Annotated in this window: 52 protein-coding genes and 1 pseudogene (1 of these 53 only partly in view); 25 read left to right on the top strand and 28 right to left on the bottom strand. The window is 65.2% G+C overall.

Annotation, left to right across the window (positions count from 1 at the left end; genetic code table 11):
* The 8 genes from PVZ77_RS09805 to PVZ77_RS09770 all read left to right on the top strand — a co-directional run.
* A protein-coding gene (locus PVZ77_RS09805) for an ABC transporter ATP-binding protein (RefSeq protein ID WP_273807377.1) crosses the window boundary here: on the top strand, positions 1 to 190 show its 3' portion. 806 nt of this gene lie to the left of the window's left edge; only the last 190 of its 996 coding nucleotides appear in the window; the start codon falls outside the window, past its left edge; its stop codon occupies positions 188 to 190.
* Complete coding sequence (locus tag PVZ77_RS09800; protein ID WP_273807376.1) at positions 187 to 1,149, top strand: ABC transporter ATP-binding protein; 963 nt, start codon at positions 187 to 189, stop codon at positions 1,147 to 1,149. The genes PVZ77_RS09805 and PVZ77_RS09800 overlap by 4 nt, the downstream gene beginning before the upstream one ends.
* A 14-nt stretch (positions 1,150 to 1,163) precedes the next feature.
* Positions 1,164 to 2,558, top strand: a complete 1,395-nt coding sequence (locus PVZ77_RS09795) for a M20 family metallopeptidase (protein WP_273807375.1) — start codon at positions 1,164 to 1,166, stop codon at positions 2,556 to 2,558.
* Positions 2,558 to 3,712 carry a M20 family metallopeptidase gene (locus PVZ77_RS09790; RefSeq protein ID WP_273807374.1) on the top strand — a complete coding sequence of 385 codons (1,155 nt, stop codon included), beginning with the start codon at positions 2,558 to 2,560 and terminating at the stop codon, positions 3,710 to 3,712. The genes PVZ77_RS09795 and PVZ77_RS09790 overlap by 1 nt, the downstream gene beginning before the upstream one ends.
* 222 nt (positions 3,713 to 3,934) lie before the next feature.
* Positions 3,935 to 4,666, top strand: coding sequence for a GntR family transcriptional regulator (locus PVZ77_RS09785; RefSeq protein WP_273807373.1), 732 nt, complete (start codon positions 3,935 to 3,937; stop codon positions 4,664 to 4,666).
* Positions 4,667 to 4,799: 133 nt separating this feature from the next.
* Positions 4,800 to 6,089 (top strand): MFS transporter, encoded by a 1,290-nt coding sequence (locus PVZ77_RS09780; RefSeq protein WP_273807372.1) that lies wholly within the window; start codon positions 4,800 to 4,802, stop codon positions 6,087 to 6,089.
* Between the two features lie 28 nt (positions 6,090 to 6,117).
* Positions 6,118 to 6,948, top strand: coding sequence for an amidohydrolase family protein (locus tag PVZ77_RS09775; protein ID WP_273807371.1), 831 nt, complete (start codon positions 6,118 to 6,120; stop codon positions 6,946 to 6,948).
* Positions 6,949 to 7,038: 90 nt separating this feature from the next.
* On the top strand, positions 7,039 to 8,415 hold the full coding sequence (locus PVZ77_RS09770; protein ID WP_273807370.1) for a GntP family permease: 1,377 nt from the start codon (positions 7,039 to 7,041) through the stop codon (positions 8,413 to 8,415).
* Between the two features lie 159 nt (positions 8,416 to 8,574).
* On the opposite strand, the gene PVZ77_RS09765 is transcribed toward PVZ77_RS09770, so the two are convergent.
* On the bottom strand, positions 8,575 to 9,045 hold the full coding sequence (locus tag PVZ77_RS09765) for an Lrp/AsnC family transcriptional regulator (RefSeq protein ID WP_208691226.1): 471 nt from the start codon (positions 9,043 to 9,045) through the stop codon (positions 8,575 to 8,577).
* A 159-nt stretch (positions 9,046 to 9,204) separates the two neighbouring features.
* Between PVZ77_RS09765 and PVZ77_RS09760 the strand changes: the two genes are divergently transcribed.
* Together PVZ77_RS09760 and PVZ77_RS09755 are read left to right on the top strand one after the other, a co-directional pair.
* Complete coding sequence (locus PVZ77_RS09760) at positions 9,205 to 10,218, top strand: 1-aminocyclopropane-1-carboxylate deaminase (RefSeq protein WP_133861699.1); 1,014 nt, start codon at positions 9,205 to 9,207, stop codon at positions 10,216 to 10,218.
* Between the two features lie 34 nt (positions 10,219 to 10,252).
* Positions 10,253 to 10,651 carry a hypothetical protein gene (locus PVZ77_RS09755; protein WP_273807369.1) on the top strand — a complete coding sequence of 133 codons (399 nt, stop codon included), beginning with the start codon at positions 10,253 to 10,255 and terminating at the stop codon, positions 10,649 to 10,651.
* Positions 10,652 to 10,660: 9 nt separating this feature from the next.
* Here PVZ77_RS09755 and PVZ77_RS09750 read toward each other — a convergent pair whose 3' ends face one another.
* The 3 genes from PVZ77_RS09750 to PVZ77_RS09740 all read right to left on the bottom strand — a co-directional run bounded on the left by PVZ77_RS09750 (position 10,661) and on the right by PVZ77_RS09740 (position 13,250).
* A complete protein-coding gene (locus PVZ77_RS09750; RefSeq protein WP_273807368.1) occupies positions 10,661 to 11,947 on the bottom strand; it encodes a HipA domain-containing protein in 1,287 nt (428 codons plus the stop codon).
* Complete coding sequence (locus PVZ77_RS09745; protein WP_273807367.1) at positions 11,944 to 12,195, bottom strand: helix-turn-helix domain-containing protein; 252 nt, start codon at positions 12,193 to 12,195, stop codon at positions 11,944 to 11,946. Before PVZ77_RS09745 ends, PVZ77_RS09750 begins: the two co-directional genes overlap by 4 nt.
* A gap of 137 nt (positions 12,196 to 12,332) precedes the next feature.
* Positions 12,333 to 13,250, bottom strand: a complete 918-nt coding sequence (locus tag PVZ77_RS09740; protein ID WP_273807366.1) for a LysR family transcriptional regulator — start codon at positions 13,248 to 13,250, stop codon at positions 12,333 to 12,335.
* 118 nt (positions 13,251 to 13,368) lie between these two features.
* Between PVZ77_RS09740 and PVZ77_RS09735 the strand changes: the two genes are divergently transcribed.
* From PVZ77_RS09735 to mgrA, 6 genes are all read left to right on the top strand, one after another.
* Positions 13,369 to 14,133 carry a 5-oxoprolinase subunit PxpA gene (locus PVZ77_RS09735; protein WP_273807365.1) on the top strand — a complete coding sequence of 255 codons (765 nt, stop codon included), beginning with the start codon at positions 13,369 to 13,371 and terminating at the stop codon, positions 14,131 to 14,133.
* 93 nt (positions 14,134 to 14,226) lie between these two features.
* Entirely contained in the window at positions 14,227 to 14,478 is a 252-nt protein-coding gene (locus tag PVZ77_RS09730; protein WP_273807364.1) for an acetyl-CoA carboxylase, read from the top strand.
* Positions 14,475 to 15,848 (top strand): acetyl-CoA carboxylase biotin carboxylase subunit, encoded by a 1,374-nt coding sequence (locus PVZ77_RS09725; RefSeq protein WP_273807363.1) that lies wholly within the window; start codon positions 14,475 to 14,477, stop codon positions 15,846 to 15,848. Before PVZ77_RS09730 ends, PVZ77_RS09725 begins: the two co-directional genes overlap by 4 nt.
* Entirely contained in the window at positions 15,845 to 16,717 is an 873-nt protein-coding gene (locus PVZ77_RS09720) for a 5-oxoprolinase subunit B family protein (RefSeq protein ID WP_273807362.1), read from the top strand. The genes PVZ77_RS09725 and PVZ77_RS09720 overlap by 4 nt, the downstream gene beginning before the upstream one ends.
* Positions 16,714 to 17,688 carry a biotin-dependent carboxyltransferase family protein gene (locus PVZ77_RS09715; protein ID WP_273807361.1) on the top strand — a complete coding sequence of 325 codons (975 nt, stop codon included), beginning with the start codon at positions 16,714 to 16,716 and terminating at the stop codon, positions 17,686 to 17,688. Before PVZ77_RS09720 ends, PVZ77_RS09715 begins: the two co-directional genes overlap by 4 nt.
* 600 nt (positions 17,689 to 18,288) lie before the next feature.
* A complete protein-coding gene (gene mgrA, locus PVZ77_RS09710; RefSeq protein ID WP_273807360.1) occupies positions 18,289 to 19,326 on the top strand; it encodes an L-glyceraldehyde 3-phosphate reductase in 1,038 nt (345 codons plus the stop codon).
* 87 nt (positions 19,327 to 19,413) lie between these two features.
* Here the strand turns inward: mgrA and PVZ77_RS09705 are convergent, their stop codons facing one another.
* On the bottom strand, positions 19,414 to 20,328 hold the full coding sequence (locus PVZ77_RS09705) for an AraC family transcriptional regulator (RefSeq protein WP_273807359.1): 915 nt from the start codon (positions 20,326 to 20,328) through the stop codon (positions 19,414 to 19,416).
* Positions 20,329 to 20,576: 248 nt separating this feature from the next.
* Here PVZ77_RS09705 and PVZ77_RS09700 point away from each other — a divergent pair, with 248 nt between their 5' ends.
* A complete protein-coding gene (locus tag PVZ77_RS09700) occupies positions 20,577 to 21,884 on the top strand; it encodes an ABC transporter substrate-binding protein (protein WP_273807358.1) in 1,308 nt (435 codons plus the stop codon).
* A gap of 68 nt (positions 21,885 to 21,952) precedes the next feature.
* Positions 21,953 to 22,726 carry an L-iditol 2-dehydrogenase gene (locus tag PVZ77_RS09695; RefSeq protein WP_273807357.1) on the top strand — a complete coding sequence of 258 codons (774 nt, stop codon included), beginning with the start codon at positions 21,953 to 21,955 and terminating at the stop codon, positions 22,724 to 22,726.
* A gap of 11 nt (positions 22,727 to 22,737) precedes the next feature.
* On the opposite strand, the gene PVZ77_RS09690 is transcribed toward PVZ77_RS09695, so the two are convergent.
* The 3 genes from PVZ77_RS09690 to PVZ77_RS09680 form a co-directional block, all read right to left on the bottom strand.
* Positions 22,738 to 23,331, bottom strand: coding sequence for a DUF1349 domain-containing protein (locus PVZ77_RS09690; RefSeq protein ID WP_273807356.1), 594 nt, complete (start codon positions 23,329 to 23,331; stop codon positions 22,738 to 22,740).
* 520 nt (positions 23,332 to 23,851) lie between these two features.
* Positions 23,852 to 24,796: a DNA replication terminus site-binding protein gene (locus PVZ77_RS09685; protein ID WP_273807355.1), complete on the bottom strand. Its 945-nt coding sequence runs from the start codon at positions 24,794 to 24,796 to the stop codon at positions 23,852 to 23,854.
* 118 nt (positions 24,797 to 24,914) lie between these two features.
* Positions 24,915 to 26,468 carry an alkaline phosphatase D family protein gene (locus PVZ77_RS09680; RefSeq protein ID WP_273807354.1) on the bottom strand — a complete coding sequence of 518 codons (1,554 nt, stop codon included), beginning with the start codon at positions 26,466 to 26,468 and terminating at the stop codon, positions 24,915 to 24,917.
* 202 nt (positions 26,469 to 26,670) lie between these two features.
* On the opposite strand from PVZ77_RS09680, the gene PVZ77_RS09675 reads away from it, so the two are divergent.
* On the top strand, positions 26,671 to 27,939 hold the full coding sequence (locus tag PVZ77_RS09675; RefSeq protein WP_273807353.1) for a 3-phosphoshikimate 1-carboxyvinyltransferase: 1,269 nt from the start codon (positions 26,671 to 26,673) through the stop codon (positions 27,937 to 27,939).
* A 42-nt stretch (positions 27,940 to 27,981) separates the two neighbouring features.
* Positions 27,982 to 31,041 (top strand): PAS domain S-box protein, encoded by a 3,060-nt coding sequence (locus PVZ77_RS09670; RefSeq protein WP_273807352.1) that lies wholly within the window; start codon positions 27,982 to 27,984, stop codon positions 31,039 to 31,041.
* On the opposite strand, the gene PVZ77_RS09665 is transcribed toward PVZ77_RS09670, so the two are convergent.
* A complete protein-coding gene (locus PVZ77_RS09665; protein WP_273807351.1) occupies positions 31,001 to 31,918 on the bottom strand; it encodes a helix-turn-helix domain-containing protein in 918 nt (305 codons plus the stop codon). The two genes, PVZ77_RS09670 and PVZ77_RS09665, sit on opposite strands and share 41 nt — an antisense overlap.
* A 114-nt stretch (positions 31,919 to 32,032) precedes the next feature.
* On the opposite strand from PVZ77_RS09665, the gene pobA reads away from it, so the two are divergent.
* The gene (gene pobA / locus PVZ77_RS09660; RefSeq protein ID WP_273807350.1) at positions 32,033 to 33,217 is read left to right on the top strand and encodes a 4-hydroxybenzoate 3-monooxygenase; all 1,185 of its coding nucleotides are present in this window, start codon (positions 32,033 to 32,035) and stop codon (positions 33,215 to 33,217) included.
* A 77-nt stretch (positions 33,218 to 33,294) separates the two neighbouring features.
* Positions 33,295 to 34,071 (top strand): TSUP family transporter, encoded by a 777-nt coding sequence (locus PVZ77_RS09655; protein WP_273807522.1) that lies wholly within the window; start codon positions 33,295 to 33,297, stop codon positions 34,069 to 34,071.
* On the opposite strand, the gene nudC is transcribed toward PVZ77_RS09655, so the two are convergent.
* The 5 genes from nudC to PVZ77_RS09630 form a co-directional block, all read right to left on the bottom strand.
* A complete protein-coding gene (nudC, locus tag PVZ77_RS09650; protein ID WP_273807349.1) occupies positions 34,039 to 34,866 on the bottom strand; it encodes an NAD(+) diphosphatase in 828 nt (275 codons plus the stop codon). The genes PVZ77_RS09655 and nudC overlap by 33 nt on opposite strands.
* Positions 34,863 to 36,542: a ferrous iron transporter B gene (locus tag PVZ77_RS09645; RefSeq protein WP_273807348.1), complete on the bottom strand. Its 1,680-nt coding sequence runs from the start codon at positions 36,540 to 36,542 to the stop codon at positions 34,863 to 34,865. Before PVZ77_RS09645 ends, nudC begins: the two co-directional genes overlap by 4 nt.
* Before the next feature lie 434 nt (positions 36,543 to 36,976).
* Positions 36,977 to 37,711 (bottom strand): DNA polymerase III subunit epsilon, encoded by a 735-nt coding sequence (gene dnaQ, locus PVZ77_RS09640; RefSeq protein WP_273807347.1) that lies wholly within the window; start codon positions 37,709 to 37,711, stop codon positions 36,977 to 36,979.
* 18 nt (positions 37,712 to 37,729) lie between these two features.
* On the bottom strand, positions 37,730 to 38,194 hold the full coding sequence (gene rnhA, locus PVZ77_RS09635) for a ribonuclease HI (protein WP_273807346.1): 465 nt from the start codon (positions 38,192 to 38,194) through the stop codon (positions 37,730 to 37,732).
* Complete coding sequence (locus tag PVZ77_RS09630) at positions 38,187 to 38,963, bottom strand: methyltransferase domain-containing protein (RefSeq protein WP_273807345.1); 777 nt, start codon at positions 38,961 to 38,963, stop codon at positions 38,187 to 38,189. Before PVZ77_RS09630 ends, rnhA begins: the two co-directional genes overlap by 8 nt.
* A gap of 83 nt (positions 38,964 to 39,046) precedes the next feature.
* Here PVZ77_RS09630 and gloB point away from each other — a divergent pair, with 83 nt between their 5' ends.
* From gloB to fabI, 3 genes are all read left to right on the top strand, one after another.
* The gene (gene gloB / locus PVZ77_RS09625; protein ID WP_273807344.1) at positions 39,047 to 39,826 is read left to right on the top strand and encodes a hydroxyacylglutathione hydrolase; all 780 of its coding nucleotides are present in this window, start codon (positions 39,047 to 39,049) and stop codon (positions 39,824 to 39,826) included.
* Positions 39,827 to 39,971: 145 nt separating this feature from the next.
* A complete protein-coding gene (locus tag PVZ77_RS09620) occupies positions 39,972 to 41,606 on the top strand; it encodes a lytic transglycosylase domain-containing protein (protein WP_273807343.1) in 1,635 nt (544 codons plus the stop codon).
* A gap of 194 nt (positions 41,607 to 41,800) precedes the next feature.
* A complete protein-coding gene (fabI, locus tag PVZ77_RS09615; protein WP_042134086.1) occupies positions 41,801 to 42,601 on the top strand; it encodes an enoyl-ACP reductase FabI in 801 nt (266 codons plus the stop codon).
* Positions 42,602 to 42,657: 56 nt separating this feature from the next.
* On the opposite strand, the gene PVZ77_RS09610 is transcribed toward fabI, so the two are convergent.
* From PVZ77_RS09610 to PVZ77_RS09550, 14 genes and pseudogenes are all read right to left on the bottom strand, one after another.
* Positions 42,658 to 43,521 (bottom strand): formate/nitrite transporter family protein, encoded by an 864-nt coding sequence (locus PVZ77_RS09610; RefSeq protein ID WP_273807342.1) that lies wholly within the window; start codon positions 43,519 to 43,521, stop codon positions 42,658 to 42,660.
* The gene (locus PVZ77_RS09605; protein ID WP_273807341.1) at positions 43,521 to 43,766 is read right to left on the bottom strand and encodes a hypothetical protein; all 246 of its coding nucleotides are present in this window, start codon (positions 43,764 to 43,766) and stop codon (positions 43,521 to 43,523) included. The genes PVZ77_RS09610 and PVZ77_RS09605 overlap by 1 nt, the downstream gene beginning before the upstream one ends.
* A 94-nt stretch (positions 43,767 to 43,860) precedes the next feature.
* Entirely contained in the window at positions 43,861 to 44,244 is a 384-nt protein-coding gene (locus PVZ77_RS09600) for a response regulator (protein WP_085982650.1), read from the bottom strand.
* Between the two features lie 109 nt (positions 44,245 to 44,353).
* Entirely contained in the window at positions 44,354 to 44,566 is a 213-nt protein-coding gene (locus tag PVZ77_RS09595) for a hypothetical protein (RefSeq protein ID WP_037007037.1), read from the bottom strand.
* Positions 44,567 to 44,830: 264 nt separating this feature from the next.
* A complete protein-coding gene (locus PVZ77_RS26060; RefSeq protein WP_443218053.1) occupies positions 44,831 to 45,619 on the bottom strand; it encodes a methyl-accepting chemotaxis protein in 789 nt (262 codons plus the stop codon).
* A gap of 66 nt (positions 45,620 to 45,685) precedes the next feature.
* Positions 45,686 to 46,456: pseudogene (locus PVZ77_RS26055) on the bottom strand (MCP four helix bundle domain-containing protein); the annotation flags it as partial.
* A gap of 134 nt (positions 46,457 to 46,590) precedes the next feature.
* On the bottom strand, positions 46,591 to 47,895 hold the full coding sequence (locus tag PVZ77_RS09585) for an OprD family porin (RefSeq protein ID WP_405046287.1): 1,305 nt from the start codon (positions 47,893 to 47,895) through the stop codon (positions 46,591 to 46,593).
* A gap of 171 nt (positions 47,896 to 48,066) precedes the next feature.
* Positions 48,067 to 49,533 carry an ABC transporter ATP-binding protein gene (locus PVZ77_RS09580; protein ID WP_273807338.1) on the bottom strand — a complete coding sequence of 489 codons (1,467 nt, stop codon included), beginning with the start codon at positions 49,531 to 49,533 and terminating at the stop codon, positions 48,067 to 48,069.
* A complete protein-coding gene (locus tag PVZ77_RS09575; protein WP_273807337.1) occupies positions 49,530 to 50,351 on the bottom strand; it encodes an ABC transporter permease in 822 nt (273 codons plus the stop codon). Before PVZ77_RS09575 ends, PVZ77_RS09580 begins: the two co-directional genes overlap by 4 nt.
* Positions 50,348 to 51,283 (bottom strand): ABC transporter permease, encoded by a 936-nt coding sequence (locus tag PVZ77_RS09570; protein ID WP_273807336.1) that lies wholly within the window; start codon positions 51,281 to 51,283, stop codon positions 50,348 to 50,350. Before PVZ77_RS09570 ends, PVZ77_RS09575 begins: the two co-directional genes overlap by 4 nt.
* Complete coding sequence (locus PVZ77_RS09565) at positions 51,280 to 52,821, bottom strand: ABC transporter substrate-binding protein (protein WP_273807335.1); 1,542 nt, start codon at positions 52,819 to 52,821, stop codon at positions 51,280 to 51,282. The genes PVZ77_RS09570 and PVZ77_RS09565 overlap by 4 nt, the downstream gene beginning before the upstream one ends.
* Before the next feature lie 309 nt (positions 52,822 to 53,130).
* Complete coding sequence (locus tag PVZ77_RS09560) at positions 53,131 to 53,721, bottom strand: EF-hand domain-containing protein (protein WP_273807334.1); 591 nt, start codon at positions 53,719 to 53,721, stop codon at positions 53,131 to 53,133.
* 101 nt (positions 53,722 to 53,822) lie between these two features.
* Positions 53,823 to 54,881 carry an ATP-binding protein gene (locus tag PVZ77_RS09555; protein WP_273807333.1) on the bottom strand — a complete coding sequence of 353 codons (1,059 nt, stop codon included), beginning with the start codon at positions 54,879 to 54,881 and terminating at the stop codon, positions 53,823 to 53,825.
* Between the two features lie 2 nt (positions 54,882 to 54,883).
* Positions 54,884 to 55,624: a response regulator gene (locus PVZ77_RS09550; protein WP_027602269.1), complete on the bottom strand. Its 741-nt coding sequence runs from the start codon at positions 55,622 to 55,624 to the stop codon at positions 54,884 to 54,886.
* Positions 55,625 to 55,798: the final 174 nt, after the last annotated feature.

Below are 55,798 nucleotides of genomic sequence, written 5' to 3'. Positions count from 1 at the left end.
GGGCGCCATTCCCGGGCTGGTCCCCAGCCTGGTCGGCGAGCAGCACGGCTGCGCCTTTCGCAACAGATGCCCGCAGGCGGTGGCGGCCTGCGCCGACAGCGTGCCGTTGCTGGAGGAGGGCGCGCACCTGGCGCGTTGCCACTTCGCCCTGCCCAGCGAACCCCTGCGCCGGGTCGGAGGTGTGCGATGAGCCGCGAGATCGCCTTGGAATTGTGCGACATCCGCCGCGAATTCACCCTCGGTCGCGGCCTGTTCCGCCCGCCGGCCACCCTCAAGGCGGTGGATGGCATCTCCCTGCGACTCTATCGCGGCGAGACCCTGGGTCTGGTGGGGGAATCGGGCTGCGGCAAGAGCACCCTGGCCAAGCTGCTGCTGGGGCTGCTGGCGCCCACCAGCGGCGACATCCTGGTAGGCGGTGAGCACCTGCGCGGGGTGGATCGCAAGCGCATGGCCCGGCACATCCAGCCGATCTTCCAGGACCCCTATTCGTCGCTCAATCCACGCAAGACGGTGCGCGAGATCGTGGCGCTGCCGCTCAAGGTGCATGGCCTCGGCTCGGCGGCCGAGCAGCAACGGCGGGTTGCCGAGATGCTCGACGTGGTCGGCTTGCCGCGGCGCGCCGCCGACAGCCATCCCGGCCAGCTCAGCGGCGGCCAGCGCCAGCGGGTGGCCATCGCCCGCGCCCTGGTGATGCGCCCGGACGTGCTGATCTGCGACGAGCCCACCTCGGCACTGGACGTCTCGGTGCAGGCGCAGATCCTCAACCTGCTGCTGGAGCTCAAGCGGGAATTCGGGCTGACCTATCTGCTCATCAGCCACAACCTGGCGGTGGTGGAGCACCTGGCCGACCGGGTGGCGGTGATGTACCTCGGCAAGATCGTCGAGGAGCGCGAGCGGGCGGCGCTGTTCGCCCAGTCGGCGCATCCCTATACCCGGGCGCTGCTGGATGCGGTGCTGACCCCTGATCCCAGCCTGGGTCTGCCGGCGCTGGGCCTGGGCGGCAGCTTTCCCAATCCCATCTCGCCGCCCAGCGGCTGCGCCTTCCATCCCCGTTGCCCGCGCTGCTTCGGCCCTTGCGCCGAGCGCTATCCGGAACGCGAAACCATCCCCGGCGGCAGCAAGCGCTGCCACCTGCCCGAACCCGCCTGACCCCGGAGTCCGCCATGACCAGTCGTACCCATGCCCTTGAGCTTGCCGCCGCGCACTTCGACAGCGGCGCCTTCCGTGCGCGGCTCGCCACCGCGGTGGCCCATCCTACCGAAAGCCAGGCGCCCGAACGCCAGGCGGAGCTGCAGCGCTACCTGGACGAGTTCATCGCCCCCTATGTGGCCAGTCTCGGCTTCACCAGCCGGCAGCTGGACAATCCGGTCGCCGGCAAGGGGCCCCTGCTGATCGCCGAGCGGATCGAGGATCCGGCGTTGCCGACCCTGCTCAGCTATGGCCACGGTGACGTGGTGCGCGGCGATGCCAGCCGCTGGCGCGAAGGCCTCGCGCCCTGGACCCTGGTGGAGCAGGGCGAGCGCTGGTACGGCCGTGGCACCGCCGACAACAAGGGCCAGCACCTGCTCAACCTGGCGGCGCTGGAACAGGTGATCGCCGCCCGCGGCGGACGCCTGGGCTACAACGTCAAGCTGCTGCTGGAGATGGGCGAGGAGATCGGCTCGGTCGGCCTGCGCGCCTTCTGCCAGGAGCAGCGCCAGGCCCTGGCCGCCGATCTGTTCATCGCCTCCGATGGGCCGCGGGTCTCGGCATCCCGGCCGACGCTGTTCCTGGGCGCCCGCGGCACCTTCAATTTCGATCTGCACCTGGAGCTGCGCGAAGGCGGCCATCACTCCGGCAACTGGGGCGGGTTGCTGGCCAATCCCGGGATCATCCTCGCCCATGCCCTGGCCAGTCTGGTGGATGCCCGGGGCCAGATCCAGGTCCCGGGGCTCAAGCCCACCGAGCTGCCCGCACCGGTGCGCCGTGCGCTGGCCGACATCGAGGTGGGCGGCGCGCCGGGCGATCCGGCCATCGATCCCCTCTGGGGCGAGCCCGGACTGACCCCGGCCGAACGTGTCTACGGCTGGAACACCTTCGAACTGCTGGCCTTCACCACCGGCAATCCCGAGGCACCGGTGAATGCCATTCCCGGCAGCGCCCGGGCCCACTGCCAGATCCGCTTCGTCGCCGGCTGCGATTGCACGACCTTCATCCCACTGATCGAGGCGCACTTGGCCGAACGGGGTTTCGCCGCGGTGCGCGTCACCCGTGCCAAGGACGAGATCCTGCACGCCTCGCGGCTGGACCCGGAGAATCCCTGGGTGGATTGGGCCCTGACGTCCCTGACCCGCACCCTGGGCGAAAAGCCGGCCTTGCTGCCCAATTTCGGCGGTGGCTTGCCCAATGACATCTTTGCCGACATCCTCGACCTGCCCACCCTCTGGGTACCCCATTCCTATCCCGCCTGCTCCCAGCACGCGCCCAACGAGCATCTCCTGGCCCCGGTCGCGCGGCAGGGGCTGCAACTCATGGCCGGGTTGTTCTGGGACCTGGGCGATCGCTGGAGCCGCCGCTGATGCCCCTTGTCAAGACCACCGCCCTGGAGTGGCTCGCCACCCAGCGCGAGCCGATGACCAGTCTCCTGCAGCGCCTGGTCGATACCGATTCCAACAGCTACGACAAGGCCGGCGTCGATGCCGTCGGCGCCGTGCTCACCGCGGCGCTGGCCGAAGACGGCATCGAGGTCGCCCGGACGCCGGTCGCCAACTTCGGGGACATCCTTGCCGCCCAGGTGGGGCCCGCCACCGGCGCTGCGGTGTTGCTGCTGGGCCACCGCGACACCGTCTTTCCGCCGGGCACCGTGGCCAGCCGCGGCTTCACCCGCGATGCCAGCCAGGCCTATGGTCCCGGCGTCGCGGACATGAAGGGTGGACTGGTGGCGAGTTGCTTCGCGCTGCGTGCGCTCAAGCGCGCCGGCGAGTTGCCGTTTCCGGTACGGGTGCTCTACACCGGTGACGAAGAGATCGGTTCAGGCACGGCTCGCCCGCACCTGGAGGCGGCGGCGCGCGGCGCCCGAGCCGTGCTCAACTGCGAGCCCGGACGGGTCAGTGGCAACGTGGTCAAGGCGCGCAAGGGCGGCGCCACCCTGGCCATCAGCGTGAGCGGTTGTGCCGCCCATGCCGGCGTCAGTCACGCCGAGGGCGCCAGTGCCATCCAGGCCCTGGCGCTCAAGGTGGTGAAGCTGCACGCCCTGACCGACTACGAGCGCGGCATCACCACCAACATCGGCCTCATCGAGGGCGGCACCTTCAGCAATACCGTCGCGCCCAGCGCCACCGCGCGCCTGGACGTGCGCTTCGTTGCCCTGGCCGACTGGCCCGCGCTGCAGGCGCGCATCGAGGCCATCGTCGCCGAGGTGGAGGTACCGGGGACTACCGCCCGCGTCGAGCCCACCTGCGTGTTCCTACCGATGGAAGCGCACCTGAGCCACGACCTGCTGGCGCTCTACCAGCGCGAGGCCCAGGACCTCGGCTTCAGCGTCGAGGGCGAATTCACCGGCGGTTGCGCCGACTCCGGGTTCACCGCCAGCCTGGGCGTGCCCACCCTCTGTGGCCTGGGCCCCGTGGGCGGCAAGGTACACACCGACGCCGAATTTCTGGTGCTCGATACCCTGGTTCCACGCACCCAGGCGCTGGTGGCGACCATCCTGGCCCTGGCCGTAAGGGCCTGATCCTCTTGCCGGTTTCCGAACCAGGTGCGACGCCTGGCCAACGAGGGCCACAATCGGCTTGAAGCTGACATCGCCGGCGAAGCCCCGCCTCTCCATGAGCAGGGCGGTAGGGCAGCCATTCGTCAGCAGGACGACAGGCCCTTCCTTGACAGCCAGGTTATCCGGGCAAATACTCGCCACAAGATTCATATAGATGACTAGATAACAAGGTGAATAAGGTCGATGAATTCTTTGTCCAGTGATGCCCGACTGCCGCTGTACCAACGCCTGCGTGACCAATTGGCCGAGCAGATCGCCAATAATCGCTGGCGTCCGGGGGAGGCGATCCCTACTGAAGCGGCGCTGTCTGCGGAATATCAACTGTCCACCGGTACGGTGCGCAAAGCGATTGATGCCTTGGTCAGCGAGGGCATTCTGGAACGTCAGCAAGGGCGCGGGACGTTCATTCGACGGGCACAGTTTCAATCCTCCTTGTTCCGTTTCTTCCGATTCCAGACTGTTTCCGGCGAGCGCCAGGTCCCGGAGAGTCGCATCCTCTCGATCGAGCCCGTTGTGGCACCTTCGGCCGTAGCGCAAGCGCTAGGGTTGCCCGCCGATGCGCTGGTCATTCGTATTGTCCGGGTGCGTCTGCTCGATGTTAAGCCGGTGCTCGCCGAAGAAATCTGGTTGCCCCGCCAGCGGTTTCAGGCGTTGCTGGAGATCGACCTCGGTCGCGAAGGGCCGCTGCTGTATCCGATCTACGAAGAAGTGTGCGGACAGGTCGTTGCATCGGCCGAAGAAACGCTGACCGCCGAATCGGTGAATGACGTGCATGCCCGCCTGCTCCAGGTAGCGGTCAACAGCCCGGTGATCGTGATCGAGCGCTTGGCCCGCGACTACGCGGGTAGCCCGCTGGAGTGGCGTCGCTCGCGCGGCCACGCGGAGCATTTCCGCTACCGCGTGGATATTCGCTGACGCCTGTCTGCGTAGCGAAGCGTTCTGCGGCGGCTAGATCGCCGCCCGATTGCTGTTTGTTTGCCAACGTTGACCCTGTCGCGGCGGGGTTGGCAGTCGGCTGCCTGGCGTAACACCTATAAGGATAAGAATCATGTTCAGCTGGTATCGCCAAATCACTCCTCGGGAGCGCAAAACATTCTGGGCCTGCTTCGGCGGATGGTCGCTCGACGCCTTGGAAGTACAGATGTTCGGTCTGGCGATTCCGGCGCTGATCGCCGCTTTCGCGCTAACCAAGGGCGATGCCGGATTGATCAGCGGCTTTACCCTCGTCACCTCGGCGCTGGGTGGCTGGGTGGGGGGGACGTTATCTGACCGCTATGGCCGTGTGCGCACGTTGCAGTTGATGATTTTGTGGTTCTCGTTTTTCACCTTTCTCTCGGCTTTCGTCACGGGCTTCAACCAGCTGCTGGTGGTCAAGGCGCTGCAGGGGTTCGGGCTTGGCGGGGAGTGGGCGGCCGGCGCGGTGCTGATGGCCGAGACGATCAATCCGCACTATCGCGGCAAGGTCATGGGCACTGTACAAAGTGCCTGGGCGGTGGGTTGGGGCCTGGCGGTCGGGGTGTTCGCGCTGATCTATTCCTCTGTGCCGCAGGACATGGCCTGGCGTGTGATGTTCCTTGTCGGGTTGCTGCCGTCGTTCCTGATCATCTGGGTGCGTCGTAGCGTTGAGGAGCCGGACAGCTTCCAGCGTCTGCAAAAAGACAACGCCATCCCGCAAAGTTTCTTCGCGTCACTCGCAGGCATCTTTCGCCCGGAACTGATTCGCGTGACCCTGTTTGGCGGGCTGCTGGGACTGGGCGCACACGGTGGCTATCATGCGGTAATGACCTGGTTACCGACCTTCCTCAAGACCGAGCGCAATCTGTCTGTGCTGAACTCGGGCGGCTATCTGGCGGTGATCATCTTCGCCTTCTGGTGTGGTTGTGTGGCCAGCGGCTATTTGATCGATCGCATTGGCCGTCGTAAAAACATTGTGCTGTTTGCCCTGAGCTGCGTGGTTACGGTGCAGTGCTACGTATTTTTGCCGCTGACCAATACGCAGATGCTGTTCCTGGGGTTCCCGTTGGGGTTCTTCGCCGCCGGTATTCCGGCCAGCCTGGGAGCGTTCTTCAACGAACTTTACCCTGCCGATGTACGCGGCGCCGGCGTTGGCTTCTGCTACAACTTCGGCCGGGTGCTGTCCGCCGTATTTCCATTCCTGGTCGGGCATATGAGTGATTCCATGTCGCTGGGTTCGGCGATAGGCATCGATGCCGGGATCGCCTACGGCGTGGGGGTGCTTGCCGCACTTTGCCTGCCTGAGACCCGGGGCAGGGACCTTGAAGCCAATGCCACCTCCGTTCCGGCCAATATCAACGGCAATCGACGCGCCCGGGCGTGATGATCCCAACTTCCAGTAGATAAAACCCATGTCAGCTCCCCGCCCCAAGTCGATCACCGGCATCGACTCCCATGCCCATGTGTTCAGTCGTGATCTGCAGCTGATCGGTGCTCGGCGCTACAGCCCCGAGTACGACGCCACGCTCGACCAGTACCTTGAGCATTTGCAAGCGCATGGCCTGAGTCACGGTGTATTGGTGCAACCAAGTTTCCTTGGCACCGACAATAGCTACCTGTTGGCGGCGTTGAGGCAAGCCCCTCGGCAGTTGCGCGGCGTGGTCGTGCTGGAGCCAGGCATCAGTCGTTCCACCTTGAATGACATGGCTCAACTGGGCGTGGTCGGCGTGCGCCTGAATCTGATCGGCAAGGCGTTACCTGATTTTCGTGACAGGGCCTGGCAAGGGTTTTTCAGTGATATCGCCGATCTCGACTGGCATGTCGAATTGCACCGGGAAGTCAAGGATCTGCCGGGCTTGATCCAGCAATTGACGCCGTTCGGCGTGAAGTTGGTGATCGATCACCTTGGGCGGCCGGACGCGAATGCGGGTCTCGATCAGCCCGGGTTTGGCGAGTTGCTCGAGGCCGGATTGAAAGGTTCGATCTGGATCAAGGTATCGGGAATCTATCGCTTGGGAGGTACGCCACAACAGAACATTGATTTCGCTCGACGGGCATTACCGCTGCTGGAAAAAAGCGTTGGCCTGCATCGGTTGGTATGGGGCAGCGACTGGCCGCATACGCAGCATGAGCAAGACATCGATTTCGCCTCCGTCGTCGACCAGTTGCAAGCCCTGGAGCTTTCGGCGCAAGCCAGCGCCTTGCTGCTGGCGCAAGCGCCTCGCAGGTTATTTGGCTTTTAGAAAGGCGAGCCCTGCAACTTAGCCGTTGCAGATGCCCTTCGTCTCATCCACCTACAAGAGTTTAGGCACCCGCCCAACCGAGAACCTTTCATGACTCCCTTAGATATAGATCTGTTACTGACTGCATTGATCAGCGTCGTGGTGCTGGTAGTGCTGATCGTCTCGCGCCTCAAAATGCACCCACTGCTGGCTTTGCTGGTAGTTTCCGTCGGCGTAGGCTTTGCAACCGGTATGGAGCCAGATCGCATCGTCTCCCAGCTGGTTACCGGCGCCGGCAAGACACTGGGGGCCGTGGGGGTGGTCATCGCGCTGGGGGCGATGCTCGGCAAGATACTTGCGGACGCCGGCGTCACCGAGCAGATTGCTGCGGTCATCCTCAAGCGCACATCGGACCGGATGATTCCCTGGGCGATGATGATGGTCGCGTTTGTGATTGGCATTCCGATGTTTTTCGAGGTCGGCCTGGTGATCATGCTGCCGCTGATCTTCAGCGTGGCGCGCAAGCTGGAAAGTCAGGCGCGCTTCAAGGGTTCAGCCTATGTCTATGTGGGCGTTCCGGTGATTGCCGCACTGGCCGCGATGCACGGTATGGTCCCGCCGCACCCTGGCCCGCTGACGGCCATCGCCGCGCTGAAAACCTCGGTCGGGCCGACCATGCTCTATGGGTTCCTGGCGGCTATCCCGGCCATGATTCTAGGCGGCCCCCTGTATGGTGCATTCATTTCCCCGCGCATGAGCACTCGGCCCGATCAGGTCTTGCTGGATCAGTTCACCCTGGCTGAAAAAGCCGACGATAAACCAGGCCCCAGCGTATACCTTGGCGTGCTGGCAGCCTTGCTGCCGGCGATCCTGATGCTGATCCATGCCGTCGCCGAGATGGTATTGGCCAAGGACAATGCGCTACTCAAAATGGCCGGTTTCCTCGGCAATCCGCTGATAGCGATGCTGCTGGGCGTGCTGTTCGCCGGGGCGAGCCTGGTACTCGCGCGCGGCGGCGATGCGGAGCAATTGCGCGAATCGCTGGGCAAGAGCCTCAAGCCAATCGCCTCGATCATCATGATCATCGCCGGCGGCGGTGCATTTCAGCAATTGCTGACCAGCGCCAAGGTGGGCGATGCGATCGTGCACCTGACCCAACAGTCGGCGTTCCCTCCGCTGGTCCTCGGTTGGTTGATCGCCATGTTGCTGTCGGTCTCTACCGGTTCCGCCACGGTAGGTATCGTGGGGGCTGCCGGCTTGCTGGCGCCGCTTGCCGGCGCTGATCCCAGCCTCAACCTGCCGCTGCTGGCCTTGTCCATTGGCTGCGGCTCGCTGTTCTTCAACTACGCCAACCATGCAGGTTTCTGGATGGTGAAGGAATCCTTCGGCATGACGATGGGCGAAGCCACCAAGACTATTTCGGTGGTGCAATCGATCGTCGCCGTGGTCGGTTTGATTGTGGTGTTGCTGTTGAACGTGGTCGTGTAATGACCTGAGGCGGCGTCAAATCAGGACGCCGCCCTTTGTAAACCCCTCATTGGTCGTCGATCAGGCGCGGCAGTTGCAGCGGCTTGGACTCGCGCAGTGCCTCACCTCCTGGACAAGCGCTGTTCGGCACCCGTCCCTCCCCAGGCGCCAGCCGCCCGTTCAGATAGGCAACAGCCCCTCGGTCTTGACTTCGTTCAGCACGAAAAAGGTGCGCACCTGGCGCACGCCGGGCAGGGCGATCAGCCGTTCGCTGTGCAGGCGATTGAAGGCGGCGATGTCCTTGACCCTGAGCTTGATGAAATAGTCGACGTCGCCGGCCACCAGGTAACACTCCAGCACCGGGGGCAGGGCGCGGGCGGCCGCTTCGAAGGCCTGAAAGGAATCCGGGGTCGATCTGTCCAGCACCACGCCCACCAGTACCGCGGTTTCCCGTTGCACCGCCTTGGGGTCCACATGGGCCCTGACGCTGGTGATGACGCCGCTCTCGAACAGCTTGCGCGTGTGGTTCCAGCAGGCGCTCGGGCTCAGGGCAACCTGGCGCGCCAGCTCGGCATTGCTCAGCCGGCCGTCCTGCTGCAGGGCGCGCAGGATCTTGCGTTCTACCGGGGTAAGTTCCGCAGCTTCGCTCATCGAAAGATTCTCCTTGTAAAGCGATTGTTGGAGGAACATCCATGCGGATTCTGGGATTCGGTCAAAAGGAAAGCAGATTTCATACCGCTCATTCGAAAGCACCTTTTTCAGGGTTTTCCCTAGCATTGAAGGCGTTCTCTCACCACTGGAGTCGCTGCTATGTCCCTGGATCTCGAAAAGCGTTTTCCCCGCGTCAAGCTCGGTTATTTCCCATCGCCCCTGCACAAGCTGGAGCGCATGTCGAAGGACCTCGGTATCGAACTCTGGGCCAAGCGTGACGACGTCTCTTCCGGTCTCGCCTATGGCGGCAACAAGGTGCGCAAGCTGGAATGGCTGGCCGCCGATGCCCTGGCGCAGGGCTGCGACACCCTGGTGTCCATCGGCAACATCCAGTCCAACCACACGCGCCAGGTCGCAGCCGTCGCCGCGGTGCTGGGCATGAAGTGCCGGCTGGTCCAGGAGGAGTGGACCAAGTGGGAAGACCCGGTCTACGACAAGGTCGGCAACATCCTGCTGTCGCGACTGATGGGCGCCCAGACGCTGCTGGAAGGCGAGGGTTATTCCACCGCGGTGAAGGCGACCTGGGAGCGCGCGCTGGATGAGGTGCGGCGTGAAGGCGGCAAGCCCTACGCCATTCCCGCCGGCGCCTCGGACCATCCGCTGGGTGGTCTCGGCTATGCCCATTTCGCCGATGAACTGGCCGGCCAGGAGCGCGAGCAGGGCCTCTTCTTCGATACCGTGGTGACGGCCACCTGTACCGGTTCTACCCAGGGCGGCATGGTGGTGGGCTTTCGCGCCCAGGAGCGCGAACGTCGCCTGATCGGCATCGACACGGCGGCGGACGCCGAGATGACCCGCGCCGCGGTGACCAAGATCGCGCGCAATACCGCCGAGATGATCGGCCTGAAGCAGGAGATCCGCGACGAGGATGTCATCATCGAGCCACGCTTCTGCGGACCGGACTACGGCCTGCCGGATGGTCCCACCGTCGAGGCCATCCGCTACACCGCGCAGATGGAGGGGATGCTCACCGACCCGGTCTACGAGGGCAAATCCATGGCCGGGCTGATCGCCATGGCGCGCAGTGGCGAGATCGCCAAGGGCAGCCGGGTGCTCTATGTTCACCTCGGGGGCGCTCCGGCGCTCAACGCCTACCACAACGCCTTCGCCTGAACCCAGGCCACGACCGATCACCAGGAGGTCGCGCATGACGAGCCCATTCTGGACAGCGGTAGACGACCTCCGACCGGCCGTGGCGCTGGTGATCCTGCATGGCGATCTCGACCCCGCGGTGGCGATGGAATTGCGCTCCGGCTTGCCCGGCTGCAGCGACCTCCCGGTGCTGCAGCTGGAGGACGTCGGCGGGCTGCACGAGGAGTGGCTCACCCAGGGTCCGCAGAGCCGGATCGTACGGCTGTTGTCCCGGCTGGGCGGTGACTGCCTGCTGCTGGCGGTCGAGCCGGCGGGTTCGAACCAGCTGGAATGGCTGGGATCGGTCGCCGGTCAACGACTGCAACAGTTCACGAGCGGCACGCCCACGCGCGCGCTGATCGCCCGCCTGCAGCAGCTCAGACGCGAACGCCTGCTGGCGGTATTGCCGCTTTGAGCGTGGCCGTCAGGCCAGCCGCTCGACCTGTTCGGCGATCAACATCCTGATCGCGCGCAGGCAGCGCAACTCGCCGGCGAAGACCGCCCGCAGCTCCGGTCGCGCGCCGGCCAGGGTCTGATTTTCCCGCTCGGTCTGTTCCAGCAACTGCTGAGCCTGCAGGGGCAGGCGCTGGCGCAGGCGTTGCAACTGGGCAGCGGCGGGTGAGCGTTTGATACCCAGCGCTTCGGCTACATCCAGCAATCGCTCGCGGTCGATGGCCACCAGCCGGTTTTCACCCAGGATCGGCCAGGCGAGGGTGGTTGCGTCCGGCCAGCGCTGCTGATAGAAGGCGCGGCTCTCGTATACGGCCGTGCAGAGCAGGTCATAGCAGGGCGCGAGGGCCAGCCCGCGGGGTGAGACCAGAAAGCCCAGATTCTTCAGATGGGCATCGGTATTGCCCACCAACACGTTGAAGGCCAGCCAGTTGAACAGCCGCGTCCGGGTCACCGCGGGCGCCTCGCACAGCCGGGCCAGTTCGGCCAGGCGCTCCACGCTACCCGCCTGGTACTTGAAATGACGGTCCAGCCCCAGCACCTGGCAGGCGTCGATGCCATGGCGTCGTTGCCAGCCGCCCGGGGTACGGACGCGGTCGAAGCGCTCGATCAGATAGACCGGCTCGGGCACGTAGCGGCGCTCGACGGCGGGAACCATCAGCCCGGCCATACCCGCCAGGCCCATGGTGAACCACTCGTTGATCACCGAATGGGCGAAGGCTTCGTGGGGGTGGTCCGGCTTGAGGATATGGGTGGAGGGCAGGGCGCCCACGGGTTCCTGCAGCCCCTGGTCATCGAGGATCACCGCCAGCTTGTGCTGGGCGCCGGCCAGCGACATGCGCTTGTGCGCCTCGTGGGTCAGCGGCAGCTGCGGCATGGCCTGGATCCGCCGGGAGAGATCGGCATCGCTCAGGGGGCGACGATCCCCCGGCGGCAGGCGCTGACCTTCGGCGAGCAGGGTAAGGGAGCCGGCGGATTCGGCGCCGTACCAGCTCAGCAGGGCGAAGGCATCGGCGGCATCCAGGCGCGCATCCTGGGCGAGCATTTGCCGCTGGCCTTCCTCGGGCAGCAGGTTGTCGAAGTACCACTGCACCGGGCGCTGCGAACTGCCATCGATCAGCGGCTCGCGCTGCAAGGGCAATTGCGGACAGAGCCCGAAGGCCTGCCAACCGGACTCGTACCGGAACGACCAGATACCGTTCTCGTCGGCCAGCCGACCCACCAGCTGGTCGTCGATCCAGGCCAGGAGTTCACGCCTCATGGCGTCCGAGTATCCGGCTGGGCGTCCACTTCAGCGGGCAGGTCCACGATCAGGCGCACCCCCAGGCCTTCCAGTACCTGGAACAGCTTGCCCCATTGGACGGTTTCGCCGCCGCGCTCGACCTTGCCGAGAAAGTTCTCACTGACGCCGAGACTGCCGGCGGCATCGTCCTGGCGCAGCGACTGGGCCTTGCGCGCCTGGCGGACGAGGGCGCCCAGGTCGGCGGCATTCTTGAGTATCACCTGCATGATCTATCCTCACGAGCGTGGGGATCAGGCTAACGCCAAAGGGAAACGCAGCGCAATCCTCAAGGTCGTGAGGATTTTATTTGGTAATGACGCTGATAATGCAAAATCCTTTCGACCATGAGGATTTTCATTTTCTACTAGCGTCGCGCCCCTAGCTGCTGGGGTGCCAAAAAGGCGCTGTGGAAGTAGCTGCGAAAGGCCTGCATGGCCGGCGTCAGTGGGTGTTCGCGATGCCAGGCCAGCCCCACGCTCATGGGCGTGATGGGCTCTACCAGGGTACGCGTCTCCAGGCGCTTGCCCTCCAGCGACCAGGGGCGATAGACCAGGTCGGAGAGGATGGCCACGCCGCTGCCGTTGGCCACCATGCTGCGCACGGCCTCCACCGAGCTGGTGCGCAAGCGTACCCGGGGTTCAAGGCCTGACTGGCGCCAGTAGCGCATGGCGCTCTGTTCGGCCTCGTCGACGGTCAGCAGCACATAGGGCTCGCGAGCGACATCGGCCAGGCTGACATTGGGTCGATCACGCAGGGGATGGCCACTGGGCAGCCAGAGACGGCGTTCGGAATTGAAGAGCGTCTCGGAGACGATGTCCTCGTGGGTCAGGTTGGCGGTCAGTACCACCGCCATGTCGATGCGCCTGTCCAGCAGCGCTTCCTCGATGGCCTGGCGCTCCTGCTCGTGCACCGCCACCGTCACCTCGGGATAGAGCTGCGCCAGGCGTTGCAGATGGTGCGGCAGGAAGTAGCCGATCACCGTATAGCTGGCGGCGATGCGCAGTTCGCCGCTGGCGCGATGGTCGGGCAGGGCGCTGCTCAGGGCATCGTCGACCCCGCGCAGGATGCCGTAGGCATGGTTGAGGAAATGCCGGCCGGCATCGGTCAGCGCCATCCCCTGCGCCGAGCGGACGAACAGGCTGGCGCCCAGCAGACTCTCCAGCTCCTGGATGGCACTGGTCACCGCCGACTGGGAAATGTTCAGGTGGATGGCCGCCTGGGAGATCTGCCCCAGTTCGGCGGTCGCGGTGAAGTAGCGTAGCTGACGCAAGGTAAGGGCCATCACGACTGTCCTGAGGTATCGATTTTTCCGAACGCCGGACCTTGGATAATAAATCTTCCCAAGGGGGCAGGGCAGTCCTAAGGTCGAGGACACCGCACCACTGCCAGGGAATACCGCAATGATCGAGGTGGACTTCAATTCCGACATGGGCGAGGGCTTTGGCGCCTGGACGCTGGGCGATGGCGTGGACGACCAGCTGCTCGACCTGGTCAGTTCGGCCAATATCGCCACCGGCTTCCATGCCGGCGATCCCGGCCTCATGCAGCGCACCGTGCTGCAGGCCAAGGCGCGCAACGTGGCCATCGGCGCCCATCCAGGCTATCGCGATCTGGTGGGTTTCGGCCGCCGGCCCCTGCAGATGCCCGCCGAAGAACTGGTGGCCGATATCGTCTACCAGCTCGGCGCCCTGCGTGAATTCGCCCGGTTGCATGGCCTGCGGCTGCAGCACCTCAAACCCCATGGCGCGCTGTTCATGCACCTGGCGCGGGACGAGACGGCTGCCCGGCTGCTGATGGAGACGCTGCAACGGCTCGAACCCGGGCTGCTGCTCTATTGCCTGCCGGACTCGGCCACCTGGCGAATCGGTCGCGAGCTGGGTCAGCCCCTGGTGCGCGAGTTCTATGCCGACCGGGACTATGACGCCAGCGGGTCCATCGTCCTGGTCCGGCGCATGGGCGCGTTGGATTCCCAGGCCGTGGCCGACCGGGTGCTCAGAGCCTGCCAGCAGGGACGAGTCGCCACGGTGGAGGGGGGCGAGGTCGAGGTGGCTTTCGAATCCATCTGCCTGCACAGCGACACCCCTGGTGCATTGGGCCTGGCCCAGGCCATCCGCCAGCGCCTGGACGCCGCCGGCATTGCCATCCGCGCCCCTGGCACCCGCTAAGTTTTCATGCGGACACCGGCGCCAAGACGCCGGGTCCTTCAGCCCCTAGCTACGCCTGCCTTTCCGACAACATTGCCTAGAAGAGGAATCGTCATGGCCGAACATTCGGTGCTCTCGCCCTTGCCCGGAACGTTCTATCGCAAGCCCACGCCCGATGCGGCGCCCTATGTGGATATCGGGGAAACCGTCACCGCCGGCACGGTGATCGGCCTGGTCGAGGTAATGAAGCAATTCTCCGAGGTCCATGCCGAGGTGGACGGGACCCTGACGGCCTTCGCGGTGGAGGACGGCGATCCGGTCGAGCCGGGTCAGTTGCTGGCCACCCTGAGCGGAGCCGCCTCGTGAATACGGCAGGGGGCGGTATCCGCCGTCTGCTGGTGGCCAACCGTGGCGAGATCGCCGTCCGTATCCTGCGCGCCGCCAAGGCGCTGGACATCCAGACGGTGCTGGCCTGCAGCGAGGCCGACCAGGATTCGCTGGCGGCGCGCCAGGCCGATGCCGTGGTGGTGATCGGCCCGGCGCGCGCGGATCGCAGCTACCTCAATATAGAAGCGCTGCTCAAGGCCTTGCGAGACAGCGGCGCCGATGCGGTGCATCCCGGCTATGGCTTTCTGGCCGAGAACGCTGCCTTTGCCGATGCAGTGGAGGAGGCGGGTGCCGTCTTCGTCGGCCCTTCGGGTGACATCATCCGCCGCATGGGCGACAAGGCCGAGGCCCGACGTACCGCGCTGGCGGCTGGCGTCCCGGTGGTACCGGGCTCTGCCAGCGAACCGGTCGATATAGAGGCAGCCATAGCGGCAGCCGAGACGGTGGGCTATCCGCTGCTGATCAAGGCATCGGCCGGGGGAGGCGGCCGGGGCATCCGCCTGGCGCGCGACGCCGCCGAGCTGGCGCGGGAATTTCCCATCGCCCAGCGTGAAGCCCAGACCGCCTTTGGCAGCGGCGCCCTCTATCTGGAGCGCTTCATCGAGCGCGCTCGTCATATAGAGGTGCAGATCCTTGGCGATGGCCAGCGCGCCGTGCATCTGTTCGAGCGCGAATGCTCGTTGCAGCGGCGCCGCCAGAAGCTCCTGGAAGAAGCGCCATCGCCGGTGCTGAGCGCTGCCCAGCGCGAGACGCTCTGCGCCAGCGCGGTACGCCTGGCCGAAAGCCTCGGCTATCGCGGCGCGGGGACCCTGGAGTACCTCTTCGATGAAGCCCGCGGCGAATTCTTCTTCATCGAGATGAACACCCGCATCCAGGTCGAGCACCCGGTCTCCGAGATGGTCACCGGTATCGATCTGGTCCAGGCCATGCTGCGCATCGCCGGGGGTGAACCCCTGGGGCTGCGCCAGGAAGACATCCCTCTGCAGGGCGCCGCCATCGAGCTGAGACTCAACGCCGAAGATCCGGCGCGCAACTTCTTTCCCAGCCCGGGGACGGTCGAGCAGCTCGCCTGGCCGCAGGGCCCGGGCATCCGCGTCGACAGTCATCTCTACGCGGGCTATCGGGTGCCCCCTTACTACGACTCGCTGCTGGCCAAGCTCATCGCCCATGGCGCCGATCGCGGCGAGGCCCTGGCCCGTGCCCGCCAGGCGCTGGACGAATTGCGTCTGAGCGGCATGGCCACCACCGCCAGTCTGCATCGCCGCCTGCTGGACGAGCCCTGGGTGATCGAAGCGCGCTTCGACACCGGTACCCTGGAACACTGGTTGGCCGAGGAGATTTCCGCATGACGACCGCGATCCGCTATAGCTTCGGCGGCGACGAGCACCTGTTCGTCGAACTGTCCGAAAGCATGTCCCTGGAGGCGTTTTTCCGTGGCCTGGCCATGACCTGCGCGGTGCAGGCGCTGCAGTTGCCCGGCATCCACGACATCTGCCTGGCCAATGCCTCCTTCCAGATCCGTTTCGATCCGGACGTCCTGCCGCCCGACCGGCTCCTGGCCGCGGTCCAGGGCGTGGAAGACCAGGCGGTGGCCGAGCGCCAGCTGGCCACGCGGATGATCGAAATCCCGGTGCTCTACAACGATCCCTGGACCCACGAGACGCTGATGCGCTTTCGCGATCGCCACCAGGATCCGACCGCCACCGATCTGGAATACGCCGCGCGCATCAACGGCCTGGCCGACGTCGAGGCCTTCATCGCCGCCCACAGCGGCGCGCCCTGGTTCGTTTCCATGGTGGGTTTCGTCGCCGGATTGCCGTTCATGTTCCAGATGGTGGAGTCCGAGCGGCAGCTGCAGGTCCCCAAGTACCTGCGACCCCGCACCGACACACCCAGGCAGACCCTCGGCCACGGCGGCTGCTTCGGCTGCATCTATTCGGTACGGGGCGCCGGCGGCTACCAGATGTTCGGCGTGACGCCGGCGCCCATCTACGATCCGGCGCAGCGCCTCGACTACCTGCAGGAGCACATGGTGTTCTTCCGTCCTGGAGATATCGTCCGCTTCCGCGCCATCGACCGCGCCGAGTACGACCGGATGCTGGCAGAGGTAGAGGAGGGTAGCTTCACCCTGAATATCCGGCCGGTGGACTTTTCCCTGGACGCCTTCCTCGACGATCCCCGTGGCTATCCGCGCACCCTGATGGAGGAGCCGGCATGATCAAGGTACTCAAACCCGGCCTGGCCACCTCGATCCAGGATCTCGGTCGCGAAGGCTACTACCACCTGGGCATTCCGCCGTCGGGTGCCATGGACAGCTATGCCTTGCGCGCGGGCAATCTGCTGGTGGGCAATGCACCCGGCGCCGCCGCCCTGGAATGCACCTTGCTCGGCCCGGAGCTGCACTTTGCCGAAGACGCCTTGGTCGCCCTGAGCGGCGCGCGCATGACGCCACGCCTGGACGGCGCCGAGATGCCTCTGGACGAAGCCTTCAGCGTACGCGCCGGCCAGGTGCTCAAGTTCGATTACCTCAAGGCCGGTGCCCGTGGCTATCTGGCCGTGGCTGGCGGCTTCGCCGTGCCCGAGGTACTGGGCAGTCGCTCGACGTACACCCTGGGCAGCCTGGGTGGTTTCCAGGGTCGAAGGCTGGCCGCGGGTGACGAACTGACTGTTGGAACCCCGGCGACAGGCGCCAGGCCTGGAGTCCGGTTGCCAGGCGATCTGGTGCCGGCTTGCGGTGGCGAGGTGGTCCTGCGTGTCGTGCCGGGTCTCTACCATCACCGCCTGACCGCGGAGGCCGCCGAAGCCTTTTTCGCCGATACCTGGACGGTGGGCTCCGAAGCCGATCGCATCGGCTATAGATTCAAGGGCGGCCGGCCGCTGGCCTTCACGCCGCGCGAACAACCCTTTGGCGCCGGCTCGGATCCGTCCAATATCGTCGACAGCTGTTATCCCATCGGCTCGATCCAGGTACCGGCGGGCCTCGAACCCATCGTCCTGCACCGAGACGCGGTGTCTGGCGGCGGTTACGCCATGATCGGCACGGTCATCAGCAGCGACCTGGATCTGATCGGCCAGCTGCAGCCGAATCAGAAAGCCCGGTTCGTGGCGGTAACCCTGGAAGACGCGCTGGCCGCACGACGTGTGTACCGGGAACGCCTGCAGCGATTGGAGCAGCTGTTGGCGAGCTAGGGACTCGTTGGCATGTGAATGATCCGCTGAGAGATCCTGGAGACGTCGTTCGTAACCGACGCGTCTTCAGGATCGTCACCCAGCAAACGGTGGAGAAAGGCCAAGACGCCTGCAGCAACGAAATTTCTGATCGACGCCGTTACGAGGTTGATCGACAGCCACAGGGTAGGGACGTGAGAGTCGAATCTGGTGACGGGATTGGAGAGAACGCTAAAGGCAGGATGGGATGGCAAAGGGCGGAGATCAGCCTAAGTCCATATCTAATTTAACATAATATACATTATGCGAAGTCATGGTTATGGAGTGCAGCACCGGGCGTCTGCCTTTTCACGCTGGCGGCTTTCTCCAATTGGCGGCTTTCTCCAATTCGCTACGACCTTGTCAGTTTGCCTGACATTACGGCTCCAGGGATTCAGATCGCCGCTTACCGCACACCTGTACCGCAAATTCCGCAGCGCCCGTTTGTACAAGACGCCATCGACAGCTTTAATCGGATGGCGTCCGTTCCCGGAGTTCTTTCCGGTTGTCGCGCCTTTGACTGTGGCACCACGCGCGAATGTCCTGGGTTTCCAACAAGTATTCCATCCCGAGGAGTTTTGAATGGCTTATCAAGCCGCTTCCGATCGCTATGACCGTATTCCTTACCGCCGCGTGGGTCGCAGCGGTCTCGTGCTGCCGGCGCTGTCGCTGGGCCTCTGGCACAACTTCGGCGATACCACGCCGCTGGATCGTCAGCGCGCCTTGCTGCGCACCGCCTTCGATCTGGGCATCAATCACTTCGACCTGGCCAACAATTACGGGCCGCCCTATGGCAGCGCCGAGATCAATTTCGGTCGGCTGCTGCGCGAAGACTTCGCGGCCTACCGCGACGAACTCATCATCTCCAGCAAGGCCGGCTGGGACATGTGGCCCGGCCCCTATGGCCAAGGTGGCGGCTCGCGCAAATACGTCCTGGCCAGCCTGGATCAGAGTCTCAAGCGTCTGGGCCTGGATTACGTCGATATCTTCTATTCGCATCGTTTCGACGAACATACGCCGCTGGAAGAAACCGCCAGTGCCCTGGCCACGGCGGTCCAGCAAGGCAAGGCGCTCTATATCGGCATCAGCTCCTATTCGGGGACCAAGACCCGGGAAATGGCCAAATTGCTGGCCGACTGGAAGATCCCGCTATTGATCCATCAGCCGGCCTACAACCTGCTCAATCGCTGGATCGAAAAGGATCTGCTAGACGCGACCGAGGAAATCGGCAGTGGCGTGATCGCCTTTACGCCCCTGGCCCAGGGGTTGCTGACCGACAAGTACCTCAATGGCGTTCCAGCCGAAGCCCGGGTCAATCAGCCCGGTGGCCAGTCGCTGCAGCAAGGTCATCTGTCCGACGAGAACCTGGCGCGAGTACGCGCCCTGGATGCCATCGCCAAGCGCCGCGGCCAGAGCCTGGCGCAGCTGGCCCTGGCCTGGACCCTGCGCGATCCGCGCATCACCAGCGCCCTGATCGGCGCCAGTCGGCCCGAGCAGATCGTGGAAAACGTGGCAGCCCTGGACAACCTGACCTTTACCGCGGAGGAACTGGCCGAGATCGATACCCATGCGGCCGAAGGCGACATCAACCTCTGGGCCAAGCCGTCCAGCGCGGAATAAGGCTCCGCTTGGCGTATCTGGCGCGCCAGCGTCAGGTGCGCCTACCTCCATAAGGTCCTGGCAGGGCATAACCACCCTCACCCGCCCTTACCCAGGCGACTGCTGACGCCGCGTCCCGATCTGCTCCTGGCGATACTGGCTGGGTGTCTGTCCGGTCTCGTTACGAAAATGCCGGTTGAAATTGGACAGATTGGAATAGCCCACCTCGAAACAGATGGTGGCAATGGACAGCTCCGCCTGCCGCAGCAGACGACAGGCCCGCTGGATGCGCAGCTTGCGCGCCAATTCGATGAAGCCGTGGCCGGTGACCTTCTTGAAGAAGCGTGAAAAACCCGCCTCGCTCATGCCGACGCGATTGGCGATCACCGGCAGCCGGATATCCTCGGTGAGTTCGCTCAGCAGATAGTCGAAGGCCTGATGCACCCGTGCGGCACTGCGGGCATCCAGCGCCGGCGCATAACAGGCACTGGCCAGGACAATCCTTTCGCTTCCCGGCGCCCGGGACAGCAAGCCCAGCAAGGCGAACAGCGTGAGCAGGCGCCCGGCGCCCTGGGCCTGGCCCATCGCCTCGATTAATGCAGCCGCCTGCAGGGCCGTATCGCCCTTGAATTCCAGACCGCGTCGGGCCTGTTCCAGCAGCGGCAGATAATCGCCCAGCTCCGGTGCCACAGCGCTCAGCGAGCGCAGCAAGTCACCATTGAACTGGATGACCACATCGCGGCCGGCGAGCACCTCGCCGGGCGGCAGATCACCGATCCAGTCGTGCGGCAGATCCGGCCCGATCATGGCCACGTGACCTGCCGCAAAGGGCCCGACATAGTCGCCGGCCAGCAGTCGTCCGCTGCCCTGGCGGATCAGGTGGATCTCGTATTCGGGGTGATGATTCCAGCGCGCCAAGGCGTAGGGATAGTCGTGCTCGTACCAGCGAAAGCTCTGATCGGGCGCGGCGAGGATCACTTCCAGCTCTGCTGGCCGCGCCTCGAGGAAGGCGGTCGCCTTCATGGTGTACCTCTGCTCGTTCTGGTGAGACCGCACCCATCAGCCTAGCTATCGATGCTTTTTTGACTTCGGCGCGCTGAGCGATCCAGGTCAAAAATGTATCGGCAACTGGTCAATGCCAGGTTAGCCAGCGGCTTGGCCCTGCTGTTGTAATCCTCTCCAGCTGCTCTGTCGAGATCAGATTTATATCGGCCGCCAGCCATTCATAACAACAACAAGCTGCCCGCCGTGGCAGTCATGGAGAGAAGAAGATGAAGCGCCCTATCGCGTTGCTGCTGTTGGCCGGTCTCGGACTGACCGGTGTTGCCCAGGCCGTCGAATCGGTCACCGTTGCCACCGTCAACAACAGCGACATGGTGCGCATGCAGCGCCTGTCCCAGGTCTTCGAAAAACAGCACCCCGATATCAAGCTCAACTGGGTGGTGCTCGAAGAAAACGTGCTGCGGCAGCGGCTGACCACCGACATCACCACCGGTGGTGGCCAATTCGATGTCCTGACCATCGGCACCTACGAAACACCGCTCTGGGGTGCCAAGAACTGGCTGGAGCCGCTCGACAATCTGCCTGCCAGCTATGACGTCGAAGACATCTTCCCGGCGGTCCGCCAGGGGCTGTCGGTCAACAACCATCTCTATGCCCTGCCGTTCTACGGTGAAAGCACCGTCACCTACTACCGCAAGGACCTGTTCAAGGCCGCCGGCCTGCAGATGCCCGACAAGCCGACCTGGTCGCAACTCGCCGAATTCGCCAGCCAGCTCAACCAGCCGGACAAGGAGCAATATGGTCTCTGCCTGAGAGGCAAGGCCGGCTGGGGTGAAAACGTCGCGTTGCTCAGCCTGATGGGCAACGCCTTTGGCGCGCGCTGGTTCGATGAGCAATGGCAGCCCGAACTGACCAGTCCCGAGTGGACGGCAGCGGCCAATTTCTACGTCGACAACATGAAGAAGTACGGCTCGCCCGGGGCTTCCAGCAACGGCTTCAACGAAAACCTGGCCCTGTTCAACAGCGGCAAATGCGCGCTCTGGGTAGATGCCAGCGTCGCCGGCTCCTTCACCACCGACAAGAGCCAGAGCAAGGTGGCCGATGAGGTCGGCTTCGCCGCCTCGCCCCATGAGGTCACCGACAAGGGCTCGTCCTGGCTGTATGCCTGGTCGCTGGCGATTCCGGCGAGCGCCAAGCACAAGGAGGCTGCCAAGACCTTCATCACCTGGGCGACCTCCAGGGAATACATCCAGCTGGTGGCCGACCGGGACGGCATCGCCAACGTCCCGCCGGGCACCCGCCAGTCCACCTACAGCCAGGCCTACCTGAGTGCCGCGCCCTTCGCCAAGATCACCCTGGAGATGATGCAGCACGCGGACCCTGCCCATCCCTCGGCCAAGCCGGTGCCCTATGTCGGCATCCAGTACGTGACCATTCCCGAGTTCCAGGCCATCGGCACCTCGGTCGGCAAGCTGTTCTCCGCCGCCCTCACCGGCCAGATGAGCGTCGAGCAGGCCCTCAACGCGGCCCAGACCTCGACGACCCGCGAAATGAAACGCGCGGGCTATCTCAAGTAACGTCCCTTTACCCAAGGCATGACCGCGCGCTGCACCGCGCGGTCAGTCTCTCGATTGGAGCCAAGACCATGAACAGACTGGAAGGAAAAAGCGCCCTGATCACCGGCGCCGCGCGCGGTATCGGCAAGGCCTTCGCCCAGGCCTACCTCAGGGAAGGCGCAACGGTGGCCATCGCCGACATCAATATCGAAAGAGCCCGCGAAACGGCCGAGGAACTGGGCGAGCACGCCTACGCCCTGGCCATGGACGTCACCGACCAGGCGTCCATCGACACGGCCATCGCCCAGGTGGTCGCTACCGCCGGCAAGCTTGACATCCTGGTCAACAATGCCGCCCTGTTCGATCTGGCACCCATCGTCGAGATCTCCCGGGAAAGCTATGACCGGCTGTTCGCCATCAACCTGGCCGGGCCCCTGTTCACCCTGCAGGCCGCTGCCCGGCAGATGATCGCCCAGGGTCATGGCGGCAAGATCATCAACATGGCCAGCCAGGCCGGGCGTCGCGGCGAAGCCCTGGTTGCCGTCTATTGCGCGACCAAGGCCGCGGTCATCAGCCTGACCCAGTCGGCCGGCCTCGACCTCATCAAGCACCGCATCAACGTCAATGCCATCGCCCCCGGCGTGGTCGACGGCGAGCATTGGCAAGGTGTGGACGCCCTCTTCGCCCATTACGAGCAACGGCCGCTGGGCGAGAAGAAGCGCCTGGTAGGCGAAGCCGTACCCTACGGCCGCATGGGAACCGCGGAGGACCTGGTCGGCATGGCGCTGTTCCTGGCGTCCAGCGAGAGCGATTTCGTGGTCGCCCAGACCTACAACGTCGACGGCGGCAACTGGATGAGCTGATCGCCGCGCGGTCAGCTCAGGTCATGCAGCTCCTTGATGATCGCCGGCCCGATCTTCAGGTCGGCAAAGCTGACCTCCAGGCCCTCGCGCTGCGGCGAGCAGCAATAGGGGCCGACCTGCAAGTCCGCGCCCTCTTCGCTCGCGAACCGGCACAGCCGCAACAGCGGCCAGGTCACGCCATCCAGGGAATACTGGAGGCGCAGTACCTCGTCGTGCAGTGTCATGCGCAGCCAGAAGCCGCGCAAGGCATCTGGCATGGGGCCGAGGGCCCAGTCGGAATGCCCCAGGGTGAGGACACTGCCCAGATGGGCGATGCCATCGTTGATCTCGAGCCCGGTCTTGCACCACTGCTCGCGGCCCTGCCTCACCATCAGGCCGGCCTGGTCATAGAGTTCGGCAAAGGTCCCGGTGATCCGCACCTGGGCGGTGAAGTCCGCTCCGGCCGTGTAACCGCGGAAATGTCCGCTATCACGCTCGAAGCCGTATTGGGTCTTCTGCCAGAAGTCGGTGTCGCGATCCGTGCTGATGTGCAGCAGGCCATCCGTGTCGGACCAGCGCTTCGGCTCGTTCAGCCAGCGGGCAGGCAGGGTCTTCGCAAGGGTCATGACGGTTATCCGTGGCGGATGGGCTGCGCACACGATAGATCAAGGACGCGAGATGCGCCAAAGCCGGACGGTAAAGCGTGCTGTCAGGGAGCCCCTCCTGCCCTCTAGCGACTTTCTTGCAGGCATGAAAAAAGGGAGCCCGGAGGCTCCCCTGTTCAAGTACGTCTGCTGTCCTCTTGTTTTTGTTGTCGGACATCAACGTCATCGATCTTTAGTACGCCCCACCAAGGAGGTGGGAAGTGAACAGATTACTTTGGTTGCTCTGGAGCGTTCCAAAATGATCGGTTCGCGAGCCTTGGCCGTCTTGTTCTTGTTGTGGGCGGTTAGCGGCGCATCTTGTTGTTCTTGTGCCAGTAATAAAGCACTCGCCGTGCCAACATTCATAAGTCATTGAAATGGCTAGGTTTGATTGATTCGAGCCTGGCATGGGGACACCTGTTGCGGAGGATTTCGTTACCTTTTCACTCGGCAGTGAAGGATCTGGTTACGACATCCACCCGCTCGGTAACGTCAGCGGCGCTCAGCGGCTGTAGGTCGAACGCTTGAGCGTCGCCTCGTTGTTACGCTGGGCGACAGGTCGTTCCGGGTTGTCGGTGGGCAGGTACAGCAGTCGCGTGGCCAGCACCTCGCGACGCGGCTTGATGTCGGGTCTCAGCGCCCCGCGCTGGGTACGGTCGAAATCGCGCAGGTCGACGACCTGCATGCCGTCCTGGGCCGGTACCACGAAGACCGGCAGGTTGGCGTGGATCATGGCGTCATAGCGACTCTCCTCGCCGAACCAGAGCATCGCCCTTGGATGCGGGGCGATCTTCTTGTGCCGGACCAGGATGTCGTCATCCGCCATGCGATTGAGTGCCTGGTGCTCCTGCCATTCCGGCGTGCGATCCAGGACGATCCGCTCCCGATCGGCGCGGGCCATGGCGAGGGTCTTGAGTTGCTCGCGTACCTTGGACACCTTGACCCGCTCTCCTCCGGCGGTATGGCCGGCCCAGGTAAAGGTCAGCTGCCGGACCGGATCGGGAAAGCCATGCACCTTGCGGATCAGCTGCTTGGTATTGAAGGCACCGCCCAACGCCTTGCGCATGATACGCGGCCGCGCCTCGGGTGCCAGCTCCAGCTCCAGGCGCGTCTGTTCGATCGCCGCGCTGAAGTCCGCCTTGCAGGTGTTGATGGCCAGGATCTCCTCCATCAGGGGTTCGGCGAGGGCGATATAGCCTGGCAGTCGACTGACGGTACCCGGTGCCTGGCCAGGTTGCAGGTGGAAGGCCAGCAAGGCATCACGGGTAAGCTCCACCGCGGCGGTACCCTCGAAGGACTCCGCCGCGATGTGGTCAGGTACCCGCTGTTGCGCCAGCAATGGCAGCCGCCAGACCCGGGCGGCTATCACCTTGCTGGGCCAGCGCTCATTGAAGGTTGCGATGCTCCGCTTGAGGTCCTCGAACGCGCTCTTGATGTCTTCGTGCATAGCCAACTCCAGCCTGATATCTACCAGATTGTAGCATTTGCACGAACTTCACCCTCCTTGTTGATTACTTTGCAGAGGGTTGACTCGGTAATGATCTTACTATAGGGGTGGTATTAATCTAGATGGATTGCAATTTCTGGGTGAATTGCGGTCGGCCGTCCTGATCTCTCAAGGTGACCTGTAGCTCGGCGGTCTTCCCGTCGATCTCGACCTCGCCGAAGAATTGGAAGTTACTCAAAGGCGAGGTGTTGGCCTGGGGCGGTGCCTTCTGGAACACCACTTCGGGACCGAAGGTGGCGTCCAGTGGATTGGGCCCGAAGCTGCCTGCATTGAGCGGGCCTGCCACGAATTCCCAGAAGGGTTCGAAATCCTGGAACGCTGCCCTGTCCGGGTGATAGTGATGCGCGGCGCAGTAGTGCACGTCAGCGGTGAGCCAGACGGTATTGTGGATCCCCTGCCTCGCGATGAATCTCAACAGGTCCGCCGTTTCCAGCTCTCGCCCCTTGGGGGCGCCCGGATCGCCATTGGCGATGGCCTCCCAGCGTGCCTGCCCCTGCGCATCCTTGCCATCCGGGACCTGTAGCCCGATGGGCATATCGGCCGCGATGACCTTCCAGGTCGCCGTGGACGTTTGTAGCGCCTTCTTCAGCCAGTCGAGTTGCTCCTGACCGAGGAAGGCGCCCTGACCGTCCTCCTCGACACCCAGGTTGCTGTCGTTGCCGGCTCGATAGCTGCGCATGTCCAGCACGAAGACGTCCAGCAGGGGCCCGTAGGCGATTCGGCGGTAGATGCGCCCTGCCCCGTCAGCCGAGACTCCGCGCATGGGCGCGTATTCCAGGAACGCCTGGCGAGCCCGACCACTCAGGACATTGATGTCCTTGACCTGGTAGCGCTCGTCCAGCGTCTTGCTCGGCGACCAGTTGTTGGTGGTCTCGTGGTCGTCCCATTGCCACACCTGTGGGACTTCGGCATTGAATCGCTTCAGATGGTCATCCATCAGGTTGTAGCGATAGTTGCCGCGGAATTCATCCAGGGTTTCCGCCACCTTGCTCTTGGCCTCGGTGGTGATATTGCGCCAGATGCGCCCTTCCTCCACGGTCATCTGCGCCGGCACCGGTCCGTCCGCATAGATGGTGTCGCCACTGTGCAGGAAGAAGTCCGGTCGCCGCTCGCGCATGGCGTTGTAGATGCGCATGCCGCCGATATCGGGATTGATGCCAAAGCCCTGCCCCACGGTGTCGCCGCCCCAGACGAAACGGATATCGCCGCGCTGGCTCGGCGCCGAGCGCAGGTGACCGGCAACCGCTTCGCTGAGCGCACCACTGTCCAGATCCTCGAAGCGGACGCGGTAGAAGATGTGCTGATCGGCGGGCAATCCGGCAAGGTCGATACGCGCCGTGTAGTCCTGCGCGGCCGTGGTGACGGCACCAGCTACCTTGCGTGGTGAGCGAAAGCTCTCCTGGGTATCCCACTCCACCAGCAACCGGGCCGGCCGGTCCGTGCGACTCCAGATCAGTGCGCGGCCGTCGGTGACATCCCCGGCCTGGATACCGTCGGGTACTCCTGGACGTCCAGCCGGCGCGGCCCAGGCTCTTCGACCGAGGGCCGGTAACAGGAGCGAAGCACCCAGGCCTTGCAGGACACGACGACGATCAGGACAAGGAAGGGACATGGCATAGGCCTCTGCTGGAAAACCGCTAGCACTACCCCGCCTTGATGACCTGTTGATGACAAGAGGAGTACCAGGTGGATCCCCCACGCCCTATAGGGGTGGTATTAACTAACAGCACTTTGGCCTGGCGTCCTGAAATGGCATCATGGCGCCCCTGTTACGAACCGCCGTCACGGCCGTCGCGAAGTTGCTTGGAGCCTCCATGTCCGCCAGACCCTTTATCACCGTCACCCCGCCCAACGTCGCGCTGCACGGAAGGATCGCCCCGCCCGGTTCCAAGTCCATCACCAATCGGGCGCTGCTCCTGGCCGCGCTGGCCAAGGGCACCAGTCGCCTGACCGGCGCCCTCAAGAGCGATGACACCCGGCACATGTCCGAGGCGCTGCGGCAGATGGGTGTCACCGTCGACGAGCCCGATGCCACCACCTTCGTGGTGACTAGCTCCGGTCGCCTGCGGCAGCCGGCCCAGCCGCTGTTCCTCGGCAACGCTGGTACGGCGGTACGCTTCCTGACCGCTGCGGTGGCGACCGTCGAGGGCGCCGTGACCCTAACCGGAGACGCCTATATGCAAAAGCGCCCAATCGGTCCCCTGCTGGAAACCCTGACGGCCAATGGCATCCAGGTGGACGCTCCCAGCGGCTGCCCGCCGGTGACCGTCACCGGCCAGGGCCGCCTCACCGCTCGCCGCTTCGAGGTGGATGCCGGTCTCTCCAGCCAGTACGTCTCCGCCCTGCTGATACTGGCCGCACTGGGTAGCGAACCGGTGGACGTCGCCCTGCGCGGCAGCGACATCGGCGCCCGTGGTTATGTCGACCTGACCGTCGCGGCGATGCGCGCCTTCGGTGCCCAGGTCGAGCAGCTGGACGCCGCCACCTGGCGAGTCGCCCCGACCGGCTATGTCGCCCGGGACTACTTCATCGAGCCGGATGCCTCCGCCGCCACCTATCTCTGGGCGGCCCAGGCCCTGACCGGCGGCGCCATCGATCTGGGCGTGGCCGACGACGCCTTCACCCAGCCCGATGCCAAGGCCCTCGACCATATCGCCGCCTTTCCCCGGCTGGCGGCGGTCATCGACGGCTCGCAGATGCAGGATGCCATCCCTACCCTCGCCGTTCTGGCGGCCTTCAACGAGACACCGGTGCGCTTCGTCGGCCTGGCCAACCTGCGGGTCAAGGAATGCGACCGGGTCGCGGCGCTGCACGACGGCCTCAATGCCATTCGCGCCGGCCTTGCCAGCGTCGAGGGTGACGACCTGCTAGTAGCCGCGGACCCTGCTCTGGCCGGTACCCGGACCGACGCCGTGATCGAGACCCACGCCGACCACCGGATCGCCATGTGCTTCGCCCTGGCGGGCCTGAAAGTGACAGGCATCCGTATTCTGGACCCCGAATGCGTCGGCAAGACCTATCCTGAGTACTGGAATGCCCTGCGCAGTTTGAACGTCCAGCTGAGCGAGGGTATCGAAGCCTAGGAAACGCTAGCCACACGCCCGCTCGCTGAATGGAATCTCCGCATGTCGATCTCTCTGCTCGAACAGCAGGCGCTTTTGCAGTTGACGTCCCACGCCCTGGTCATCACCGACCACCACGGGTGCATCGAGCGCTGGAATCGGGGTGCCGAACTGCTGTGTGGCTGGCCGGCCAGCGAAGCCCGGGGCCAGCGCTTCGCCAATCTGCTGGCGGCCGATCGGGATGTCGCTTTCCTAACCACCGCCCAGCATCAGGCGCTGGTCGCCGAGCATGGCCAGGGCGCCGGCTGGATCACGGTCCAGGGCGGTACGCCGCGCTGGGTGGAGATCGCCACCACGGCGCTGAAGGACGCCGATGCCGTGCTCGGCTTCGTGCATGTGCTGCAGGACCGCACCGAACAGCTGATGGCCGAGGAGCGGGTACGCCTGGCCCAGGACGTCGGTCGCGTCGGCACCTTCGAATTGCTGCCCGGAGAGGCCCGACTGCTGGTGTCCTCGGGGTTCTGCGAGCTATGGGGATTACCGGTAAGGCGCAGCTATTCTCTGGACGAGCTGGTCCGCCAGCTGCATCCCGACGATGTCGGCAGCCTGCGAACCCTGACCGCCGCGCCGGACGACGACGCCCTCGACTACCTTGAATACCGCATCCGCCGGGCCGACACCGGCGAGGAGCGCTGGCTCGGTCGACGCGGCCAACTGATGACCAGCCAGGGCAGCGACCGCTACCTGGGCGTGTGCTACGACATCACCGAGCGCAAGCTCAACGAAGCCGCCATCACCGAGCGCGATCTCTGGCTGCAGGAGCTGTATCACGGCATGCGCGAGGGCTTCTACATGGCCCAGGCGATTCGCGATGCCGCTGGCCGGATGGAGGACTTCCGTTTCCTAGAGGTCAATCCGGTCTTCGCCACCCTCACCGGCATTCCCCTGGATCAGGTCCTGGGGCGGACGCTGCGCGAATCCCTGCCGCAGCTGGAAGCCGATCTGCTGCCCGCCTATGTCGACTTCATGAACGGCGATGCCGAATTCACCCAGTTCGATATCCTGCTGCACCTGCAGCACGAACACTGGTACGAGGTGCGCGCCCACAAGCTGCCGGGCGACCGTTTCGCGGTCCTCTTCATCGACATCAGTGGTCACCGCCGCCAGGCCCAGGAGCTGGCCCGCAACGAGGCGCAACTGCGCGCCATCATCAACTCCATCGACCAGATGGTCTGGGCCACCCGCCCCGATGGCCACCACTTCTATTTCAACAATCGCTGGTACGAATTCACCGGGGTGCCGGAAGGCTCCACGGAGGGAGAAGGCTGGGCCAACGTCTTCCATCCCGACGACCAGGAGCGCACCTGGAAGGTCTGGCACCATAGCCTCAGCACCGGCGAGCCCTACCATATCGAATACCGCCTGCGGCACCGCTCGGGCCGTTACCGCTGGGTGCTCGGTCGAGCCCAGCCGGTGCGCGACGCCAAGGGGCGTATCGAGCAGTGGTTCGGCACCTGCACCGACATCCAGAGCATCGTCGATGCGCGAGAGGTCTTAACCCGCTCGCGCCAGGAGCTGGAACAGCAGATCGAGCTGCGCACCCGCGAACGTGACCGGATGTGGCGTATCAGCCATGACCTCATGGTGATCTGCCGCGCCGATGGCGAGGTGAAGACGGTGAACAGCGCCGCCACCCGCCTGCTGGGACGACGCGAAACCGACCTGGCGACCGTCCAGCTCACCGAACTGATCCATCCGGACGATCAGCGCCAGGTCTTCGATACCCTGCGCTGCCTGGGCCGCCAGCAGGGCTCGGCCAATCTCCGGGCCCGCCTGCGCGGTCGTGATGGCAGCTATCGCATCCTCGACTGGACCGCCAGTGCCGAGGACGATCTGATCTACGCGGTAGGGCGTGACGTCACCGAGCAGCAGGAGCTGCAGGAACAGCTGCGCCAGGCGCAGAAGATGGAAGCCGTGGGCCAGCTGACCGGGGGTATCGCCCATGACTTCAACAACCTGCTGACCGGCATCATGGGCAGCCTCGACATGCTGCAGCGGCACCAGAAGGCCGGCCGGCAGGACAAGTTCGACCAGTATCTGCATTCGGCGCTGACCTCGGCCCAGCGCGCGGCCGCCCTTACCCAGCGCCTGCTGGCCTTTTCCCGGCGCCAGGCGCTGGATCTGCAGCCCATCCATGTCAATGACAGTGTGCGCTCCATGGAGGAGCTGCTGCTGCGCAGTCTGCGCGGCGACATCGCCCTGGTCCTCGACCTGGACGAGGATGTCTGGCAGGCACTGACCGATGCGCACCAGCTGGAAAGCGCCCTGCTCAACCTGGTCATCAATGCCCGCGATGCCCTGCCCCACGGTGGCACCATCCGCATCGAGACCCGCAATGTCTATCTGACCGACAGCGGCAACGGCCTGGACGCCGTGAGTGCCGGCGACTATGTGGCGCTGCTGGTGGCGGACGATGGTACCGGGATGCCGCCCGAGGTCATGGCCCGCGCCTTCGATCCCTTCTTCACCACCAAGCCCATCGGTCAGGGGACCGGCCTGGGGCTGTCGATGATCTACGGCTACGCCAAGCAGTCCAAGGGCCATGTCCGACTCGACTCCCTGCCCGGCAAGGGTACGACCGTCGGCCTCTATCTGCCCCGCTACCTAGGCGCCGATGTCGAGCCGCCCCGGCTGACGGCGCCCACCGTCACGCCCCAGGGCGCGGGCAAGACCGTGCTGGTGGTGGAGGACGATCCCGTGGTCCGGCAAATGGTGGTGGATCTGCTGCGGGAGCTGGGCTACGCCACCCTGCAGGCCGAAGACGCCCGTGGCGCCCTGCCATTGCTCGAAAGCGGACGGCCCATCGATCTGCTGCTGTCCGACGTCGGCCTACCGGGCATGAACGGTCGCCAGCTGGCCGAGATCGCGCGGCAGCGCCGGCCTGGCCTCAAGGTACTGTTCGCCACCGGCTATGCCGAGGGGGCGCATCTGGACGGCTATCTCGACCCCGGCATGACGCTGATCACCAAGCCCTTCAACCTCGACGCCCTGGCTGCGCGGGTCGGCGAAACCCTGGCAGCCGTCAGCCCTGCCGTTGCTGGCCCGCCAGACGCCGATAATTGAGCGGGCTCTGCCCGGTGCCGCGGCGAAAGAAACGCGCGAAGTAGGCCGGATCGGCGAAGCCCAGGGCATCGGCGATCTCGCCCACCGACGCCTGGGTGTAGCTCAGGGTGCGGCGCGCCTCCAGCAGCAGGCGCTGGTGCACGATGGCCAGCGCCGAGGCCCCGGCCAGCTGCCGACACAGACCGTTCAGGTGTACCCCTGAAATACCGAGCGCCGTCGCGTAGCGACCCAGACTCCAGTGCTCGCGATAATGCTGCTCGACCAGCGCCAGGAAACGACCCAGGTGCTGTTCGGCACGCCGCGGCAAGACCACGCCCTGCTCATGGCGGTGTTGCCGCAACAGCCAGATCGCCAGGCTGTCGAGCAGGGCCTCGAGCACTGTCTCGCGACCCGGCTTGTGCCCCTCGTATTCAGCGACCAGTTGGCCGATCAACTGATCGATCCAGAGGGCATCCGGCCCGGCCAGGTGCAGGCACTCGGCACCAAGGAACAACCCCTGCCCGGCTCTCTGGCAGCGCTGCTTCAGCCGCTCCACCTGGGGTACCGGCAGGGTAATGACGAAGCCTTCGACCGCCGGATCGAATTCGAAGGCATGGACGCACAGCACCGGCAGCACCACCAGCAGCGGTCCGCGCCTTTCTCCCTGCCAGTCTTCCAAATGCAGACGTACCCCACCGGTCCGCACATAGAGCAGTTGCGCGAGATCCGCGTGGCGATGGGTATCTATATGCCAGGCATGCAGACGACTGCGACTCTCGATGGTCTCGCAATGCAGCAGATCCGGCGCCGGCCAGGCCTGGGCCTCGCCATACAGCTTGAAGATGGGTGGAAAGGCCTTGGTCATCGTCAGTCCCTGGGCGATAGCCGCACGAATCATCGAAAAGTACCAGAAAGTGTTGGAAAGGTCCCTGCCGATACCTGCGGAAATCGTCCAAAAATACCGGAGCCCTATAACAAGACGGCGCTCACGCCAGACAAGAGGACAGACTCCATGCGTACCCAAGTCGTCATTATCGGCGCGGGCCCTTCCGGGCTGCTGCTGGGTCAACTGCTCACCCGGTCGGGCATCGACAACGTCATTGTCGAGCGCCAGAGCGCCGATCACGTGCTCAGCCGTATCCGCGCCGGCGTGCTCGAACAGGGCACGGTCGATCTGCTGCGCCAGGCCGGCGTCGCCGAGCGGCTGGAACAGGAAGGCCAGGTACACGAGGGTGTCGAATTCGCCATCCATGGCCAGCGCGAGCGACTGGACCTGAACGATCTGCTGGGCGGACGCTGCGTTACCGTCTATGGCCAGACCGAGGTGACCCGCGACCTGATGGCGGCCCGCGAAGCCAGCGGCGCCCCTACCCTCTACCAGGCCAGCGACGTCCAGCCCCACGAACTCAAGGGCGAGCGCCCCCATGTCACCTGCCAGATCGCCGGGGAGATCCTGCGCATCGACTGCGACTACATCGCCGGCTGCGACGGCTTCCATGGCGTCTCGCGCCGCAGCATCCCTGATGGTGTGCTCACCGAATACGAGCGGGTCTATCCCTTCGGCTGGCTGGGACTGCTGAGCGATACCCCGCCCGCCGCCGACGAACTCATCTACGTCAACCACCCCCGCGGCTTCGCCCTGTGCAGCATGAGGTCCGCGACCCGCAGCCGCTATTACCTGCAGGTGGAAGCCGGGGACTCGGTGGAGAACTGGTCGGACGAGCGCTTCTGGGCAGAGCTCAAGGCACGGTTGCCGGCCGAGACAGCAGCCCAGCTGGTGACCGGCCCCTCCCTGGAAAAGAGCATCGCCCCGCTGCGCAGCTATGTGGTCGAGCCCATGCAGTACGGCCGCCTGTTCCTGGTCGGCGATGCCGCCCATATCGTGCCGCCCACTGGCGCCAAGGGGCTGAACCTTGCCCTGGGCGACGTGCGCAATCTGCACCTGCTGCTGGAGCAGGCCTATCGCACCGGCGATGCCGCCTGCCTCGAACGCTATTCGACGCTTTGCCTGAAACGCATCTGGGCGGCGGTGCGCTTTTCCTGGTGGATGACCACCGCCCTGCACCGCTTTCCGGATACCGACGCCTTCACTCAGCGGGTGCAGGACGCCGAACTCCAGGCGCTGCTCGATTCCAGAGCGGGCCGCACGACCATCGCGGAAAACTACGTCGGGCTGCCCTTCCCCGCGCTGGACTGACCGAGGGCGGCGACAGGTGGTGACGGCTGCGCGTCTGATGCATGATGGCGCCCCCGTTCCATCTGGCGCCCTACCCCATGCTCGAATTCGCCCTGGACCCCATGACCCTGACACTACTGGCGGGGGTCGCCTTTCTGGCCGGTTACATCGACGCCATCGCCGGCGGTGGTGGTCTGCTCACGGTGCCGGCCCTGCTGATGGCCGGTGTGCCGCCTCATCTGGCGATCGGCACCAACAAGCTCAGCTCCACCTTTGGCAGCGCCACCGCCGCCTACACCTTCTATCGACGCAAGCTGTTCCATCCCCGTCAGTGGCGGCATGCCCTGGTGGCGACCGCCATCGGTGCGGGGATCGGCGCCCTGGTCGCCCACCATCTCTCCGCGGACTTCCTCAACCAGCTGCTGCCGGTCGTGGTGTTCAGCTGCGCCCTCTATCTGCTGTTCGGCGGTACGCCCAAGGCGCCGGTGCTCAGCGACGCGCCCGTGCCGCAGCGGCGCCAATGGCCCCAGGGCCTGGCGCTGGGTGCCTACGACGGCCTGTTCGGACCGGGCACGGGCGCCTTCTGGACCGTCAGCAGCCTGCTGCTCTATCCCCTGGACCTGCTCAAGGCCAGTGGCGTGGCCCGCACCATGAATTTCGTCAGCAATGGCGTCGCCCTGGTGATGTTCATCGCCCTGGGGCAGGTGCTCTGGGTCCTGGGGCTGACCATGGGCCTGTCGCTGACCCTGGGTGCCTATCTGGGCGCGCGCAGCGCCATCGCCGGCGGCGCCAAGTTCATCCGCCCGGTGTTCATCTGCGTCGTGCTGGCGCTGACCGTCAAGCTAATCTGGCAGCACTGGTTCAGCGCCGCCTAGCCGCTCGACGCGATAGCGATCGATCAGAAAGCGCGAGATGGAAAAGGCCGGCGGCAGCGTCGGCAATTCGCGCAGATGGAACCAGCGGGCGTCTTCGATTTCGTCCGGCTGGCAACGGATGTCGCCACTCAGATAGTCGACGTGGTAACCCAGCATCAGGGAATGCGGATAAGGCCAGTTCTGGCTGCCCTGGTAGCGCAGGTTGGTCACCGAGACGCCAACCTCTTCCATGATCTCCCGGTGCACGCAGCCCTCGGCCGACTCGCCCGGCTCGACGAAGCCGGCCAGGGTGCTGAAGACCCCGGGGGCAAAACGGGGCGATCGCGCGAGCAACACCTCATCGCCGCGCGTGACCAGGGCGATCATGCTCGGCGACAGCCGTGGATACTGGGTGAGCTGGCAATTCGGGCACTTGAGGCCGCGCTGGCCGTCGAGCGCGAAGGTACGGGTACCGCACTGCCCGCAGAAGCGATGCTGCCGCGCCCAGGTCCCGATCTGGTTGGCGTAGCCCAGCAACTTGAACAGCGCATGGGGCGATTGCAGCATCAGCGGCCGCAAGGGCTGCCAGACGCAGCCGTCGATATCCCCGGGCGCATCCAGTTCGAGCAGCATGACCGGCTGTGCCTGCCACAGCCCCAACCCATGGCGCTCCCCCGCGAAGCCCTGGACACGCGGATCATCCACGGCGAAGAGCACGTCGGTGCCCGAGGTCAGAAACGCCTGGCCGCTGTGGATGACCAGCCAGCCACCGGAGGGCTGGGCGGTCTGGAACCAGCCAGGCTGCCAGGCACTCATGCCGCAGCCGAGGTCCAGCCCAGGGCGCGAATGCTTTGCGCCGCGATATCGAGAATCTCCGGCGTACCGTCCTGGCTCTCGGTGCCACCGCTTTCGACAAAGAACTCGATGCTGCTGAGGGCATCCGCCAGCACTTCCAGGGTCGCCGACTCGCAGGCCTGGCCGCCTTCGATCAGGCAGCGCTGGATATAACCGGTACAGGCCCGCACCAGCTCGGCCGCACGGGGGTTACCCAGAAAGAACAGCGCACCGCGGACGGTATCCAGCAGCGCCGGCACGGTGGCCAGGTGCAGGGTATCGCCACGGGAATCGAGGAAGGCGCCAATGGCGCGCTTGGCGTCGGTCAGGCCCTTGTAGGCCTCCCGATGCAGCAGCGCCTGGGCCTCGCCCAGCTGATAGTTGGCGACGCTGACCTGGACACCCTCAGCTTCCAGCGGCACGTCGATCAGCGAGCCCTGCCCCTCGGGCTGGCCCAGCAGGCTTTCAACCAGCAACAGGGCATCGGCCAGGGGGGCGAGATCCTCCAGCACGACCGTCCGGTCGCGGAACTGGGAGATGTTGGGCAGGCACTGCTGCAGTACCTGACCGGCGTTCTCCTGCCCGACCATCTCCAGGGTCTTGCCCAGCAGGCCGACCTGGACATACAGCCGGGAGAAATTATCGGAGCGAGGCAGACGATTCTGCTCGGCGCCAGCGCGCAGCTCGGCCTCGATGAGGTCGATCAGGTCCTTGACCGTCTCCACCTCTTCGCGAATCGCCGCGGACAGCGAATGCATCACCGCATGACCGGGACCGGCGAGCCGCTTCTTGCCGGCTTCGAGCTGGGCATCGGTAAAGCCGAGTCGCTCGAAACCGTAGGCGTTCATGACCTCTTGCGGATGGGCGCCTTCGACACCGGCCAGCGCCAACAGGTAGAGCAGCTCCTTGAGGGTGCTGCGGGCCGGCTCGTGCAGCTCGTTACCCAGCATCTGGCGCAACTCGCGATCGACCCGGGCGAACAACTGCTTGCGTTCACGGGTGGGCGTCAGGCGGCCCTGGGCGAAGCCCTCGACCGTGGCCGCGGCGACCCAGGGCAGGTAGCCGCCGACATGATCATGCAGCAGCGCCGCGGAGCGCTCCAGCGCCCTGGCCATGAGTCTGAGGCTGGCCACGCCATTGATGTCGCGCAGGAAGCCCAGCAGGCCGGCCTGGTACATCTGGCGCATCCGGCGAGCCTGGGCCTGACGCTCACGCACGCCAAGACTGGTGGTCTCGCTGATCAGGGGACGCTGATCGAGGCGGACACTGAAGAAATAGCTTTCCGGGAGTTCGGGTTCGCCGCCAGCGAGCCGCAGGGCATTGATCGCCGGCAGCAGCAGCTCGGGCATCTCGTCCTGACCGCTACGCAGCTGTTCGAGATAGCGGCGCAGCACATGCAGTCCACGACAGATCGCCATGAGGTGCTCGTCGTGCTCGGCACCGGCGCCGGCAGGAATGTCGTTGGCGATCTGCAACGTCTGATGGGCGAGCAACTGGGCGCCGGTCAGCTCTATCAGCGTCAGGGCGCCACGAATCTGGCCGATGCTCTCGACCGCGCGCTGCAACAGGCTGCTGCAGTGCCGCTCGACGATGAATCGCTCGAGATGGGATTCAGCTTCCTCGATGGTCGCGAACAGCTGTTCGCGGACCAAGCTCAAAGCTCTTGCTCCGGTCACCATGGTGCCTTACGCCTCCTGCGCCATTACAACCTCGCCAACGCCATTTTAAAACGGGAAAAAAGGCTTGCTATTCCAACTGGAGCCTAGGTACCTGCGTCTTCCTGACCGGGTCACACTAATCATTCCCGGCGGACGGGTACGAGACTACTCGCCACGCCAAAGAACCTTGCTCTGGAACGCTAGACCTGTAAATCCACAACAGCGAAGCGATAATTCCGAATCGTCATATGATTTTGAGGAACAAATAAAGTTCCGCGCAATTCGAAATTCGAGGCTTCATGCGGGCTCAAATGACCAGCCTGCAGCATCTTAGTTGAACAATAGCTGAAAATTGTGAGGTCTTTCAGCTTATTCAGACGAACGCGAACGCCCGCTCATGGACCGCGCGGGCGCCTGGCGAGCGTTGAAAGGCGCTATTCGGCGTCGGCGCCGGCCAGCCAAAGGGGGGTCCGGCCGCAGCTCTTTTCGATGGCCGCCATGCGCGCCGCATGGGCATCGAGATCGGTGCTGGTCGCGCTGATCACTCGGGTCCGCGGGCGATCGGCCGGCAACCGCCTGATCGGCATGACGTAATTGCCGTCACCATTGCCTTCCTGGCCGTGGGCAGCCAGCGACAGGCTGGTCTGGCCACCGGTCATGGCCAGGTAGACGTCCGCGAGGATCTCGGCGTCCAGCAGGGCGCCATGCAGCTCGCGGTTGGAATTGTCTACGCCGTAGCGCTTGCAGAGGGCATCCAGGCTGTTGCGCTGGCCGGGATGCCGGCCGCGAGCCATGACCAGGGTGTCGAGCACCGAGCAGTGCTGGGAGATGTCGGCGCGCTCGGGATGGACACCCAGCCGGGCGAACTCCATGTTGATGAAGCCCACGTCGAAAGGCGCGTTGTGGATGACCAGCTCAGCGCCTTCGATGAACTCGAAGAAGCTGTCGGCGATCTCGGCGAAGCGCGGCTTGTCGGCGACGTATTCATCGGTGATGCCGTGGACCGCGATGGCGCCCTCGTCGATCTGCCGATCCGGGTTGAGGTAGACATGGAAATGCCGCCCGGTCAGGCGCCGGCCGATGACCTCGACCCCGCCGATCTCGATGACCCGATGGCCATCGGTCACCGGCATGCCGGTGGTTTCGGTATCCAGAACTACGTATCTCATCGCTAACCTCTTGGCTGGTTACGCCCTGGCGGCCTGCTTGGCCTGCCGGACGTCGTCGACACCGCGGTTGGCCAACTGGTCGGCTCGCTCGTTCTCGGGGTGGCCGGTGTGGCCGCGCACCCAGCGCCACTCGACCTGGTGGCGCTGGACCTGCTCATCCAGCGCCTGCCACAACTCGGCATTCTTCACCGGCTGGCGCGCGGCGGTCTGCCAGCCACGCTTCTTCCAGTTCACCAGCCACTGGGTGATGCCCTTCATCAAGTACTCGGAGTCGGTGGTCAGGCGGATCTGGCAGGGGCGCTTGAGCGCCGCCAGGGCCTGGATGGCCGCCATCAACTCCATGCGATTGTTAGTGGTGTTGGCTTCGCCGCCCCAGAGCTCGCGCTCCGCACCCTTGAACTTCAGCAAGGCGCCCCAGCCACCGGGGCCGGGATTGCCCTTGCAGGCGCCGTCGGTAAAGACCTCGACGATGTCGTCACTCATTGGATTCACTCGATTCGCGGCGGCTGATCTTGGCCACCGGCATGGGCACCAGCTTGCCGCGCGGTTCCTTGCGCGCCTGGGGCACGGGGCGCAGGCCGAACATCAGCTTGCGCGCCGACAGCAGATAGAAGCCCGCGCCCGCTGCCTGCTCGCAGTTGGGTTCGGCTTCACCCTGCTCCATCCAGGCCAGCCGCTGCTGCCACTTGGGGGATGAAAGCGGCGGACGATAACACCCGAAGCGCCGTTTCTCCAGCGCGAAGCCCAGCACCGACAGCCAGTCGCCGACCCGGCCGGGGCCGAAACAACGGGCCTTGCGCAGGGCATCCCGGGCTAGGTAATGGCGCACGCCCCAGAGACTCCAGGGATTGATGCCCACCACCACCAGGTGCCCACCCGGGCGCACGCTCAGTGCCGCTTCACGCAACAGCCGATGCGGCGCCAGGGAGAAGTCCAGACCGTGCTGCAACAGGACCACGTCGGCCGCGTGCTCCCCCAGGGGCCAGGCACCCTCTTCGCAGACGATGTCCACATCACCCAGCGGCGGCCCTATACGCACCGCATGGCGGAGCTGACCACAATTGGCCGGTGCCTCGGGGTGCGGACCGTAATGGATCAGATAACTGCCGAAGTGGCGCTTGAGCTCCTCGTCGATCAGCACGCGCTCCTGCTCCAGCAGCAGTTGGCCCAGTGGGCCGGCCAGCCAGTCCCGCGCCGAGCTCATCAGCTTCAGCCAGCGCGGATCCACCTGGGCGGAGAATTCATCGTGCATCGTCTGGTCCTCTCATATTGAAGCCTTAGCCCTACCACCCACTGCTACCCTAGGGGCCTGCAGTCCGACCAGAGAGCTCATCCATGTTCGACATTCTTCCGCTGCCCGCTTTCAACGATAACTACATCTGGCTGATCAAGGACGCCGCGACAAGACAGGCGGTCGTGGTCGATCCGGGCGATGCCGCCCCCGTCCTGGCCTGGCTCGATGCCAATCCGGCCTGGCGCCTGACCGATATCCTGATCACCCACCACCATAACGACCACACCGGTGGCATCACTGCGCTCAAGCAACGCAGCGGCGCCCGGGTCAGTGCGCCGGCTGACGAACGCATCGCCGCGGTCGACCTCCCCCTGGCGGACGGCCAGCGCCTGGAGGTGCTGGGCGTTCCCTTCGAGGTCCTGCGAGTGCCCGGCCATACCGCTGGCCACATCGCCTTCCATGCCGCGGGTGAGCGACCCCTGCTGTTCAGCGGCGATACCCTCTTCTCGGCCGGCTGCGGCCGACTCTTCGAGGGTACGCCCAGCCAGATGCTGACCTCCCTGCAGCGCCTGGCCCGCCTGCCGGACGCCACCGAAATCTACTGCGGCCACGAGTACACCCTCAGCAACCTGCGTTTCGCCCAGGCGGTGGAACCGGAAAACCCCGCGGTGCAGCAGGCCCTGGCCGAGACTCAGCAGCTGCGGGAAGCCCAGCGCCCCACCCTGCCCTCCACCCTGGGCCGCGAACGTCGCATCAATCCCTTCCTGCGTACCGCCGAAAACAGCGTGCGTCTGCGTCTGCAGGAGGAACGCGGGGTCGCGGCAGATGCGCCGGAGGATACCTATTTCGCGGCCTTGAGAGGCTGGAAGGACACGTTCTGACACCTATTGCCCAGACCCCGCCAGCACGCTGTAAGCCAGGGTTCGCGGTCGTCGTACAGGTCACAGGCTAAGGGGTTGTTCCTTGACCCCCCGGGATGCGGTTCCTAGAATCGCCCATCCTCCAGCTCCCGGAAAGCCCAGACCGATGCCGCCAGCGACGCCGAAAACCCGCGAACCAGACGTGCTGGCCACCTCCTTCAAAGTCTCGGCGCTCTGCCTCGCCGTCTTCCTCGCCGGCTGTCAGAGCAACCAGCAGCCAGACAATCGTGCCTATCAGGCCGATCTGCACATGACGCAAAGCAAGATGCAGCGTCCGCCGGAATGGCTGCGCAAGGCACCGACCGCGGCGGCTACCAGCGGCGACATCTGGGACCGGGTACGGGACGGCTATCAGCTCCAGGGCGCCGGCGACAACGGCACCAATCCGCGCATCGATCGTCAGCGTCTCTGGTACGCCAGCCACGAAGCCGCCCTCGCGCAGTCCTGCAGTCGCGGCGCGCCCTATCTGCACTACATCGTCGAGCGCCTGGAAGAGCGCAACATGCCGCTGGAACTGGCCCTGCTGCCGGTCGTGGAAAGCTCCTTCAACCCCAACGCCCTCTCGCGCAGCGCCGCCTCCGGTCTGTGGCAGTTCATCCCCACCACCGGCAAGTATTTCAATCTGCGCCAGACCCGCTTCTATGACGGTCGCCGCGACATCACCGCCTCGACCAACGCCGCCCTGGACTACCTGAGCAAGCTGCATGACATGTTCGGTGGCGACTGGCTGCTGGCCCTGGCTGCCTACAATGCCGGCGAAGGCACGGTCAGCCGCGCCATCGAGCGCAACCAGTCGCTCGGCCTGCCCACCGACTACTGGAATCTGTCGTCGCTACCGCCGGAAACCCAGGACTACGTCCCCAAGCTGCTCGCCGTCTCCCAGATCGTGCGCAATCCGGACGCCTACGGCCTGGCCCTGGAGTCCATCCCGGACGAGCCCTATTTCGAAGTCGTGGACATCAAGCAGCACCTGGACCTGGCCCGGGTGGCCGAACTGGCGGACCTGGACGCCGACGAGCTCTATCGCCTGAATCCCGCCTACACGCAGCGTGTGACCATGGACGGCCCTAAGCATCTGCTGGTACCGGCGGAAAAGGCCAAGCGCCTAGTCGCGACCCTGCCCAACATTGCCTCCGATGCCGTGGTGCAGTGGCAGGAATACCAGGTGCGCCGCGGCGATACCATGCGCAGCGTGGCCAAGCGCAATCGCGTGAGCGTCGAGCAACTCGCCACGCTCAACAAGCTCAGCAGCAGCAGCCGCCTGGCCGCGGGCCGGGAATTGATGATCCCGCGTCGCGAGACCGGCAAGACCACGACACCCCTCGAGACCATCGCCGTGGCCGAAGAACCCGTGGTGCGGACCTACAGGGTGCGGACCGGCGACAGCCTCTGGTCCATCGCCCGGGCCAACGAGGTGGAACTGGGCGACCTCAAGCGCTGGAACGATCTCGGCAAGCGCGGCCTCAAGGTCGGCGAGACGCTGAAGCTGCACGGCACGGGCAGCAGCGCCGCCACGGCCGTGGCGCTGCCGGCCTCCTATACCGTCAAGACCACCAAGTCGGCGGTGAAGACGGCCAAGACGGCCAAGGCCGCCCCCACCTACTATCGGGTCAAGGCTGGCGATTCCCTCTATCAGATCGCCAAGCGCTACAACATCGGCGTGCAGGCGCTGCAGGACTGGAATCCGCGCATCGCTTCCGCCCTGACCCCTGGTCAGACCCTGACGCTGTTCCTCAACTGAAGCGCGACCGCGCACCGCAGCGGTCAACCAGCGCTTTTGTCCCGGGTATCGACCTGCTACCTTACCGCCCCACCCGTGCCTGACCCCTAGTGGAGCCAGGCCAAGATCTCGCTCTGACCTGCGCAGAGCCCTGCCCAACCCGGACCTCAGCCCCTGGCTGCTGCCCGGGATTCAACACAGAAGAGGAAAAAACCATGGGATTTCTCGCCGGTAAGCGCGTTCTCATCGTCGGCGTCGCCAGCAAGCTGTCCATCGCCTCCGGCATCGCCGCGGCCATGCACCGCGAAGGCGCCGAGCTGGCCTTCACCTACCAGAACGAGAAGCTCAAGGGTCGCGTCGAAGAATTCGCCGCCGGCTGGGGTTCCAATCCCGAGCTGTGCTTCCCCTGCGACGTCGCCGATGACGCCCAGATCGAAGCCGTGTTCGCCGCGCTGGCGAAGAAGTGGGATGGCCTGGACTGCATCGTCCACTCGGTCGGCTTCGCCCCTGGCGACCAGCTGGACGGCGACTTCACCGCCGTGACCACCCGCGACGGCTTCAAGATCGCCCACGACATCAGTGCCTACAGCTTCGTTGCCCTGGCCAAGGCCGGTCGCGAGATGATGCGCGGCCGCAATGGCAGCCTGCTGACCCTGTCCTACCTGGGCGCCGAGCGTACCATGCCGAACTACAACGTCATGGGCATGGCCAAGGCCAGCCTCGAAGCCGGCGTCCGTTACCTGGCCGGCAGCCTCGGCCCGGAAGGCACCCGCGTCAACGCCGTGTCCGCCGGCCCCATTCGCACCCTCGCCGCCTCGGGCATCAAGAGCTTCCGCAAGATGCTGGCCGCCAACGAGCGCCAGACGCCGCTGCGCCGCAATGTGACCATCGACGAAGTCGGCAACGCCGGTGCCTTCCTCTGCTCCGACCTGGCGTCGGGCATCAGCGGCGAGATCCTCTATGTCGACGGTGGTTTCAACACCACCGCCATGGGTCAGCTCAACGACGACGAGTGATCGAAGCAACTGCCTGATCACCGCGAAGGGCCGGCAATTTGCCGGCCCTTCCGCTTTCAGGTGTCACTGCGTACCTGAGCATGACTGATCAGCGCGAAGATCAGACTGCCCCCGACGATGTTGCCCGCCAGGGTCGGCCCGGCGAAGGTCAGCAGAAAGTCGCCCCAGCTCGCCTCGCCGGCGAAGACCAGATAGGCCACCTCCACACTGCCCACCACGATGTGCGTGAAGTCGCCCAAGGCCATGAGGTAGGTGATGAGCACGATGATCCAGATCCTGGCGTTTTCCGCCGCGGGCAGCATCCAGACCATGGTAGCGATCATCCAGCCCGACACTATGCCCTTGGCGAACATCGCCGAGGCGTCGTTCTCCATGACGTGGGTGCCGATCTCGAGAAATTTGGCATCCGTCTTGGCGTCGAACAGTGGCAGGTGCAAGACCACATAGGCGACCAGGATGGTGCCGATCAGGTTACCGACCAGCACGATGCTCCACAGCCGGGCCAGGCGGCCGAGGTTGTGCAAGGTAGGTTCGCTCATCACCGGCAATACGGCCGTCAGGGTGTTCTCGGTGAACAGCTGCTGCCGCGCCAGGATCACGGCCAGGAAGCCGGCCGAATAGCCGAAGCTGGCAATGACCTTGCTGAAGCCACCCTCTGGCAAGTTGGCATTGAGCAGGCCCATGGCCATGAGCGACAGGCCCATGGTCAGACCTGCCGCCAGAGCCGACCAGAACAGTGCGGCGACGGTGCGCTCCAACTCGTGATCACCCTGGGTGCGGATGATCTCGTGCAGTACCACGGCACGCGGCAGCTGGCTTTCGCCGACGTCCTCCTCTTCTTCGCGACTCAGCTCCGGATCTTCCGGAGTGGACTCCTGGCTCTGTCGAGGTTCTTCGCGCTGCTCCTGGTCGCTCTTCATCAGATGGCTCGCTCGTCCCAGAGGAGTTCATCGTCATCGCCGATTTCCGTCACGCGATTGAGCGCGGCATCCGCCGCCTCTTCCGCCTCGGAAGCCAGATCGAAATGGCGCTCGGTAGCAACCTTGTGAAAGGTCGGATGGGCATCCTCGCGACGCGCCTTGACGGCGATGACCGCTTCGAATCCCTGCTCGGCCGGAACGGCGGACGAGATCGCTTCGTGATGATCGAAATGCTTGATAGCCATGGATGCCGATATCTCCAACCTGAAGCGACCGGACTGGTCGCACCTGATCAATAGACTGTCATGGCGGAAAAACGATCTGTGCAGAGGATGCGGATCAGGCGCCGAGCAGCTTCTGAACCTGCAGGTGGAGACGCTCGAGGGAGAACGGCTTGGTCAGCAAGGGGACCTTGCCGAGCAGCGGCGAACCGGTATCGATGATCTCGGCGGGATAGCCACTGATGAAGAGGACTTTGAGGTCGGGGCGCAACTTGAGAGCCGGTTCGGCGATCATCACGCCCGAGACGTCGTCGGGAAGGCGGAAGTCGGTGATCAGCAGATCGAGACGTGGTCGGCCGGCCAGGATGCGAAAAGCTTCGAGTGACGAGGGTGCCTGCAAGACCGTGTAACCCAGTTCGGAAAGATAATCCGCCAGAATCATCAAAATCTGCGGCTCATCCTCGACGACCAGGACAACCTTGCTCTGTTCCGCACTCACCATCTGACCCCTGTACCCACACGCTCGGCTCCCTTTGACACACGGGGCCTGCAAAGTTCCATGCTAGACGCAGATTTAGGGGGCGCCGGACGTGCCGGCGACCCCCTGGACATTACTGCTGTTGCTTCTGGCCTTGTTCGTTGAGCGTGGTCTTGCCGGCACCGGTCGCGGCGCCTGCACCTTCACCGGTCTTCTGACCAGCCGGGGTGCCCATACCAGCGCTATTGGCCTTCGGCGGATTGCCTGCGCCTTCGGTGGCGAAAGCAGCGCCACTGGCAGCGATCAGACCAGCAAACATCAAGGCAGAGATTTTCTTCGCGTTCATGGTAGGACTCCGGGTTGATTGGACACTGTTTAGGCAGGCCAAGCGCCGATTCGTTCTCTACCCGATGCCAGACGCGATGTAACGGAATACTAAAGATTGTCTGGCGGGCATTCCAGCGGCGAGCAGGCGTGCCAGCGCAGCGCAGTCGCACGGGCGGATGCCCCGGAGCCGCTGTTAGTCTTTCTATTGCCGCAACGAACCTGAAGCCGGACGCAAGGACGCCTTCCCGCCTCCGCGGGGCGAGAAGGCGTCGCCGTCCTCGTTCTAGACGGCGAATTCGCGAACCACGCGATTCAATCCGTTGGCCAGCCTGGAAACTTCGGCGCTGGCGCTGGCGGTCTGGGTGGCGCCGGTCGCGCTCTGGGTGGCCAGGTCACGGATGCTGGTGATGTTGCGATCGATCTCTCGCGCCACCTGCGCCTGCTCTTCGGCGGCGGTGGCGATGACCGCATTGCGGTCGTTGATCTGGGAGATGGATTCGGCGATCTGCTCCAGGGACACATTGGCCAGTTGGGCGACCGAGGTGGATTCACCGGCCAGTTGCTGACTCTCGGCCATGGCCCTGACGGCCTGGGATGAATCATTCTGGATGGCGCCGATCATCTGCTCGATCTCGCGAGTCGACTGCTGGGTGCGATGGGCCAATGCCCGTACCTCATCGGCGACCACGGCGAAGCCGCGGCCCTGCTCACCCGCCCGCGCTGCCTCGATGGCGGCATTCAGCGCCAGCAGGTTGGTCTGCTCGGCGATGGCGCGAATGACCTCGACCACGGCGTTGATGTCCTGGGCGCGGGACGACAGGGCCTGGATCTGCTCACTGGTACTGGCCACGTTCTGCGCCAGCGCCTCGATCGACTGGACCGTGCGGGTAACCTTGTCCAGCCCTTCGCTGGTCAGGATCTGGGTATGCAGCGAGGTGCTGGCCGCATCGGCGGCGTTGCGCGCGACCTCCTCCACCGCCGAACTCATCTCGGTGACGGCACTGGCAGCCTGGTTGACCTCGTCGTTCTGCCGCACATAACCGCGGCTGCCTTCGTCGATCACCGCGGTCATCTCTTCCGCGGCAGAGGCCAACTGAGTCGAGCTGTCGGCGATATGGGAAACGGTGTCACGCAGATTGCCCTGCATCTGGACCAGGGCCTGCAGCATGCCTGCCGCCTCGTCGCGACCGACCACGGTGATCCGCTCGGTGAGATCCTTGCGGGCGATCCGCTGGGCGATGCGCAGGGCTTCGCCCACCGGCAGGGTGATGCTGCGGATCAGCAGAGCCGCAAGCACGACGGTGGCCGCTATGGTCAGGCCGATCAGCCCATAGACCCAGAACAGGCCGTTGGCATAGGTGGCGCCCGCCGCCTGCCCCGCCGCCTGGGCACCGCGCTCGTTGAAGGCGCTCAGTTCGGCAATGGTCTTTTCCAGCGCGTTGGTGAGCGGACGGATCGAGGTGTTGATCAGGACGATGGCGCCTTCGTTGTCGCCCGCGCGCAGCTTGGACTCGAAGACATCCAGCAGGGTCCGGTAGCTTTCGGCGCCCTTGACCACGGCGGCGTACAACTGGCGATCTTCAGCGTTGGCCAAGGTCTTTTCGTAGTCCTTGACCGCGGTGAAGAAAGCATCGCGATAGCCGGGAAAGGCCGCGACGGTCTGGGCGCGCAGCTGCGGGTCCGGTGTGGTGGTAGCCCTGAGACTTTCCAGGCGCAGCCGCAGCAATCCGCCACTCATCTTCGCCGCCAGCTGGTTGCCCGGCAGCCAGTTGGTCTCCACTTCCTGCTCCGCCTCGAAAAGCTTGCCCATCTGCACCACGGCGACGCCGCCGAGGGCGAAGACGATCAACACGATCACGGAAAAGAACAGCACGGCGCGGGGCGCGACGTTGAGGCTGCGAAGGCTCATGAATGGCTATCCCTAATAAAATGACTATTAGGGATATCGGCGTAGCGGAGCCCCCTTAAGCTGGGGACGACGGACGGCCACGAACCGACTGCCAGCGGTCGTGGCGTCGCCCCTCGCGGTAACGATTGCCGGCGCTAGAGCAGGCGCAGCGGATAGTCGACGATCACCCGCAGCTGATCGACCGAGCCGCCGGTGGACAGCGAGCCACGGTGCCAGGCCTGGCGCACCCGGATGGACAGACCCTTGGCCGAGCCGGATTGCACGACATAGCGCCCTTCCAGATTCAGCTCCCGCTCCCGGTCGTCGGCGCCGTACAGCCCGCGATAGGCGCTGGTGACGGGCAGGTTGCTGCCATCGATGTCACTGCCCTTGATGTAGCGGGTCATGAGGCTGAGACCGGGCACGCCCAGGGTCTTGAAGTTGAGGTCGTAGCGCGCTTGCCAGGAGCGCTCGCCGGGTGCGTTGAAGTCGGAGAACATCGAGGCATTGCCAAGGAACAGCCCGCCGCCGGTGCGCCCGTTGTCGCCCATGCCGATGTAGTCGAAGGGCGTATCCCCATCGATCCGCTGCCAGCCCAGGGTAAAGGTCTGAGGACCGAGGCTGTAGGCCGCCGCGAAACTGTAGGCTGTGTTGTCGATGGGACCGGCGTTGGCGGCACCGGTATCGAGGGTCCGGTACAGGTTGGCATCGAAGGTCAGCGACTGGCTCGCCGACAATGGCTGCACCAGGTTGAAGTTGCCGTAGTACTGATTCCAGATGTCGTCGAGCTGGGCCGCGTAGAGCGACAGGCTGACACCCTTGGCCAGGGCGTACTTGCCCCCGGCGAAGTCGACGTGATCCGCGCGGCGCCGGGCATAACCGGCCCAGAGGTCACCGTCCCGGTTGGTGCTGACCTGATCGGTACCCGAGGTGAAATGTCCGGCTTCCAGCGTCAGGCCGGAGAGGTCCGTGCTGAGGATGCTCCAGCCGGTGGCACTCTGGGGCAGCAGGCGGCTGGTGCTGATGGCGAAGACCGGTGCCGTGGGCAGTTGCTGACCGTAGCGCACCACCGTCTGTCCCAGACGCAGCTTGGCCGCCGCGCCGGCGCGGGAATACTCGTCCGCCGGTTGGTTGCCGGCGTGGACGGGTAGATTGCCGGTTCCTCGGCGCCCGGGACCGCCATCGAGCTTCAGGCCCAGGTAGCCGAACGCGTCGACGCCCAACCCGACCGTGCCCTGGGTGAAGCCGGACTGGTAGTCGAGCAGAAAGCCCTGTGTCCAATCCTTCTGGTCGGCCCGGCGGTTGCGGCGATCACTGCCGAAATAATAGTTGCGCAGGGTCAGGGTGAGCTTGCTGTCGTCCACGAAGCCGTCGGCCTTGGCCTTCTCGCCCGTCAGCAGCCCCATACAGCCGCCCAATACGCCCAGCGCCAGCGGCGCGGCCAGGTGCCTGCCGTGCAACCAGCGACTGGCTCGGGGTAATCCTTTCTGATAGCGCAGGCGTTCCATGAAGTCCTCTGCGGAATGTGGGTGATCTAGTTGTTGGAAAGACGCGCGCACGAAGGCAGTGGCATCCCACCACGGCTTTGGCGACGTCTGTTGGCAGGCCCGCACCCCGTGCGGGCCCTGATCTCAGGTCAGGGATTCAGCCAGGCGGCTGCCCTGCTCCCGTGCCGGCGCTTGGTCCTGCAGGGGTCTGGTGTGGGTGCCCAGGTGGATGCGCCGATCGGCGACGGCATCCACCAGGTCCTCGTCATGGCTGACCAAGAGGATGGCGGTCCCGGATTCCTCAGCCGTCTCGACCAGCAGCTCGATCATCTCCTGCTGGGTGATGAGATCCAGCCGCGAGCTGGGTTCGTCGGCAAAGATCAGCGCTGGATCGAGCAAGAGCACGCGCAGCAGGGAAAAACGCTGCAATTCGCCGCCGGAGATATTGCCGGGCAAGCGATCCAGCAGCCGCTCATCGAGCCGCAGGCGCTGCATCAGCCGGCCAATCCGTGCCGCTTCCAGGCGATGCAACCGCACCAGATCCGCCAGCAATTGGCGCAGGGTCACCGAGGGCGCGAAAGCGGCTACCGGGTCCTGGTGCAGCTTCTGGAAAGCGCAGCGACTCAGACCAGGCTGGCGCCGAATCGCCCCGCTACTGGACGCGGCCAAGCCGAGCAGGATGTCGCCCAGAGTCGACTTGCCGCAGCCAGACGGCCCGGTCACGCCGAGGATCTCGCCAGGCCGGACGGTAAAGGACAGCTCTTCGAACAGCTGCTTGCCGCCGCGCTGGGCAGACAGGCCTTCTACCGCGACCACGGCGTCATCAGCGAGCGGGCGCGCGGCGCGTTTCGACCATTGCGCGGGATCGGCAGCCAGCAACTGGCGGGTATAGGCATGCTGCGGCTGGCCCAGTACCTGCTCAACCGTGCCCGATTCGATCACCCGCCCCTTGAGCATGATCATCACCTCGCCACCCAGCCGGCGCGCGACTTCCAGGTCGTGGGTGATGATCAGCAGGCTGCCCCCCTCCGCCAACATGGCCTTGAGCAGGTCGATCACCTCGTCGATGCGATCGCGATCCAGGCCCTTGGTGGGCTCGTCGGCGATCAGCACTGGCGAGCCGCCGGCATGGGTGGCGGCAAAGGCCAGGCGCTGGGCCATGCCCCCGGACAGCTGGAAGGGATACTTGCGCTCGGCGCCGGACAGGCCCAGGCGCGCCAGATCCGCGCTGGCCCTGTCGCGGGCTTCGGCACGGCCGAGGCCGACCACCTGGGTATAGGTCTCGGCGACCTGGGACAGGGCCTTCATGGTCGGGTCCAGGCTCAGCCAGGGTTCCTGGGGCAGCACCGCCAGCCCCCTGCCCCAGTGCTTACGGCGACCGGCCTCGCGGCCTTCTTCGCTGAAGCCGTCCGCCAGGCCTATCTGTCCGTGGGCTTGCAGCCCCGCTGGCAGGTTGCCGACGACGCCCTGGGCGAACAGGCTCTTGCCCGAGCCGGTTTCGCCGATGATCGACAACACCTGCCCCGGCGCCAGGCGGATGGACAGCGGTTCCACCAGTTGGGCCTCGGGAGTTCGGATCTCCAGCGCCGTGGTAGTGAGCAAGGCGGTCATGGCTTGCGTCCTCCGGTGATGAGCAGCAGCGACAGCACGGTCAGGAAGATCGCCAGGATTGGCAGGCCTATGACCAGCGGCGCTTCGGCGTAATAAGGCAGCAATTCGGTGATCATCAGGCCCAGCTCGGCGGTGGGCGGGCGCACGCCGATGCTGACGAAACCCAGGGCGGCGATGGCCATGATGGTCGACGCGGCGCCAAAGGCAGCGATGGTCAGGAGTACCGGCGCCAGTTGCGGCCAGAGATGGCAGCGCACGATGTAGACCGGCCCGAAGCCCAGCAGCCCGCTGGCGGCCACCGCCGGCGAGGCCAGCACGGTGCGCGCCAGCGCCCGGGTCATGCGGAAGTACTCCACCCAGAGCACCAGGGCCACGGCGCTGTAGAGGGCGACGAAGGAACCGGGAAACACCGCGACGATCAGCAGGACCAGCAGCAGGCCTGGCAGGGCCAGGAACAACTCGGCCAGCCCGCCCAGCAGCTTGTCGACCAGCCCGCCCTTCCAGGCGGCCAGGATACCCAGCAGCACGCCGGGAATGGCGGCGGTGCAGACGCTGATGAAGGCCAGTCCCAGCGAGAAGCGGATGGCCACCGACAGCCGCGCCAGCATGTCGCGACCCAGGTGATCGGTGCCCAGGGGGTAGGCGCTGCTGGGCCCCGCGAGGATCGCCTCATAGTCCTGGCGGGCGATGTCGCCCTGCCAGAGCAGCGGGGTGAGCACGGCGAAGGCGATCAAGACGGCCAGCAGACCCAGGCCCAGTCCGCGCGCGGAAGACTTCACTGGAGGCGCCGCCAGGGCAGCGGTAGCGTCGAGATTCATGCGTTTCTCCCACGCGGGTCGATCAGGTGATTGGCGAGATCGACCAGGGTATTGAGGATGACGAACAGCAGTCCCATCGCCAGGGCGGTGCCCTGCACCATGGGCACGTCGCGTTGGACGATGGCGTGGACCAGGCCGTGGCCGATGCCCGGCCAGGCGAACAGCGTCTCCACCACCACCACGCCTTCGATGAGATACACCAGCTGCACGCCCAGGTAGGTCACCACCGGCACGCCGATATTGCGCAGGCCGTGGCGCAGGAAGACCCCGGCGCCTCTCAGGCCCTTGAGGCGGCCGAAGCTGTAATAGGCGGAGGCCGCGACCTCCACGGTGGCATCCCGGGCGACCCGGGACGACACGGCCGCCAGTCCCAGGGCCAGGGTCAGCGTGGGCAGCACGCTGTGCCAGAAGGTGCCGTGCCCCGCCGCTGGGAACAGCTGCCAGGAGATCGCGAACAACAGTACGAAGATCACGCCCAGGACGAATTGCGGCAGCGCGCGGATTGCGGTGGTCAGCAGCAGCAGGCCGCGGTCCAGCAGGCTGCCCGGACGCAGACCGGCCACCACGCCCAGCGGCGGCCCCAGCAGCAGCGACAGGCAGACGGCGCCAATGGCCAGGCGGATGGAGCTGCCCAGTTCGTGGGCGACGACGTCCAGCACCGGCTTGCCGGAGACCAGCGAATGGCCGAGATCCAGGGTCAGCAGATCGCCGATCCAGGCGAAGAAGCGCCATAGCAGCGGCTGATCCAGATTGAGCTCGGCCCGCACGGCCTCGGCCGCCGCGGTATCCACCAGGTCATAGCCATAGCGTCCGGCGGCGATGCGGTAGGCGGCGTCGCCCGGCAGCAGGTTCATGAACAGGAAGGTGAGCCCCCCGACCAGCAGGGCGACCAGGCCCGCCTGCAGCAGGCGAAAGGCAAGCAGGCGGGTCATGGGGTCCACCGCATCTTGCTCAGGCCGAAGGTGCGCTCGAAGGGATCGATGGCGGCGCCTTCGACGACATTGGACACGGCCATGGTCTGGCGATACCAGGCCACCGGGATCACCGGCAGGTCCTTTTGCACCTGGGCCATGGCGGCGTAGCGCTGACGCTGTTGCTCGGCTGGATCTTCGCTGGCCAGCAGCGCGGCCAGGGCCTGGTCGAAGACCGGGTTCTTCCAGCCCAGCGGGCCCCACTCCGCGCCGCCGTGGCCGAAGTCATTGAGCAGGGTAACCAGGGGATCCGGTACCAGGGCGAAGTTGCGGCCATAGAGCGCCAGTTGCAGGGAGCCATCGTTGTGCGCGGCCGGGATGGCGCTGGAGTTCTGCACCGCGACCTCCACGTCCACCCCCACCTCGCGCAACTGCGCCTGCAGCGCGGTGGCGATCAGCGGCAGCTCGGGTCTGTCGGAATAGGTCAGCAGCTTGAGCCTGAGCGGCGTGCCGTCCTTTTGCAGGATGCCATCGGATCCCGGTGTCCAGCCCTGTCCGGCCAGCAGCGTGCGCGATGCCGCCGGATCGTAGGCGAGCGGCGCCAGCTCGGGGTCGTGCCAGGCGGGCACATTCCTGGCAAACAACTGAGTCGCCCCGGTACCCGGCGCGCGCAACACGGCAGCAGCGACGCCTTCGCGCTGGATGGCCAGGCTGAGCGCCTGCCGTACTTCCACCGGCGCGGTGGCGCCGGCACCGGAGTTGGGGGTCAGCAGCACCACCCGCGGGACTGGCTCGATCAGCACCTTGAGAGTGCTGGAGCGCCTGAGTCGGGCAATGCTGGGCGGATCGAGCTGGAATACCAGCTCGGCATCACCGCTCTCGGCCATCAGGGTGCGGGTCTCACCACGGCCGGCGGCCAGGTAGGAGGTCCTGGCGATCTCCGGCTTGGCGCCCCAGTAGCCCGCGAAGCGCTCGGCAGCCAGGCGTTGCGGAGGTTCCAGCAGGGTCAGCTGGTACGGCCCGGTGCCAATGATCTGCTGTACCTTGCCTTCGGCGTCGTAGGCGGCCGGCGCCAGGATATTGGTGGAGGAATGCGCCAGCAGCGCCAGCAAGGGCTTGAAGGGTTTCGCCAACCGGATCACCACCTCGTTGCCTTCGGCCGTGACCGACGCCATGCCCGCCTGCTTGAGCACCCCCGGCCTGCCCCGCGCCGCATCGAGGGCAGCGGCCGCAGCCTCGGCCGTGAGTTCGCTGCCGTCATGGAACTTCACCCCCTGGCGCAGGGCGAGCCGCCAGGTGAGGCCATCCGCCGATTCGGTCCAGCGCACTGCCAGGCCAGAGATCGGCCGACCCTGGGCATCGGCTTCGAGCAGCGTCTCGGTGATCTGCATGCGCTGGAAGACGAAGCCGGAAATCGACGGGTCCAGTCCACCGATCTCGAAGGGGCCGACCACGTCGAAGACGCGTTCCTCAGCGCTGGAAAGCGTTGGCACGAAGGCGACCAGGGTCGCCAACGCCGAAGCGGTCAGCGCCGAACGAAGGGTACGGGATACAGGCATGACAGTCCTTAGCAGAGCGAAAGCGCCGATACCCGCAGCTGACAACCGAGCATCGGCCAAACCAATGAAGGCGCACGTTATATCATAACGTTTTCGCAACACACCAAGACATACCCGCGATGGCAACATCCTGAAACAGCTGGAGAATTTGTGACGGAGCGGCGGCAGGCGATGAGGTCCAGTCCGATTGGCCGTAGGCCGAGGTACTCGCTCCTCAAAGGAGGTGGCGGCGAGAAGAGAATCGAGTGCAACGTGATTGCGCAGACCGGACGGCCGCTTGCCGCCCTGCCCTGTGTTGCCGATCTCCGCTCAGGCGGCCACGTTCAAGGTGCTACCCGTGGCAGTGCTGCCGCCGTTGCTGCCAATGCTCTGGTACTGGCGCAATACCGCCTGGACCAGTTGCGTGTAGGGGCTCGACGACGCCTGAGCGCTGGAATCGGCCTCGCTGTCGCCTTGCACGCTCGCCCCCTGCGGCGGTGGCGGCGGCATGCGCGGACGCGCTGAACCGCCCGGTCCGGCGACGCTGGAATCGCCGGATTCCTCGGTGCCCCTCTGCCCTTGGGGGCCGCCCGGCGGCGGTGCGAAGGCCGAAGCGAATTCGCTTTCGCCGACGCTGCCATCGCCATCCTGGTCGAGCATGCCGAGCAGCTTGTCGACGTCGATAGCCCCGCTCTCGTCGGTATCCGCCTGGGTATCGCTCGCCGCGCTGGCGGCGGTAGTGAGTTCGCTCTTGCTGATGGAGCCGTCGCCATCGGCATCGAGCTTGCCGAACAGCTTCTTCAACGGATTGCCGTCTTCGCTGGCGCTGACGCTATTGCCGGACGCTGCCGTGCCTGTGCCTTTGATCGCGCTGGCACTGCAGTAGTAGCTGGAGTAGCCACTGCCTATTCCGCTGATCATGGATGTCTCTCCCGGGAAATGCGGACATCAGTGTTCCGCACCTCCCAGTATCCGCCCGGTAGATGTCAGCCATTTGGTCACTTTGTATGCCCGGCGATACATCAGGGGCGTGGCAACACCACCTGGCAGGTCAGGCCGCCGCCGGGCGTTTCCCCGAGGGTCAGCTCGCCGCCCATGTGCGCCGCCGCTTCCCGGGCGATGGCCAAGCCCAGTCCGGTCCCACCGGAGGATCGATTGCGCGACCTTTCCAGGCGATAGAAGGGTTCGAACACCGCTTCCCGATACTGGGCCGGTATCCCCGGCCCGCGGTCGAGAATGCAGATCACCAGCCGCTCCGGCTGTTCGCTCAGGCGGATCTCGGCCTGGCCAGCGTAGCGCAGGGCATTCTGCAGCAGATTGCCCAGGCAGGAGCGCAACGCCATGGGCGCCACCTTCAGCGGCTGGCAGCTCCCCTCGACAGCGACCTGGGCGCCCTCCTCGGCCGCATCCTCGGCCATGGCCTCGACCAGCGCCTGAACGTCGCAGAGGATGGGGCGCTCCTGGCGGTGCTGTTCGCGGAGGTACCTCAGGGTGCCGTCGAGCAACTCGATCATGTCGTCCACGTCCTGGCTGACCCGGGCATGCAGGCGCGGATCGTCGATGTCCTCGATACGCAGCTTCACCCGCGCCAGGGGCGTGCGCAGGTCATGGGAGATGGCCGTGAGCATGCGCCCACGCTGCTGGAGCTGTTCGAGCAGATGCTGGTGCATGCGATTGAGCGCCCGCGCGGCCTCCCGGGTCTCCCAGGGCCCGGTGACCGGGATGGGCGAACCGTCGAGGTTATGGCTCAGGTGTTCGGCAGTCTCGGTCAGCTGGCGCAGCGGCCGCGTCAGCAATCGCGCTCCGAGCCAGGCGGCGATCACCAGCGAGCCCAGCTGGAAGATCAGCGGACCGCCGAGGAACCACTCGATGCGCCGCCAGACGCCGGGCTCCCGGTGCGGGAAAGGTCCGGGCGGCGGTGGCCTATCGAAGGCGGCTTCACCCTCCATGGGCGGCGGTGGCGGCGGCGGTCGCTCGCCGAGTCCATGCCGAAACCAGAAGAAGGCCAGCAGATGGCCCAGCAGGATGGCCAGCAGAAAGACCGCGAACAACCGGGCGAACAGCGTATCCAGGCGGCGCACGGCTAGTGCCCTATCTGCCGGGCGTCGAACAGATAGCCCTCGCCACGCACGGTCTTGATCAACTGGGGCGCCCGGGGATCGTCGCCCAGCTTGCTGCGCAATCGCGACACCTGCAGATCGATGCTGCGGTCGAAGGCCTCGATCGCCCGCCCGCGGGTGGCATCGAGCAATTGCTCGCGGCTCAGTACCTGGCGCGGCTGCTCGATGAAGACCCACAGCAGCCGCACCTCGGCATTGGATAGGGGCACCATCACCCCGGCCGGCGAGTGCAGCTGATGCAGGACGCCATCGAGCTTCCAGCCATCGAAGCTGACACTGGTCCGCGGCGCCTTGCGCTGGGGCACGCGGCCATCCTGGGTCCGCCGCAGCACCGACTGGATCCGCGCCACCAGTTCCCGGGGCTCGAAGGGCTTGGCCATATAGTCGTCGGCGCCCAGCTCCAGGCCAATGATGCGATCCGCCGGCTCGCACTGGGCGGTCAGCATCAGGATGGGAATGCCGCTGTCGCGCCGCAGCGAACGACAGAGGGAAAGCCCATCCTCCCCCGGCAGCATCAGATCCAGCACCACCAGATCGAAGGCCTCCTCCGCCAGCGCCCGGCGCATCTCCAGGCCGTCACCCACCCCGCGGGCATTGATGCTGAAGCGCGCCAGATAGCCACAGATCAACTCGCGGATCGACGGATCGTCATCCACCAGCAGGATGCGCGAGGTCCAGCGTGGGGATTCGGAAGACAGCGACATCGGGGCTACCTGAACAGTCGGACGATCTGGACGTGCATGCTAGCCGCTCAGCCCGCGAGGCAGCTACGGCCTGGCATGTAGCCTTGTGTAAAGGTGGTCAAGGGGTGGATACGCAGGTAACAGAGCCGGCCAGGCCGCAGCCCCCCGCCAGCGAGAGGCCGTTCGCGCAGGACG

This window comes from Pseudomonas sp. SHLD1 (assembly GCF_028640935.1).
GTDB classification, from domain to species: domain Bacteria; phylum Pseudomonadota; class Gammaproteobacteria; order Pseudomonadales; family Pseudomonadaceae; genus Chryseomonas; species Chryseomonas aestiva.
Note: the sequence above shows the minus strand (reverse complement) of the source record. Positions and strands in the feature narration are given on the sequence as shown.

Excerpts from the sequence above, each read along its gene's own strand:
- PVZ77_RS09620 (WP_273807343.1), top strand. The coding sequence starts at position 39,972 with ATGCCGCCAGCGACGCCGAAAACCCGCGAACCAGACGTGCTGGCCACC.
- PVZ77_RS09765 (WP_208691226.1), bottom strand. The coding sequence starts at position 9,045 with ATGAGCGAAGCTGCGGAACTTACCCCGGTAGAACGCAAGATCCTGCGC.
- PVZ77_RS09690 (WP_273807356.1), bottom strand. The coding sequence starts at position 23,331 with ATGACCCTTGCGAAGACCCTGCCTGCCCGCTGGCTGAACGAGCCGAAG.
- PVZ77_RS09780 (WP_273807372.1), top strand. The coding sequence starts at position 4,800 with ATGTTCAGCTGGTATCGCCAAATCACTCCTCGGGAGCGCAAAACATTC.
- PVZ77_RS09735 (WP_273807365.1), top strand. The coding sequence starts at position 13,369 with ATGATCGAGGTGGACTTCAATTCCGACATGGGCGAGGGCTTTGGCGCC.
- PVZ77_RS09600 (WP_085982650.1), bottom strand. The coding sequence starts at position 44,244 with ATGGTGAGTGCGGAACAGAGCAAGGTTGTCCTGGTCGTCGAGGATGAG.
- PVZ77_RS09745 (WP_273807367.1), bottom strand. The coding sequence starts at position 12,195 with ATGCAGGTGATACTCAAGAATGCCGCCGACCTGGGCGCCCTCGTCCGC.
- PVZ77_RS09715 (WP_273807361.1), top strand. The coding sequence starts at position 16,714 with ATGATCAAGGTACTCAAACCCGGCCTGGCCACCTCGATCCAGGATCTC.
- PVZ77_RS09785 (WP_273807373.1), top strand. The coding sequence starts at position 3,935 with ATGAATTCTTTGTCCAGTGATGCCCGACTGCCGCTGTACCAACGCCTG.
- PVZ77_RS09685 (WP_273807355.1), bottom strand. The coding sequence starts at position 24,796 with ATGCACGAAGACATCAAGAGCGCGTTCGAGGACCTCAAGCGGAGCATC.
- fabI (WP_042134086.1), top strand. The coding sequence starts at position 41,801 with ATGGGATTTCTCGCCGGTAAGCGCGTTCTCATCGTCGGCGTCGCCAGC.
- dnaQ (WP_273807347.1), bottom strand. The coding sequence starts at position 37,711 with ATGAGATACGTAGTTCTGGATACCGAAACCACCGGCATGCCGGTGACC.
- PVZ77_RS09630 (WP_273807345.1), bottom strand. The coding sequence starts at position 38,963 with ATGCACGATGAATTCTCCGCCCAGGTGGATCCGCGCTGGCTGAAGCTG.
- PVZ77_RS09700 (WP_273807358.1), top strand. The coding sequence starts at position 20,577 with ATGAAGCGCCCTATCGCGTTGCTGCTGTTGGCCGGTCTCGGACTGACC.
- gloB (WP_273807344.1), top strand. The coding sequence starts at position 39,047 with ATGTTCGACATTCTTCCGCTGCCCGCTTTCAACGATAACTACATCTGG.
- PVZ77_RS09790 (WP_273807374.1), top strand. The coding sequence starts at position 2,558 with ATGCCCCTTGTCAAGACCACCGCCCTGGAGTGGCTCGCCACCCAGCGC.
- rnhA (WP_273807346.1), bottom strand. The coding sequence starts at position 38,194 with ATGAGTGACGACATCGTCGAGGTCTTTACCGACGGCGCCTGCAAGGGC.
- mgrA (WP_273807360.1), top strand. The coding sequence starts at position 18,289 with ATGGCTTATCAAGCCGCTTCCGATCGCTATGACCGTATTCCTTACCGC.
- PVZ77_RS09775 (WP_273807371.1), top strand. The coding sequence starts at position 6,118 with ATGTCAGCTCCCCGCCCCAAGTCGATCACCGGCATCGACTCCCATGCC.
- PVZ77_RS09800 (WP_273807376.1), top strand. The coding sequence starts at position 187 with ATGAGCCGCGAGATCGCCTTGGAATTGTGCGACATCCGCCGCGAATTC.
- PVZ77_RS09570 (WP_273807336.1), bottom strand. The coding sequence starts at position 51,283 with ATGACCCGCCTGCTTGCCTTTCGCCTGCTGCAGGCGGGCCTGGTCGCC.
- PVZ77_RS09795 (WP_273807375.1), top strand. The coding sequence starts at position 1,164 with ATGACCAGTCGTACCCATGCCCTTGAGCTTGCCGCCGCGCACTTCGAC.
- PVZ77_RS26060 (WP_443218053.1), bottom strand. The coding sequence starts at position 45,619 with ATGACCGCGGTGATCGACGAAGGCAGCCGCGGTTATGTGCGGCAGAAC.
- PVZ77_RS09595 (WP_037007037.1), bottom strand. The coding sequence starts at position 44,566 with ATGAACGCGAAGAAAATCTCTGCCTTGATGTTTGCTGGTCTGATCGCT.
- PVZ77_RS09610 (WP_273807342.1), bottom strand. The coding sequence starts at position 43,521 with ATGAAGAGCGACCAGGAGCAGCGCGAAGAACCTCGACAGAGCCAGGAG.
- PVZ77_RS09730 (WP_273807364.1), top strand. The coding sequence starts at position 14,227 with ATGGCCGAACATTCGGTGCTCTCGCCCTTGCCCGGAACGTTCTATCGC.
- PVZ77_RS09665 (WP_273807351.1), bottom strand. The coding sequence starts at position 31,918 with ATGATTCGTGCGGCTATCGCCCAGGGACTGACGATGACCAAGGCCTTT.
- PVZ77_RS09565 (WP_273807335.1), bottom strand. The coding sequence starts at position 52,821 with ATGCCTGTATCCCGTACCCTTCGTTCGGCGCTGACCGCTTCGGCGTTG.
- PVZ77_RS09755 (WP_273807369.1), top strand. The coding sequence starts at position 10,253 with ATGACGAGCCCATTCTGGACAGCGGTAGACGACCTCCGACCGGCCGTG.
- PVZ77_RS09740 (WP_273807366.1), bottom strand. The coding sequence starts at position 13,250 with ATGGCCCTTACCTTGCGTCAGCTACGCTACTTCACCGCGACCGCCGAA.
- PVZ77_RS09580 (WP_273807338.1), bottom strand. The coding sequence starts at position 49,533 with ATGACCGCCTTGCTCACTACCACGGCGCTGGAGATCCGAACTCCCGAG.
- PVZ77_RS09760 (WP_133861699.1), top strand. The coding sequence starts at position 9,205 with ATGTCCCTGGATCTCGAAAAGCGTTTTCCCCGCGTCAAGCTCGGTTAT.
- PVZ77_RS09705 (WP_273807359.1), bottom strand. The coding sequence starts at position 20,328 with ATGAAGGCGACCGCCTTCCTCGAGGCGCGGCCAGCAGAGCTGGAAGTG.
- pobA (WP_273807350.1), top strand. The coding sequence starts at position 32,033 with ATGCGTACCCAAGTCGTCATTATCGGCGCGGGCCCTTCCGGGCTGCTG.
- PVZ77_RS09550 (WP_027602269.1), bottom strand. The coding sequence starts at position 55,624 with ATGTCGCTGTCTTCCGAATCCCCACGCTGGACCTCGCGCATCCTGCTG.
- PVZ77_RS09575 (WP_273807337.1), bottom strand. The coding sequence starts at position 50,351 with ATGAATCTCGACGCTACCGCTGCCCTGGCGGCGCCTCCAGTGAAGTCT.
- PVZ77_RS09720 (WP_273807362.1), top strand. The coding sequence starts at position 15,845 with ATGACGACCGCGATCCGCTATAGCTTCGGCGGCGACGAGCACCTGTTC.
- PVZ77_RS09670 (WP_273807352.1), top strand. The coding sequence starts at position 27,982 with ATGTCGATCTCTCTGCTCGAACAGCAGGCGCTTTTGCAGTTGACGTCC.
- PVZ77_RS09655 (WP_273807522.1), top strand. The coding sequence starts at position 33,295 with ATGCTCGAATTCGCCCTGGACCCCATGACCCTGACACTACTGGCGGGG.
- nudC (WP_273807349.1), bottom strand. The coding sequence starts at position 34,866 with ATGAGTGCCTGGCAGCCTGGCTGGTTCCAGACCGCCCAGCCCTCCGGT.
- PVZ77_RS09695 (WP_273807357.1), top strand. The coding sequence starts at position 21,953 with ATGAACAGACTGGAAGGAAAAAGCGCCCTGATCACCGGCGCCGCGCGC.
- PVZ77_RS09770 (WP_273807370.1), top strand. The coding sequence starts at position 7,039 with ATGACTCCCTTAGATATAGATCTGTTACTGACTGCATTGATCAGCGTC.
- PVZ77_RS09675 (WP_273807353.1), top strand. The coding sequence starts at position 26,671 with ATGTCCGCCAGACCCTTTATCACCGTCACCCCGCCCAACGTCGCGCTG.
- PVZ77_RS09560 (WP_273807334.1), bottom strand. The coding sequence starts at position 53,721 with ATGATCAGCGGAATAGGCAGTGGCTACTCCAGCTACTACTGCAGTGCC.
- PVZ77_RS09680 (WP_273807354.1), bottom strand. The coding sequence starts at position 26,468 with ATGTCCCTTCCTTGTCCTGATCGTCGTCGTGTCCTGCAAGGCCTGGGT.
- PVZ77_RS09750 (WP_273807368.1), bottom strand. The coding sequence starts at position 11,947 with ATGAGGCGTGAACTCCTGGCCTGGATCGACGACCAGCTGGTGGGTCGG.
- PVZ77_RS09605 (WP_273807341.1), bottom strand. The coding sequence starts at position 43,766 with ATGGCTATCAAGCATTTCGATCATCACGAAGCGATCTCGTCCGCCGTT.